This window comes from Acuticoccus mangrovi (assembly GCF_016411865.1).
Classification (GTDB): Bacteria; Pseudomonadota; Alphaproteobacteria; order Rhizobiales; family Amorphaceae; genus Acuticoccus; species Acuticoccus mangrovi.
The window spans coordinates 111,743-167,846 of record NZ_JAEKJA010000010.1; the positions used below are offsets into that span (position 1 = coordinate 111,743).

General features: G+C 69.0%; 55 protein-coding genes and 1 tRNA gene (2 of these 56 cut by a window edge). 34 read left to right on the forward strand and 22 right to left on the reverse strand.

What is annotated here, in order from left to right:
- From rplI to rpsF, 3 genes are all read right to left on the reverse strand, one after another.
- A protein-coding gene (gene rplI, locus JCR33_RS13205; protein ID WP_198882556.1) for a 50S ribosomal protein L9 crosses the window boundary here: on the reverse strand, positions 1–405 show its 5' portion. It extends 180 nt beyond the left edge of the window; 405 of the gene's 585 nt are visible here — the first part of the coding sequence; it begins with the start codon at positions 403–405; its stop codon lies off the left edge, out of view.
- A gap of 205 nt (positions 406–610) precedes the next feature.
- A complete protein-coding gene (gene rpsR / locus JCR33_RS13210; RefSeq protein ID WP_198882557.1) occupies positions 611–859 on the reverse strand; it encodes a 30S ribosomal protein S18 in 249 nt (82 codons plus the stop codon).
- Positions 859–1,281, reverse strand: coding sequence for a 30S ribosomal protein S6 (gene rpsF, locus JCR33_RS13215; RefSeq protein WP_198882558.1), 423 nt, complete (start codon positions 1,279–1,281; stop codon positions 859–861). The genes rpsR and rpsF overlap by 1 nt, the downstream gene beginning before the upstream one ends.
- A gap of 328 nt (positions 1,282–1,609) precedes the next feature.
- Between rpsF and fabD the strand changes: the two genes are divergently transcribed.
- From fabD to JCR33_RS13255, 8 genes are all read left to right on the forward strand, one after another.
- Positions 1,610–2,569: an ACP S-malonyltransferase gene (fabD, locus tag JCR33_RS13220; RefSeq protein ID WP_198882559.1), complete on the forward strand. Its 960-nt coding sequence runs from the start codon at positions 1,610–1,612 to the stop codon at positions 2,567–2,569.
- 2 nt (positions 2,570–2,571) lie between these two features.
- Entirely contained in the window at positions 2,572–3,306 is a 735-nt protein-coding gene (gene fabG / locus JCR33_RS13225; protein WP_198882560.1) for a 3-oxoacyl-[acyl-carrier-protein] reductase, read from the forward strand.
- A 170-nt stretch (positions 3,307–3,476) separates the two neighbouring features.
- Positions 3,477–3,716, forward strand: coding sequence for an acyl carrier protein (locus tag JCR33_RS13230; protein WP_198882561.1), 240 nt, complete (start codon positions 3,477–3,479; stop codon positions 3,714–3,716).
- 47 nt (positions 3,717–3,763) lie between these two features.
- On the forward strand, positions 3,764–5,020 hold the full coding sequence (fabF, locus tag JCR33_RS13235; protein ID WP_198882685.1) for a beta-ketoacyl-ACP synthase II: 1,257 nt from the start codon (positions 3,764–3,766) through the stop codon (positions 5,018–5,020).
- Between the two features lie 14 nt (positions 5,021–5,034).
- On the forward strand, positions 5,035–6,225 hold the full coding sequence (gene mltG / locus JCR33_RS13240; protein ID WP_211110273.1) for an endolytic transglycosylase MltG: 1,191 nt from the start codon (positions 5,035–5,037) through the stop codon (positions 6,223–6,225).
- Positions 6,226–6,230: 5 nt separating this feature from the next.
- On the forward strand, positions 6,231–7,115 hold the full coding sequence (locus JCR33_RS13245) for a YicC/YloC family endoribonuclease (protein ID WP_332461184.1): 885 nt from the start codon (positions 6,231–6,233) through the stop codon (positions 7,113–7,115).
- Positions 7,112–7,753 carry a guanylate kinase gene (gene gmk / locus JCR33_RS13250; protein ID WP_198882562.1) on the forward strand — a complete coding sequence of 214 codons (642 nt, stop codon included), beginning with the start codon at positions 7,112–7,114 and terminating at the stop codon, positions 7,751–7,753. The genes JCR33_RS13245 and gmk overlap by 4 nt, the downstream gene beginning before the upstream one ends.
- A 69-nt stretch (positions 7,754–7,822) precedes the next feature.
- The gene (locus tag JCR33_RS13255; protein WP_198882563.1) at positions 7,823–8,434 is read left to right on the forward strand and encodes a LysE family translocator; all 612 of its coding nucleotides are present in this window, start codon (positions 7,823–7,825) and stop codon (positions 8,432–8,434) included.
- Here the strand turns inward: JCR33_RS13255 and rsmA are convergent.
- The 5 genes from rsmA to lptF all read right to left on the reverse strand — a co-directional run bounded on the left by rsmA (position 8,411) and on the right by lptF (position 14,964).
- Positions 8,411–9,328 (reverse strand): 16S rRNA (adenine(1518)-N(6)/adenine(1519)-N(6))-dimethyltransferase RsmA, encoded by a 918-nt coding sequence (rsmA, locus tag JCR33_RS13260; RefSeq protein ID WP_332461185.1) that lies wholly within the window; start codon positions 9,326–9,328, stop codon positions 8,411–8,413. The two genes, JCR33_RS13255 and rsmA, sit on opposite strands and share 24 nt — an antisense overlap.
- A gap of 2 nt (positions 9,329–9,330) precedes the next feature.
- Positions 9,331–10,248, reverse strand: a complete 918-nt coding sequence (locus JCR33_RS13265; RefSeq protein WP_198882564.1) for a SurA N-terminal domain-containing protein — start codon at positions 10,246–10,248, stop codon at positions 9,331–9,333.
- Between the two features lie 125 nt (positions 10,249–10,373).
- Positions 10,374–12,698 (reverse strand): LPS-assembly protein LptD, encoded by a 2,325-nt coding sequence (locus JCR33_RS13270; protein WP_198882565.1) that lies wholly within the window; start codon positions 12,696–12,698, stop codon positions 10,374–10,376.
- Entirely contained in the window at positions 12,698–13,798 is a 1,101-nt protein-coding gene (gene lptG / locus JCR33_RS13275; RefSeq protein WP_211110274.1) for an LPS export ABC transporter permease LptG, read from the reverse strand. The genes JCR33_RS13270 and lptG overlap by 1 nt, the downstream gene beginning before the upstream one ends.
- On the reverse strand, positions 13,798–14,964 hold the full coding sequence (lptF, locus tag JCR33_RS13280) for an LPS export ABC transporter permease LptF (protein WP_198882567.1): 1,167 nt from the start codon (positions 14,962–14,964) through the stop codon (positions 13,798–13,800). Before lptF ends, lptG begins: the two co-directional genes overlap by 1 nt.
- Positions 14,965–15,255: 291 nt before the next feature.
- On the opposite strand from lptF, the gene JCR33_RS13285 reads away from it, so the two are divergent.
- The 3 genes from JCR33_RS13285 to JCR33_RS13295 all read left to right on the forward strand — a co-directional run bounded on the left by JCR33_RS13285 (position 15,256) and on the right by JCR33_RS13295 (position 17,967).
- The gene (locus tag JCR33_RS13285; RefSeq protein ID WP_198882568.1) at positions 15,256–16,782 is read left to right on the forward strand and encodes a leucyl aminopeptidase; all 1,527 of its coding nucleotides are present in this window, start codon (positions 15,256–15,258) and stop codon (positions 16,780–16,782) included.
- A gap of 113 nt (positions 16,783–16,895) precedes the next feature.
- Positions 16,896–17,504: a glutathione S-transferase family protein gene (locus JCR33_RS13290; RefSeq protein ID WP_198882569.1), complete on the forward strand. Its 609-nt coding sequence runs from the start codon at positions 16,896–16,898 to the stop codon at positions 17,502–17,504.
- A 13-nt stretch (positions 17,505–17,517) separates the two neighbouring features.
- Entirely contained in the window at positions 17,518–17,967 is a 450-nt protein-coding gene (locus JCR33_RS13295; protein WP_198882570.1) for a DNA polymerase III subunit chi, read from the forward strand.
- 49 nt (positions 17,968–18,016) lie between these two features.
- Here the strand turns inward: JCR33_RS13295 and JCR33_RS13300 are convergent, their stop codons facing one another.
- Complete coding sequence (locus tag JCR33_RS13300; protein WP_211110275.1) at positions 18,017–19,132, reverse strand: hypothetical protein; 1,116 nt, start codon at positions 19,130–19,132, stop codon at positions 18,017–18,019.
- Between the two features lie 173 nt (positions 19,133–19,305).
- On the opposite strand from JCR33_RS13300, the gene JCR33_RS13305 reads away from it, so the two are divergent.
- Positions 19,306–20,025, forward strand: coding sequence for a ribonuclease HII (locus JCR33_RS13305; protein WP_232372556.1), 720 nt, complete (start codon positions 19,306–19,308; stop codon positions 20,023–20,025).
- Between the two features lie 54 nt (positions 20,026–20,079).
- Positions 20,080–20,958 carry a class I SAM-dependent methyltransferase gene (locus JCR33_RS13310; RefSeq protein ID WP_198882572.1) on the forward strand — a complete coding sequence of 293 codons (879 nt, stop codon included), beginning with the start codon at positions 20,080–20,082 and terminating at the stop codon, positions 20,956–20,958.
- 23 nt (positions 20,959–20,981) lie between these two features.
- Here the strand turns inward: JCR33_RS13310 and JCR33_RS13315 are convergent, their stop codons facing one another.
- Together JCR33_RS13315 and moaB are read right to left on the reverse strand one after the other, a co-directional pair.
- Positions 20,982–22,067 carry a PA0069 family radical SAM protein gene (locus JCR33_RS13315; RefSeq protein ID WP_198882573.1) on the reverse strand — a complete coding sequence of 362 codons (1,086 nt, stop codon included), beginning with the start codon at positions 22,065–22,067 and terminating at the stop codon, positions 20,982–20,984.
- A gap of 128 nt (positions 22,068–22,195) precedes the next feature.
- On the reverse strand, positions 22,196–22,726 hold the full coding sequence (gene moaB / locus JCR33_RS13320) for a molybdenum cofactor biosynthesis protein B (RefSeq protein ID WP_198882574.1): 531 nt from the start codon (positions 22,724–22,726) through the stop codon (positions 22,196–22,198).
- A gap of 119 nt (positions 22,727–22,845) precedes the next feature.
- Between moaB and JCR33_RS13325 the strand changes: the two genes are divergently transcribed.
- Positions 22,846–25,137 carry an NADP-dependent malic enzyme gene (locus JCR33_RS13325; RefSeq protein ID WP_198882575.1) on the forward strand — a complete coding sequence of 764 codons (2,292 nt, stop codon included), beginning with the start codon at positions 22,846–22,848 and terminating at the stop codon, positions 25,135–25,137.
- 117 nt (positions 25,138–25,254) lie between these two features.
- On the opposite strand, the gene JCR33_RS13330 is transcribed toward JCR33_RS13325, so the two are convergent.
- Positions 25,255–25,728: an NUDIX hydrolase gene (locus tag JCR33_RS13330; RefSeq protein ID WP_198882576.1), complete on the reverse strand. Its 474-nt coding sequence runs from the start codon at positions 25,726–25,728 to the stop codon at positions 25,255–25,257.
- Positions 25,729–26,101: 373 nt separating this feature from the next.
- On the opposite strand from JCR33_RS13330, the gene JCR33_RS13335 reads away from it, so the two are divergent.
- The gene (locus JCR33_RS13335; RefSeq protein ID WP_198882577.1) at positions 26,102–27,337 is read left to right on the forward strand and encodes a lytic murein transglycosylase; all 1,236 of its coding nucleotides are present in this window, start codon (positions 26,102–26,104) and stop codon (positions 27,335–27,337) included.
- A 22-nt stretch (positions 27,338–27,359) separates the two neighbouring features.
- On the opposite strand, the gene JCR33_RS13340 is transcribed toward JCR33_RS13335, so the two are convergent.
- The 3 genes from JCR33_RS13340 to JCR33_RS13350 all read right to left on the reverse strand — a co-directional run bounded on the left by JCR33_RS13340 (position 27,360) and on the right by JCR33_RS13350 (position 30,467).
- Positions 27,360–28,019 carry an N-acetylmuramoyl-L-alanine amidase gene (locus JCR33_RS13340; RefSeq protein WP_211110276.1) on the reverse strand — a complete coding sequence of 220 codons (660 nt, stop codon included), beginning with the start codon at positions 28,017–28,019 and terminating at the stop codon, positions 27,360–27,362.
- A 62-nt stretch (positions 28,020–28,081) separates the two neighbouring features.
- The gene (locus JCR33_RS13345) at positions 28,082–28,765 is read right to left on the reverse strand and encodes a TerB family tellurite resistance protein (RefSeq protein ID WP_198882578.1); all 684 of its coding nucleotides are present in this window, start codon (positions 28,763–28,765) and stop codon (positions 28,082–28,084) included.
- Position 28,766: 1 nt separating this feature from the next.
- Entirely contained in the window at positions 28,767–30,467 is a 1,701-nt protein-coding gene (locus JCR33_RS13350; protein WP_198882579.1) for an alpha/beta fold hydrolase, read from the reverse strand.
- A 150-nt stretch (positions 30,468–30,617) separates the two neighbouring features.
- Here JCR33_RS13350 and JCR33_RS13355 point away from each other — a divergent pair, with 150 nt between their 5' ends.
- The 6 genes from JCR33_RS13355 (at position 30,618) to JCR33_RS13380 (ending at position 35,032) form a co-directional block, all read left to right on the forward strand.
- The gene (locus tag JCR33_RS13355) at positions 30,618–31,076 is read left to right on the forward strand and encodes an Hsp20 family protein (protein ID WP_198882580.1); all 459 of its coding nucleotides are present in this window, start codon (positions 30,618–30,620) and stop codon (positions 31,074–31,076) included.
- A gap of 250 nt (positions 31,077–31,326) precedes the next feature.
- On the forward strand, positions 31,327–31,707 hold the full coding sequence (locus JCR33_RS13360) for a winged helix-turn-helix domain-containing protein (protein ID WP_198882581.1): 381 nt from the start codon (positions 31,327–31,329) through the stop codon (positions 31,705–31,707).
- Positions 31,708–31,769: 62 nt separating this feature from the next.
- Positions 31,770–32,603 carry a molybdate ABC transporter substrate-binding protein gene (gene modA / locus JCR33_RS13365; RefSeq protein WP_198882582.1) on the forward strand — a complete coding sequence of 278 codons (834 nt, stop codon included), beginning with the start codon at positions 31,770–31,772 and terminating at the stop codon, positions 32,601–32,603.
- A gap of 85 nt (positions 32,604–32,688) precedes the next feature.
- Positions 32,689–33,378: a molybdate ABC transporter permease subunit gene (gene modB, locus JCR33_RS13370; RefSeq protein WP_198882583.1), complete on the forward strand. Its 690-nt coding sequence runs from the start codon at positions 32,689–32,691 to the stop codon at positions 33,376–33,378.
- On the forward strand, positions 33,375–34,475 hold the full coding sequence (gene modC / locus JCR33_RS13375) for a molybdenum ABC transporter ATP-binding protein (RefSeq protein WP_198882584.1): 1,101 nt from the start codon (positions 33,375–33,377) through the stop codon (positions 34,473–34,475). The genes modB and modC overlap by 4 nt, the downstream gene beginning before the upstream one ends.
- A 128-nt stretch (positions 34,476–34,603) precedes the next feature.
- Positions 34,604–35,032, forward strand: coding sequence for a hypothetical protein (locus tag JCR33_RS13380; RefSeq protein ID WP_198882585.1), 429 nt, complete (start codon positions 34,604–34,606; stop codon positions 35,030–35,032).
- A 4-nt stretch (positions 35,033–35,036) separates the two neighbouring features.
- On the opposite strand, the gene JCR33_RS13385 is transcribed toward JCR33_RS13380, so the two are convergent.
- From JCR33_RS13385 to JCR33_RS13395, 3 genes are all read right to left on the reverse strand, one after another.
- Positions 35,037–35,474 carry a Rid family hydrolase gene (locus tag JCR33_RS13385; RefSeq protein WP_198882586.1) on the reverse strand — a complete coding sequence of 146 codons (438 nt, stop codon included), beginning with the start codon at positions 35,472–35,474 and terminating at the stop codon, positions 35,037–35,039.
- On the reverse strand, positions 35,471–35,803 hold the full coding sequence (locus JCR33_RS13390) for an antibiotic biosynthesis monooxygenase family protein (protein ID WP_198882587.1): 333 nt from the start codon (positions 35,801–35,803) through the stop codon (positions 35,471–35,473). The genes JCR33_RS13385 and JCR33_RS13390 overlap by 4 nt, the downstream gene beginning before the upstream one ends.
- An 86-nt stretch (positions 35,804–35,889) precedes the next feature.
- A complete protein-coding gene (locus JCR33_RS13395) occupies positions 35,890–36,534 on the reverse strand; it encodes an inner membrane-spanning protein YciB (protein ID WP_198882588.1) in 645 nt (214 codons plus the stop codon).
- 112 nt (positions 36,535–36,646) lie between these two features.
- Here JCR33_RS13395 and JCR33_RS13400 point away from each other — a divergent pair, with 112 nt between their 5' ends.
- The 7 genes from JCR33_RS13400 (at position 36,647) to JCR33_RS13430 (ending at position 42,617) form a co-directional block, all read left to right on the forward strand.
- Positions 36,647–37,252: an ATP-dependent Clp protease proteolytic subunit gene (locus JCR33_RS13400; protein WP_198882589.1), complete on the forward strand. Its 606-nt coding sequence runs from the start codon at positions 36,647–36,649 to the stop codon at positions 37,250–37,252.
- 60 nt (positions 37,253–37,312) lie between these two features.
- Positions 37,313–38,149 (forward strand): aldo/keto reductase, encoded by an 837-nt coding sequence (locus JCR33_RS13405; protein WP_198882590.1) that lies wholly within the window; start codon positions 37,313–37,315, stop codon positions 38,147–38,149.
- Positions 38,146–38,931: a YdcF family protein gene (locus JCR33_RS25010; protein WP_198882591.1), complete on the forward strand. Its 786-nt coding sequence runs from the start codon at positions 38,146–38,148 to the stop codon at positions 38,929–38,931. Before JCR33_RS13405 ends, JCR33_RS25010 begins: the two co-directional genes overlap by 4 nt.
- Before the next feature lie 52 nt (positions 38,932–38,983).
- The gene (locus JCR33_RS13415) at positions 38,984–39,634 is read left to right on the forward strand and encodes a glutathione S-transferase family protein (RefSeq protein ID WP_198882592.1); all 651 of its coding nucleotides are present in this window, start codon (positions 38,984–38,986) and stop codon (positions 39,632–39,634) included.
- A gap of 33 nt (positions 39,635–39,667) precedes the next feature.
- On the forward strand, positions 39,668–40,942 hold the full coding sequence (locus JCR33_RS13420) for an acyl-CoA dehydrogenase family protein (RefSeq protein WP_198882593.1): 1,275 nt from the start codon (positions 39,668–39,670) through the stop codon (positions 40,940–40,942).
- Positions 40,942–42,411 carry a class I adenylate-forming enzyme family protein gene (locus JCR33_RS13425; RefSeq protein WP_332461189.1) on the forward strand — a complete coding sequence of 490 codons (1,470 nt, stop codon included), beginning with the start codon at positions 40,942–40,944 and terminating at the stop codon, positions 42,409–42,411. The genes JCR33_RS13420 and JCR33_RS13425 overlap by 1 nt, the downstream gene beginning before the upstream one ends.
- 131 nt (positions 42,412–42,542) lie before the next feature.
- A tRNA-Val gene (locus JCR33_RS13430) sits at positions 42,543–42,617 on the forward strand.
- 205 nt (positions 42,618–42,822) lie between these two features.
- Here JCR33_RS13430 and JCR33_RS13435 read toward each other — a convergent pair.
- Positions 42,823–43,674 (reverse strand): Stf0 family sulfotransferase, encoded by an 852-nt coding sequence (locus JCR33_RS13435; protein ID WP_198882595.1) that lies wholly within the window; start codon positions 43,672–43,674, stop codon positions 42,823–42,825.
- A gap of 692 nt (positions 43,675–44,366) precedes the next feature.
- On the opposite strand from JCR33_RS13435, the gene JCR33_RS13440 reads away from it, so the two are divergent.
- The 4 genes from JCR33_RS13440 (at position 44,367) to JCR33_RS13455 (ending at position 47,094) form a co-directional block, all read left to right on the forward strand.
- Entirely contained in the window at positions 44,367–45,404 is a 1,038-nt protein-coding gene (locus tag JCR33_RS13440) for an IS481 family transposase (protein ID WP_198882596.1), read from the forward strand.
- Between the two features lie 18 nt (positions 45,405–45,422).
- The gene (locus JCR33_RS13445) at positions 45,423–46,343 is read left to right on the forward strand and encodes a hypothetical protein (RefSeq protein ID WP_198882597.1); all 921 of its coding nucleotides are present in this window, start codon (positions 45,423–45,425) and stop codon (positions 46,341–46,343) included.
- Positions 46,344–46,471: 128 nt separating this feature from the next.
- Positions 46,472–46,741, forward strand: coding sequence for a hypothetical protein (locus JCR33_RS13450; protein ID WP_198882598.1), 270 nt, complete (start codon positions 46,472–46,474; stop codon positions 46,739–46,741).
- 32 nt (positions 46,742–46,773) lie between these two features.
- Complete coding sequence (locus JCR33_RS13455) at positions 46,774–47,094, forward strand: hypothetical protein (protein WP_198882599.1); 321 nt, start codon at positions 46,774–46,776, stop codon at positions 47,092–47,094.
- Between the two features lie 105 nt (positions 47,095–47,199).
- Here the strand turns inward: JCR33_RS13455 and JCR33_RS13460 are convergent, their stop codons facing one another.
- A complete protein-coding gene (locus JCR33_RS13460) occupies positions 47,200–47,424 on the reverse strand; it encodes a hypothetical protein (RefSeq protein WP_198882600.1) in 225 nt (74 codons plus the stop codon).
- Entirely contained in the window at positions 47,421–48,233 is an 813-nt protein-coding gene (locus JCR33_RS13465) for a DUF2092 domain-containing protein (RefSeq protein WP_198882601.1), read from the reverse strand. Before JCR33_RS13465 ends, JCR33_RS13460 begins: the two co-directional genes overlap by 4 nt.
- A 1,203-nt stretch (positions 48,234–49,436) precedes the next feature.
- Here JCR33_RS13465 and JCR33_RS13470 point away from each other — a divergent pair.
- Together JCR33_RS13470 and JCR33_RS13475 are read left to right on the forward strand one after the other, a co-directional pair.
- Positions 49,437–52,901 (forward strand): hypothetical protein, encoded by a 3,465-nt coding sequence (locus tag JCR33_RS13470; protein ID WP_198882602.1) that lies wholly within the window; start codon positions 49,437–49,439, stop codon positions 52,899–52,901.
- Between the two features lie 361 nt (positions 52,902–53,262).
- Complete coding sequence (locus JCR33_RS13475; RefSeq protein WP_211110297.1) at positions 53,263–54,522, forward strand: MFS transporter; 1,260 nt, start codon at positions 53,263–53,265, stop codon at positions 54,520–54,522.
- Between the two features lie 127 nt (positions 54,523–54,649).
- Here JCR33_RS13475 and JCR33_RS13480 read toward each other — a convergent pair whose 3' ends face one another.
- Positions 54,650–56,104: the end of an AAA family ATPase gene (locus JCR33_RS13480; protein WP_198882603.1), read on the reverse strand. The gene runs 2,067 nt beyond the window's last position; the window shows 1,455 of its 3,522 coding nt (coding positions 2,068–3,522); its start codon lies off the right edge, out of view; it ends in the stop codon at positions 54,650–54,652.

The following is a 56,104-nucleotide window of genomic DNA, read 5'->3' on the forward strand; positions in this document are numbered from 1 at the left end:
CTCGGGGTGCAGCACGAGCTGGATCTCGTGCACGCCGATCGACTTGATCGGCATCGTCATGTCGACCTGGCGGCGCTCGATGGTGATGCCTTCGCCCGCCAGCACCTCGGTGATGTCGCGGGTGGAGACGGAGCCGTAGAGCTGGCCCGTCTGGCCGGCCTGGCGGATGGCGACGAAGGTCTTGCCGGCGACGCGCTTCGACATCGCCTCGGCCTGGGCGCGACGCTCCTGGTTGCGCACCTCGAGGCTGGCCTTCTCGGCTTCGAAGCGGGCGCGATTCTCGCGGTTCGCGCGCAGCGCCTTGCCCTGGGGCAGCAGGAAGTTGCGCGCGAAGCCGTCGCGCACGCGCACCTCTTCGCCCATCTCGCCGAGCTTGGGCACGCGCTCTAGAAGGATGACTTGCATGGTGGTTCTCCGATCTGTCCCGCGCTGCGGCGGTTAGGGGCGGCGCCCCAGATGGCGGACATGGCGTCCGAAGAAGCGGGTGGTCTCCCGCAGGTGAAGCCGGCTCGCGCCGGAACGCGGAACGACCGCACCGAGGGTGCGGCCGATACGCGTCAGCTCAATGGAACGGCGCCCGCCCGATCGATCGGGCGGGCGCCTGTCCGACTTATTTGATGACGTAGGGCAGCAGGCCGAGGAAGCGGGCGCGCTTGATGGCCTTGGCGAGTTCGCGCTGCTTCTTCGCCGACACGGCGGTGATGCGCGAGGGAACGATCTTGCCGCGCTCCGATACGTAGCGCTGCAGGAGCTTGACGTCCTTGTAGTCGATCCGCGGGGCGTTGGGGCCGGAGAAGGGGCAGGTCTTGCGGCGACGGAAGAACGGCCGGCGGGTGGGAAGCTGCGCGATATCGACCATCAGGCGGACTCCCTCTCACGCCGTTCGCTGCGCTCTTCGCGGGGGGCGCCGTCACCGTCTTCACGCGGGCCGCGCTCGCGGCGGCGGCGATCGTCGCGATCGCGCTTCTGCTTCATCACAGACGGACCGTCCTCATGCTCCTCCACGCGGATGGTGAGGGTGCGCAGCACGTCTTCGTTGAGACGCATCTGGCGCTCCATCTCCTGCACCGCGGCGGCCGGGGCGTCGATGTCCATCAGCGCGAAGTGCGCCTTGCGGTTCTTGTTGATCCGATAGCTGAGCGTCTTCAGACCCCAGTTCTCGGTGCGGCCGACCGACCCGCCATTCTCGGCGAGCACGGACTTGTACTGTTCGACGAGGTCGTCGACAGCCTGGCCGGACACGTCCTGGCGGACCAGGAACACGGTCTCGTATAAAGGCATTGGTGTCCTCGTTGCATGGCGCGCCGACCATCGGCACGCTGGGTCGGCGCGAAGCCCCGCGACAGCGCCGGTGAGGAAACGGCCCCGCACGGGCAAGGACACGGGAGGAGCGGGCGTCCGATGCCCTAATGGGGCGCCTCATTGCCCCATTCCTCCGTTCAGCCCTCGGCCAACGTAGCCGCCGATATAGGCCGTGCCCTGCCTCAAGATCAAGCGGGGATGGCGCCGCGTTGTGCGATTTATCCTCCAGCGAGGCTTGACGCGCCGATTGCGCTGGTGGTCTTTGCGCCCACGCCGCGGCCTCGGCCGCTCACACTAACGGCAGATGATGACGTTTGCGTTTACCTTTCCCGGCCAGGGCAGCCAGGCCGTCGGCATGGGCCGCTCCCTCCACGACGCCTATCCGGCCGCCCGCGCCGTGTTCGAGGCGGTGGACGAGGCTCTCGGCGAGGCGCTGTCCCGGCTGATCTTCGAAGGGCCGGAGGAGACGCTCCGGCTGACCGCCAACGCCCAGCCGGCGCTGATGGCCGTGAGCCTCGCCGCCATGAAGGCGCTCGAGGCCGAGGGCGTCACCATCGACAGGGCGAGCCTCGTCGCCGGCCACTCGCTGGGCGAGTATTCGGCGCTCGCCGCCGCCGGGGCGCTGTCGGTGGACAGCGCGGCGCGCCTCCTGCGCCTGCGCGGCGAGGCGATGCAGGCGGCGGTTCCGGCGGGCGAGGGGGCGATGGCCGCTCTCCTCGGCCTCGACCTCGAGACCGCCGAGGACGTCGCCGCCGAAGCGAGCGAGGCGACGGGCGGCGAGACCTGCGACGTCGCCAACGACAACGCGCCCGGCCAGTGCGTGGTATCGGGCACCGCCGCCGCCGTCGCCCGGGCGGTGGAGATCGCCAAGGAAAAGGGCGCGCGCCGGCCGATGCTCCTTCCCGTCAGCGCCCCGTTCCATTCGGCGCTGATGGCGCCGGCGGCCGAGGCGATGGCCGAGGCGCTCGCCTCCGTGGCGATGACGGCCCCCGCCGTTCCCCTCCTCGCCAACGTCTCGGTGACGCTGCTCACCGACCCGGCGGCCATCAAGGAGAGCCTCGTCGCCCAGGTGACGGGCCGGGTGCGCTGGCGCGAATCCGTCGCCGCCTTCGCCGGCCACGGCATCACCCACACCGTGGAAATCGGCGCGGGAAAGGTGCTGACGGGGCTTGCCAAGCGCATCGACCCGGGCCTCAAAGGCGTCACCGTCAACACGGCGGAGGACGTTGCCGCCTTCGCCCACAGCTTCGCGCAACAGGGAGCCTGATGATGTTCGACCTGTCGGGCAAGACCGCGCTCGTCACCGGTGCGACCGGAGGTATCGGTGGGGCGATCGCCGCCGGCCTCAAGGCGCGCGGCGCGAAAGTCATCGTCACCGGCTCCACGATGGAGCGCGCCGAGGCTGCGCGCGAGCGGCTCGGCTGCGACGCCGCCCTCGCCGCCGATCTCGGCGACCGCGCCGCCGTCGACGCCCTCGCCAAGGAGGCCGACGCCCTCGGCCCGGTGGACATCCTCGTCAACTGCGCCGGCATCACCCGCGACACGCTGATGCTGCGCATGAAGGACGACGACTTCGACAAGGTGATCGAAGTGAACCTCACCGCCGCCTTCCGCCTCTCGCGCGCGCTCATGCGCGGAATGCTGAAGCGTCGTGGCGGCCGCATCATCAACATCGGCTCGGTGGTGGGCGCCACCGGCAACGCGGGTCAGGCGAACTACGCCGCGGCGAAGGCCGGCCTCGTCGGCCTCACCAAGGCGATCGCCCGCGAGGTCGCCAACCGCGGCGTCACCGTCAACCTCGTCGCGCCCGGCTTCATCGGCACGCCGATGACCGACGTTCTCAACGAGGATCAGCGCGAGCAGATCCTCTCCGACATCCCCGCCGGCACGCTCGGCACGCCAGAGGACATCGCCGCGGCGGTGATCTATCTTGCCAGCGCCGAGGCCGGATACGTGACCGGGCAGACACTTCATGTGAATGGCGGTATGGCGATGGGCTTCTAATTCCGACCGACGCCGTTCGGCCGCTTCCCAAACCACAAAGGGTTGTGATACCGGCGAGCGCAAATTTGGAACCGCTAGAATCCGGCTTCCCTAAGACCGTCACGCGCTGCAAACGCGACCGACATCACCCAACAAGCCAGTTTCCTGGCTGAAGATCTGAAGGACAACCCATGAGCGACACCGCAGACCGCGTGAAGAAAATCGTCGTCGAGCACCTCGGCGTCGAGAAGGAGAAGGTCACCGAGGAGGCGAGCTTCATCGACGACCTCGGTGCCGATTCGCTCGACACGGTCGAGCTGGTGATGGCCTTCGAGGAAGAGTTCGGCGTCGAGATTCCGGATGATGCGGCCGAGACCATTCTCACCGTCGGCGACGCCATCAAGTTCCTGGACAAGAACGCCTCCTCCTGAGGCGCTCTTCCCATTTCCAACGATCAATCGCTGTACGGAGTGTGATGGTGCGTCGCGTCGTGGTGACCGGTCTGGGGACCGTCAATCCGCTCGGGAGCGGGGTGGACGCCTCCTGGAGCGCGATCCTTCAGGGAAAGAGCGGCGCGTCCGCGGTTACGAGATGCGAGGTGTCAGACCTGGCGTCCCGCATCGCCTGCCAGGTGCCGCGGGGGACTGGCGAGGGCGAGTTCGACGCCGACACGGCAATGGACCCGAAGGACCAGCGCAAGTTCGATGAGTTCATCCTGTTCGCCGCGGCGGCGGCGGATCAGGCGATCGCGGACGCCGGCTGGGCGCCGGTGGATGAGGAAGAGCTCGACCGCACGGGGGTCCTCATCGGCTCCGGCATCGGCGGCCTCGTCTCCATCGAGCGGTCGGCGAAGGCGCTGGAGGAGAGGGGGCCGCGCCGCGTGTCGCCCTTCTTCATTCCGGGCGCGCTCATCAACATGGCCTCGGGCTTCGTGTCGATCCGTCATGGCTTCCGCGGTCCGAACCATGCGGTGGTCACGGCCTGCTCCACGGGCGCCCACGCCATCGGCGACGCGGCGCGCCTCATCGCCCTCGACGATGCGGACGTGATGGTGGCGGGCGGCGCCGAGGCGTCCATCGGCCGGCTGGCGCTGGCGGGCTTTGCCGCCTGCCGCGCCCTGTCGACGGGCTTCAACGACCGCCCGACCGAGGCCTCCCGCCCCTACGACAAGGATCGCGACGGCTTCGTCATCGGCGAGGGCGCCGGCGCGATGGTGCTCGAGGAATACGGGCACGCCAAGGCCCGCGGCGCCCGCATCTACGGCGAGATCATCGGCTACGGCCTGTCGGGCGACGCCTACCACATCACCGCCCCGGCGAGTGACGGCAACGGCGCCTTCCGCTGCATGACCGCGGCGCTGAAGCGGGCCAAGATCAACCCCGACGAGATCGACTACGTGAACGCCCACGGCACCTCCACGCCGCTCGGCGACGAGATCGAGCTCAACGCCGTGCATCGGGTGATGGGCAATGCGGCCGGCGGGCTCACCATGAGTTCCACCAAGTCGGCGACCGGCCATCTTCTCGGCGCGGCCGGGGCGGTGGAGGCGATCTTCTCGCTGCTGGCGATCCGCGACAATGTGGCGCCACCCACGATCAATCTGGACAATCCATCCGTCTCTACCGCCATCGATCTCGTGCCCCACCAGGCGCAGGAGAAGGCGATCGACGTGGTGTTGTCCAATTCGTTTGGCTTCGGCGGAACCAACGCATCGCTGGTCTTCCGCCGGGTCTGACAGGGGAGGCGCTCGTGCGGCAGGGTCGGCGAGGCGACGACGACGGAGGCGACCGGCGGGCACGCCGCCGCCATCCCGACGACAATGGAAGCGAGGGCGGCGGCCGACGTCGGCCGGAGCCCCTCGTCGACGACGGCCGGCGCCGCCGTCGCCGCCCGGTCGAGAAGCCGAAATCCCGACGCCGCTCGCGGGCGGCCCGCCACCCGCTCGTCATCCTGCTCAGCTTCGGCATGCTGTTCCTGGTGCTGGGGCTCGTCGGCGGGCTCGCGCTCTTCGTGTTCGGCGAGCGCACCTTCCTTGCGCGCGGCCCCCTCGTCGAGGACACCGGCGTCGTCGTCGAGCAGGGCTTCTCGATGGAGAATATCGCGGAGGGGCTTCAGGGGCGCGGCGTCATCTCCAACCGCTACGTCTTCATCGCGGCGGCCTACGTTCTCGGAACGACCGGCAAAATGCAGGCGGGCGAATATATGATCCCCGCCGGCGCCTCCATGAAGGAGGTGATGCAGCGCATCGTCGCCGGCGACGTGGTGCAGCACGCGATCACGCTCGCCGAAGGCCTCACCTCCGCCCAGATCGTCCAGCGCCTCAACGAGAACGAGATCCTCGTCGGGCGCATCAACGAGATCCCGGCCGAAGGCTCGCTGCTGCCGGAGACCTATCGCATCACCCGCGGCATGAGCCGCCAGCGTCTCATCGACACGATGCAGCTGGAGCAGGCCCAGCTGTTGGCCAGAGTATGGGCCGGCCGCGACCCGAACCTGCCCCTGCAGAGCCCGGAAGAGCTCGTGACCCTCGCCTCCATCGTGGAGAAGGAGACGGGTGTCGACGCGGAGCGGGCGCGCATCGCCGGCGTCTTCATCAACCGCCTGAAGCGGCGGATGCGTCTCCAGTCCGATCCGACGATCCTCTACGGCCTCTATGGCGGCGACGCCTGGAGCCAGCCCCGCACCCTCTACCGGTCCGACATGGAGCGGGAGAACCCCTACAACACCTACCAGATCACCGGTCTGCCGCCCGGTCCCATCGCCAATCCCGGACGCGAGGCGCTCGAGGCGGTGGCGCACCCGGCGGAGACGGCGGAGCTCTACTTCGTCGCCGACGGGACGGGCGGTCACGTCTTTTCCCAGACCTACGAGCAGCATCAGGCGAACGTGGCGCGCTGGCGCGAGGTCGAGCGGCAGCGCCGCGGCCCGACGACCGAGTGAGCAAGGTGGCCGAACCCGTCCAGTCGATGACCGGCTTCGCCAGCCTCGAAGGCGAGAAGGACGGCGTCGCCTGGCAGTTCGAGGCGCGCTCGGTGAACGGGCGCGGGCTCGACGTGCGGGTGCGCCTGCCCAACGGACTGGAGCGGGTCGAACCGGAGCTTCGCCGCCTCGTCGCCGCCACCTTCCGGCGCGGCAATGTCGGCCTGTCGCTCTCGCTGAAGAGCGGGGAGGCGGTGAGCGCCCGCTACAGCGTCAACGAGCGGCAGCTCGGCGCCTACCTCGACGCGATCCAGGCGATGGCCGCGTCGGGCTCCGTCGCCGCCCCGCGCGCCGACGGCCTCCTGGCGCTCAAGGGCGTCATCGAGACCGAGGTGACCGACGAGGCCGCCACCGTCGAGCCGATCGTCGTCGAAGAGGCGCAGCGGCTCGTCGCGGCCCTCGCCGCGGTGCGGCGGGAGGAGGGCGCGCACATCGTCCCGGTGGTCCGCGGTCAGCTCGCCGAGATCGATCGCCTGCGGGCGGCGATCGACGCCCATCCGGAGCGCAGCCTGGAGGCGATCAAGGAGCGGCTCGAGCGCCAGATCGACGACCTCGTCGCCCACCGCGAAGGCCTGTCGCAGGAGCGGCTGCACCAGGAGGCGGCGCTGATGGCGACGCGCGCCGACGTGCGCGAGGAGCTCGACCGACTGGCGGCGCACATCGCCGCAGCCACCAAGCTCTTCGACGAGGGCGGACCCATCGGCCGCAAGCTCGACTTCCTCTGCCAGGAGTTCAACCGCGAGACCAACACCATCTGCTCCAAAGCGCCGCACCATGCGATCACGGCGCTGGGGCTGGAGCTCAAGGCGGTGGTGGAGCAGGTGCGCGAACAGGTGCAGAACCTCGAATGACGACGCCCGTCGGCTACAAGAGGCGCGGCCTCCTCATCGTCCTGTCCTCGCCCTCGGGCGCGGGCAAGAGCACGATTTCGCGCCTCATCCTGGAGCGCGACCCGCAGCTCTCGCTGTCGATCTCGGTCACGACGCGCACCCGGCGGCCGAGCGAGGTCGACGGCGTGCACTACCACTTCGTGAGCCAGCGCGAGTTCGACCGCATGCGCGAGCGCGGCGAGCTGCTCGAGTGGGCGGAAGTGCACGGCAATTGCTACGGCACGCCGCGCGACCCGGTGGAGCAGGCGTTGTCGGAGGGCCGCGACGTGCTGTTCGACATCGACTGGCAGGGCGCCGAGCAGATCGCCGCCGCGATGCCGGACGATCTGGTGTCGATCTTCGTCTTGCCGCCGTCGGGCCCAGAGCTGAAGAATCGTCTGATCCGCCGGGCGGAGGACGACGAGGCGACAATCATGCGCCGCCTCACCAACGCCCGCGGCGAGCTGACCCACTACGCCGACTACGACTACGTGGTGGTGAACGAGGAGCTGCAGACGGCTCTCGCCGGGGTCAACGCCATCCTCATGGCCGAGCGGCTGCGGCGCCGCCGCCTGGTGGGGCTGGAGAATTTCGTCGAGACCATCGTCGAGGCGCTCTGAGGCATCTCGCCAGCGCGCTCCGTCGGGGCTATTGATCCGCACATCTCCTCCTGACGCGGATCGCCTGGCATGTTTCTTCTCACCGTAGCGCTGATCTGGTTCGTCGCGGCGGTCACGCCGGGGCCCAACTTTCTCGTCGTGGTGCGTTGCGCCCTGTCGGGGACGCGGGCCGTCGCGCTGGCGGCGGTGGCGGGCACCCTGACGGGCACGGCCCTATGGGGTGTCGCGGGCTGGCTCGGCATCACCGCCCTCTTTGCGGTCGCCCCGTTCGCCTACACGGCGCTCAAGGTCGTCGGCGGCATCTACATCGCCTTCCTCGGCGTGCGGCTTCTGTGGAGGAACCGCAACCGCCAGGTGGTGGCGGACGTGCGGCAGGTGGCGCCGCTCGGCGCCTGGGCGGCCTACAGGCTGGGGCTCGTCACCAACCTCGCGAACCCCAAGTCGGCCGTGTTCGTGGCCTCGCTGTTCGCCGCCGCCCTGCCCGAGGGCGCCCACTGGAGCCATGGCCCCATCGCCGTCGTGATGATGGTGGCGATCTCGGCGAGCTGGTACGGCGCGCTGGTCACCTCGCTCACCCATCCGCGCGTCGCGAGCGCCTACGCGCGGGCGCGGCGGGTGATCGACCTCTGCACCGGCGCGATCTTCATCGCCTTCGGTTCACGCCTCGCGTTCGACCGCTGACGCCAGGCGGTCGGCGTAGATCTCCGCGAGCCGAACGAAATCCCGAAGCTCCAGCCGCTCCGCCCGCTCTGTGGGCGCGATGCCGGCGTCCCCGAGCAGCGCCTCGGGGTCGCTCACGAGGGAGCGGAGGCTCGAGCGCAGCATCTTGCGCCGCTGCCCGAAGGCGGCGGCCGTGACGCGGCTGAGCGCGCCGATCGGCGTGTCGGCGGCCTCGGGCTTGGGGTCGAGGCGCACCACCGTCGACCAGACCTTGGGGGGCGGCACGAACGCCGTGGGCGGCACGTCGAACACCGCGCTCGCGTGGCAGCGCACGCCCGTCAGCACGCCGAGCCGGCCGTAGTCGTCGCGGCCGGGGGCTCCGACCATGCGGCCCGCCACCTCGCGCTGCACCATCACGGTGGCGCTCGCCCACCACGGCGGCCACGGCCCCTCGGTGAGCCAGCCGACGAGCAGGGGCGTTGCGACGTTATAGGGCAGGTTGGCGCAGATCACCGCGCCTTCGGGGGCGATCGCCCGCCAGTCGGCGGTGAGGGCATCGGCGATGTGGACCGTGAGGCGCCCGTCGGCCGCCTCCTGAAGCGGCGCCAGGACGGCGGCGGCCCGCGCATCCTTTTCCACTGCGACGACCTCGGCGCCGGCCTTGAGGAGGGAGCGTGTGAGCCCGCCCGGACCGGGACCGACCTCCACCACCGTCGCCCCGGCGAGCGGGGCGTCGGGCGGCGCGCCCGCGACCCGCGCCGCGCGGGCGATCTTGTCGGTGAGGTTGAGGTCGAACAGGAAATGCTGGCCGAGCGACTTCTTGGCGGTCAGCCCACCGCTCAGCACCTCACGCAGAGGCGGCAGCGCGTCGACGCGACGCCGCAGCGCGTCGATCCCCTCCGGCGTCGCCGTCACCCCTAGCGGCGCTCGATCACCGCGTCGCGGCGGAGCTGACGCAGATACTGCTTGGCGAACGCCTCGCCGCGCTCGTTGTTCATGTCGGGCTCGAGCGCCTTCATGGCGGCGTTGGTCGACTTGATGATCTTCTTGTCGCACACGGCGAACATGACGAGCCCGCGCGGCACCTCGATGGGCTCGGAAAGGCGCCCGACGGGCACGTCCTCGAGCACGGCGCGCGCGTCGGGCGTGAGCTCGGCGGCCGTGCGGCGACCGAACGGGCGCACCACCACCTCGCGCGTCTTCTTCGCCATCGCGAGCCCGTCGCGGCAGTTGGTGAACTTCGCGCGGACGTCCGCGGCTCGCCGCTTGGCGTCGGCGAGGCGCTGGGGCGACGGCTTCTCGGGCAGCGCGACCATCACCTGGGTGAGGTTGTATTCGGCAGTCTCGATTTTCTTGTCGAGGCTGTCGTCCTTCCGGAGGGCGGCGACGAGATCCTGCTCGCTCACCGTCAGGGACGACTGGAAGCGGGCGCGCACCAGGCGGTTGAAGGCGATCTGCGCGCGCAGTCGGTCGCGCAGGGTGCTGATGTTCACCCCTTGCGAGGCGAGGCCCTTGGTGAGCTGGCTCGGCGACATCTTGATGCGGGAGGCGATCTCGCCGATCGCGCGGTCGATGTCGGCGTCGCTCGCCGTGATGTTCACCGCCTGGGCGGCCTCGAGCTGCACCTTCTCGTCGATCAACTCATCGAGAGCCACCTGGTGCAGGTTGCTGCGGGTGCCGGTGAGGCGCAGCAGCTTCTGGCGCTGTGAGACGTCGTAGCTGGTGATCGGCTTGCCGTTGACCACGGCGACGATCGTGGTCTGCGCGGCGGCAGGCACCACGGGGGACAGGAACAGCGCCAGTAAGACGGCGAGTGGGGCAAAATATCGTCTCATGAAACACTCCAGGCTCACACGGTGGCACCACTTTAGGCCACCTGCCGGCATGGTCACCACCAAGACCTGTGGCGCGATAGCGCGCCGTCCCGCGGTGCCGGCTGACGCTCTAGCCGCATAGAGCGTCAATTATCAAGCGACGTGGAGGTGCTCGCGTCGCCGATCGTGCGCAGGCCGATCCGGAAATAGACGGTCCGGTCGACGGGGTCCTCGGGCAGGCCGCCGCGGTCCTCGGAGAAGGCGAGGGACATCGACAGCGCATCGTCGTCGTAGGCGAGGCCGACGCCGGTGCGGATGATGTCGCGATCCTGCAGGTCGTAGCGCATCTGGCCGAACACGCGCACGCGCTTCAGCACCTGCAGCGAGGCCGAGCCGTGGATCTCCTCGCGGTCGTCCACCACGCCGAGGTCGGGCTGCTTGGCGAGGAAGGCGTAGACGACGCGCGAGGACAACGGGCCGGCGCGCGCGGAAGCCGACAGCTCGGCGCGCTGCAGATCGAAGTCCTCGTCGTCGAAGCGGCCCTTGGCCGACATCGCGAGGCCCTGATTGGTGTCGAGGTAGACGGCGCCCACGAAGTCGGAGCGGTCGGAGGTCAGGCCCGAGTTGCCGGTGGAATCGAGAATGTCCGGCACGCGATAGGAGTTGCGGCCGGCGAGGTGGTAGGACTGGCCGAACGTCGTCGACAGGAAGGCGCCCGAATAGGTCTGCAGCGTGTAGCGCAGCCCGATGTTGGAGCGCACGCCGCCCTCGACGCGGTCGTAGCCGGAAAAGCGGGTGGGACCGAAGAGGTTGGTGTCGTCGAACACCACGCTCTGGGCGTCGTCGTTGGGCAGGCTGCCGATGTGGGTCTCGTTGGGACGAGCGTAGATCTCGGCGATGGGCTCGATGGTCTGGGTGCCCCAGCGGGCGGAGATCAGCCACGGCCAGCGATAGGAGATGCCCACATAAGGCATGACGCGACCGGCGAACCCGTCATCGAGCTGCGTCACGTTGGGGTCGCGGTTGTTGATGGCGTAGAGGTCGCCGCGGATGCCGGCGGAGGGGGTGAGCACCTGGCCGAGCGGGGCGAACAGGCGCCGGCGCCAGGCGACCTCCGCGCTCGCCCGGGTGTAGGTGCCCTCGACGCCGCGGAAGCGGGCGGTGTCGACGCCGTCGACCAGCGCGCCGAACGCGTCGGTCTCCTGCCGCGACAGCGAGATCACGTTGAACTTGTAGGACAGCTCGCCGCCGAAGACGGCGCGGTCGACCACCCCGTCATAGTCGATGGCGGGGTGGACGTAGGCCTGCTTGCCCTGAAGGCGCTGGCCGACGCCGGTGAAGGGGGAGGGCGGGTTCAGCACCTCGTTCGACACGTAGTCGTCCTGCAGGATGCGGAAGGCCCAGAAGCTCGCCTCGAAGTAGTTCCTCTCGCCGAGGCCCTTGAGGTAGATGTTGGTCGGCGCCGTCAGATTGTCGCCGGTCGACTGCTTGTAGTCCGACAGATAGCGGCGGTCGGTGGAGACGGTGCTCTCCCACCCCCACTGCCACATCGGGTTGAGGTAGAAGTTGCCCTGGGTGGAGATCGCGCCGCGGAAGAGCCGATCGCCGGAGGAACCGTCGAACGCGTCCGGGTCGAGCTGGTAGATGCCGGAGGCCCGCACGCCGAAGGAGCCGGAGGCGGTGCGCTGGCGGTATTCGATGTCGCTGAAGAGGCCCTGCCGGCTGAGCGGGGTGAGCGCCATCGTCACGTCGGCGGAGGGGCCGAGCGTCTGGAAGTAGGGGGCGCGAACGCCGAAGCCCAGGAGGTTGGAGTAGACCGCCGTCGGCGTCAGGAAGCCCGACTTCCGCTTCACCGTCGGGTCCGGAATGGTGAACGAGGGGAGCACCGCGACGGTGGAGCCGAACGCGTCGAAGCGCGGCTCCTCGAAGCGAAGGGTGTGCTCGCTGTCGTTGTGCACCACGCGGCGTGCCTTGATCGCCCAGGAGGGCGGCTGGTCGGGCCGCTTGCGGCATGACCAGCAGGCCGTGTAGCCGGCCTCCTCGAAGATGGTGACGTCCTCGCTGACCCGCTCGGCGCGGTTGGCGGCGAGGCGGGTGCGGTAGATGGTGTCGGCTCGGAGACCGTTGGCGAAGCCGCGCGAGAGGTCCTCGTTGAGCTCCAGATCGCGGGCGATGATGACGTTGCCTTCCGGCTCCTCCAGCCGCACCCCGCGCGAGGCGCTGAGGCGCTTGGAGGTCTCGTCGTAGCTCACCTCCGAGGCGAACAGCTGGTAGCCGCGATAGTGGATGTAGACGTTGCCGAGCGCCGTCACCTTCTTGGTGCGCACGTTGTAGACGAGGGTATCGGCCTCGAGCAGCATCTTGGCGTCGGGGTCGGGCTCGGTCACCGTGCTGAAGAACTGCGCCGAGGCCACGCCGGGCATGACGAGCAGCGCGATCGCGAGCGCGAGGAAGGCGAGACGGCGCCGCATCAGCCGTCCTCGCTGTAGAGGAGGGCGGAGACGCCGAAGAGGGCGGCGGCGAGCCCCGGGAGCCAGGCGGCGAGCACCGGCGGCACGGCACCGGCTTCGCCGAGATCGGAGGCGACGGCGGAACCGACATAGAGGGCGAAGCCGGCGACGACGCCGCCGGTGATCGCCTGGGTCATGCCGCCGAGCCGCATCAGGCGCAGCGACACGCTGGCGGCGATCATCACCATCGCGAGGAGGAGGAGCGGGCGGGCGAGGAGCACCTGGTACTGCATGGCGAAGCGGTGGGTCGGCAGCCCGGCGCGCTCGGCGAGGGCGATCGCGTCGGGCAGCCGCCAGAAGGAGATGGCGTCGGGCCGGGCCACCGCCTCGCGCACCTCCACCGCGGTGAGGGCGGTCGGCACCGTCGCCGTCGGCTCGACGCTGCGCTTGCCGTCGGCATCGTAGCGCGTGACGTTGACGAGGTGCCAGGCGTTGTCGCCGAGCGTCGCCTCGTCGGCCTCGATGCGGCCGGTGAAGCGGTCGTGCCGGTCGAAGAGGTGGGCCTCGACGGTGAAGAGGGTGAGCCCGTCCGAGCTCGCGGCGGCGGCATGCATGATCGAGCCGCCGTCGGGGCCCTCCTGGCGGAACCAGACGGAATGGGAGCCGCCGGTGAGCATCCGCGCCTCCTTGCCGAGAACGCGCGCGCTCAGCTCCTCGGAGCGCTCGCGGGCGGCGGCGGAGATCGGATTGTAGAGCGTGGTGGCGAAGGCGCCGATGGCGATCACCACCATCGCCGCCGGCCAGATGAACTGCCAGGCCGAGATGCCGGCCGCCCGCATCACGGAGAGTTCCAGCCGCCGGTTCAGGGCCATGAAGGCGGCGATCGAGCCGAACAGCACGGCGAACGGCAGGAACTCCTCGGTGAGCGAGGGGGTCTTGTAGAACGAGGCGGCGACGGCCTCGAGGGCGTCGAAGCTCGTCCGGTCGACGGAGCGGCGGATCAGCTCCACCGCATCGGCGAGGAAGATGATGGCGCTGCCGAGGAGGAAGAAGCCGCCGATCCAGCGCATGAAGGTGAGCGCCAGGTAGCGGGTGAGAATGGGGCCCGGTCCGATCGCCATCATGCGGCGGCCTTGCCCGGATGGGCCACGAGGCGGGCCGCGAGCTTCACGAGATGGGCCGCCGCGCGCTCGTGGAGGGTGATCGTGCGGTCGGTGACGATGAGATAGAGCGCGCCGCCGCCGACGGCGAGGAGGAACACGTAGACGAGGGGGGCGAGGCCCGGCGAGCTCTCCGCCGCGAGGAGCGTGCCGTAGGTCGCGCCGCGCACCGCCGCCACCGCGAGACCCGCGGCGAAGATCCCGGCGAGCCGGCTCTGCCGGTGCATCCGCGGATCGCCCACGAACAGGAAGACCACGAGCGCATAGACGAAGGGTGCCAGCGGCTGCGACAGGCGGTCGTGCAGCTCGATCTCGAAGCGGGCCTCCCGCTCGGCGCGATAAGTGTCGTCCGGATCGGGGGTCAAGAGCTCCAGAAGCGTGCGCTCGGAGGGGCGGAAGGTGGTGGTCGTCGGGCCGGACGTGAGGTCGGTGAGGTCGAAGGCGTAGGCGTCGAAGGCGACGACGGAGAGCTCGCCGGAGGGGCGCTCCATCCGCTGCACGCTGCCGTTGGTCATGACGAGGAGGGTGTTGTCCTCCGCCTCCACCACGCGGCCGGTCTCGGCGAGATAGGTCATGTGGAGATCCTCGCGCCGGCGGTCGTCGAGGAGAAGGCCTTCGAGCGTGCCGTCGGCGAGGCGGTCGCGGATGTGCACCGTGAGGCCGTCCTCGATCTCGATGAAGCGGCCGGGCTGGACGATCGAGGTGACGACGTCGGCGCGCACCTCCGTCAGCATCACCCGCGCCTTCGCAAGGCCCACGGGAGCGAGATAGACCACCCCGACCGCGACGAGGGCGGCACAGACCGCGGCGGCATAGAGGGCGGGGGCGAGGAGGCGCAGCCGCCCGGCGCCGGCCGCGCCGATGACCACGAGCTCGCTGTCGCGGTTGAGCGAATCGTAGACGGCGACCATGGCGATGACGAAGGCGATCGGGGCGAGGAGGGTGGCGAGGAAGGGAACGGCGAGCAGGGTGAGCTCGAAGAAGACGGCGAACGTCTGACCCTTGGCGGTGACGAGATCGAGCCGCTGGAGGGCCTGGGTCGACCAGATGATGGCCGTCAGGATGAACAACCCCGCCGGGAACAGCGTGAGGATCCGCCGACACATATACCAGTTGATCAGCGGCATGGACCTCTCGTGAACTCGCAACCACGGGCGCACTCGCCCCCGCCATTGTGCCCTACACTAGGCGGCGTCAGGGTTGAAGAATCGCTTGCAAGCGCGGTGAACAAAAGCTTGCCGCCGTGTCATCCGTGCCGCAGTTGATGGGCGACTTATCCACCGAAACCGAACCGAGGGCGAGCCCCGACGTTCTCGCCATCGGCGATCGGCGTCCCGGTCCTCCCGATCGTCGTCCCCGGATTGTCCCTCGCCCGGAAAGGGTCTAGGTGCGGGTTGAGCTCGCGAAAGGAAGTTGCCATGGCCAAGCGCCCCGTCATCAAGTTCGCTCCTGCCGATCTGCCCGCCGCCGGAACGCTCGTCGTCTTCGCCGGCGATGGGGTGGCGCTCGGCGCGGCCGCCGAGAAGGCGAACGCGGCGAGCGGCGGCCTGATCACCGCGGCGGCCGAGGCGCAGGGCTTCAAGGGCAAGCGCTTCTCCACCATGAGCCTCGTGATGCCCCGCGGCCTCGATGTGGCGACGCTGCTCGTCGTCGGCCTCGGTGAGGCCGACAAGCTCACCGAGCTCGACCACTTCAAGCTGGGCGGCATCGTGGCCGGTGCGCTGCCGGGCGGGCCGAACGGCGACGTCACCCTGTTCGCCGAGACGCCCGTGGGCCCCCTCGGCGCCGATCGGGTCGCCGACATCGCCCTCGGCATCACGCTGCGCAGCTACGCCTTCGACCTCTACAAATCGAAGAAGTCGGACGACGCGGACCTCGAGCGCACCGTGACCCTGGGCGTCGCCGACACGGCGGCGGCGGAGGCGGCCTGGGCCGTCTCACAGGCGGTGGGGGACGGGGTGGTGCTCGCGCGCAACCTCGTCAACGAGCCGGCCAATGTGCTCGGCCCGGTGGAGTTCGCCGACCGGGTGAGCCGCCTGCGCGACCTCGGTGTGGAGGTGAAGGTGATGGAGCCGGCCGAGCTGGAGCGGCTCGAGATGCGCGCCCTCCTCGCCGTCGCCCAAGGCTCGGTGCGGCCGGCCCGCGTGGTCGTCATGGAATGGAAGGGCGGGCCGGGCGACGTGAAGCCCGTCGCTCTCGTCGGCAAGGGCGTGGTGTTCGACACCGGCGGCATCTCGATCAAGCCCGCCGGCGGCATGGAGGACATGAAGGGCGACATGGGCGGCGCGGCGGCCGTCGTCGGCACCATGCACGCCCTCGCGGCGCGCAAGGCGAAGGTCAACGCGGTCGGCATCATCGGCCTCGTGGAGAACATGCCCGACGGCAACGCCCAGCGGCCGGGCGACATCGTCACGGCGAAGTCCGGCACCACCATCGAGGTGATCAACACCGACGCCGAAGGCCGCCTCGTCCTCGCCGATCTCCTCACCTACACGATCGAGACCTTCAGCCCCCGCGTGATGATCGATCTCGCGACGCTGACCGGCGCGATCATCGTGGCGCTCGGCCACTACCATGCCGGCCTCTACACCGACGACGACACCGTCGCCGCCCAGCTCTCTGAGGCGGGCGCGGCGACGGGCGACCTCGTGTGGCGCATGCCGCTCGGCAAGGACTACGACGGGATGATCGATTCCAAGGTCGCCGACGTGAAGAACACCGGCGGCCGGTGGGCTGGCTCCATCACCGCCGCCCAGTTCCTGAAGCGCTTCGCCGGCGACAGCCTGTGGGTCCATCTCGACGTCGCGGGCACCGCCATGGGGGCGCCCTCGAACGAGGTGTCGCGCACCTTCGGCTCCGGCTTCGGCGTCCGGTTGCTGGACCGCTTCGTCGCCGACTTCTATGAGGAGGGTGCGGATAGTCTGCCCCGCGGTCCCGCGGCCTGACGCGCCGGCGTTCTCGGGGCGCGGCACGTCGGGTCACCATCCATTCCGGCCGGTCCGGCTCGTTCCCTTGCCGGGCGGGCCGGCTCCGGCGCCGCGGGCGAGAGGAGCGGTGAATGAAGCTTTACTCCACGCCAGCGACCCCCTTCGGCCGGACCGTCGAGGTCGTCGCCCACGAACTCGGGTTGCATGAGGATATCGAGGTCATCGCCACCAAGGTGGCGCCGACCAATCCCAACCTCGAGTACCAGCAGTTCGCGCCGCTGCGGAAGATCCCGGCACTCGTCACCGAGGAAGGGAAGCTCATCGTCGATTCGCCGGTGATCGCGGAATATCTCGCCGCCCGCGTCGGCGACACCGCCCTCTTCGCGCAGGGGCAGCCGAGCCACTTCGATGTGATGACGCGCTACGCCATCGCGCGCGGCGCCACCGAGTGCTGCGTCGCCTCCCGCTACGAGATCGCCGTGCGCCCGCCGGAGCTGCGCTGGGACAAGTGGATCGAGGACCAGTTCGACCGGGTCGGCGCCGCGCTGACGATGTTCGAGGCGACGCCGCCGACCTCCGGCGGCCGTCTCACCATCGCCGACATCTCCCTCGCCGTGCTGCTCCTCTACCTCGACTTCCGCTTCGACGACTATGGCTGGCGCTCGCGCTATCCGACGCTCGTCGCCTGGCTGGAGCCGATCGCGGCGCGCCCGTCCTTCGTCGCCACCAAGGCCTCCTGAGGCGCGAGGAGCGATGAGCGAGGTGCTGTTCTACCACCTCGAACGGCAGACGTTGGAAGACGTTCTGCCGACGCTCCTGGAAAAGACGTTGGCGCGCGACTGGCGGGCGGTGGTGCAGCTCACCGACGAGGAGCGTCTCGACGCCCTCGATCGGCACCTGTGGACCTACCGCGACGACAGCTTCCTGCCGCACGGGTCGATACGCGACGGCAACGCCGCGCATCAGCCCGTGTGGCTCACGACGGGCGAGGACAACCCCAACGGCGCCGAAGTCCGCTTCTTGGGCGACCGCGCCGAGCCGACGCGGGTGGAGGACTATGCGCGCGTGGTGCTGCTGTTCTCGGCCGACGACGAAGTGGCGGTGGCCTCGGCGCGCCGCCTGTGGAAGCCGCTGAAGGCCGCCGGCCACGCCTGCACCTACTGGCAGCAGAGCGCCGCCGGTCGCTGGGAGCAGAAGGGCTGATCGCGCCGCCGGTGCCGGCGACTGCCCGTAGTCCCTGCGGCGGCTTCGTCTATTCCCAGAGGCGGCGGGCGGGGGCGGCGCGGGGGGCTGGCCGGGTCGGCCGCGTCGTTTCGGCCTGCGGCGCGGGGCGGGGCACACCGGTGAGGCGTCGCGTCGGCACCGAGCCGTCCGTCTCCGATCCGCCGAGCGCGCGCGAGGGCGACACCCGCGTCGGGGCAGGGCGGGGCGAGGCAGGGCGCGACGTCGTCGGCCTGCTGCGTGCCGGCCGCTCCTCGAGGTTGCCGAGGCGGTGGAGGATCGCGCCGAGCATCTCTTCGAGCCGGCTCACGTCGGCCTTGTCGGCGAGGTGGGCGAGCTCGCGGGCGAGTTCCGCCGTTGGTCCGCTCATCGGATCGACGGGAGGGCGCGCGGGCTCCGCCGGCCGCGTCTCGCGCTGGCGGACGTCGTCGAGCCAGCTCGCCGCGCCGGAGCGGCGCTCGCTGCGCCGCACGCCGCTCTCCGCGCGCCGCGAGGCCGTGTCGTCGGCGTACGCGTAGCGTTGCGGCTCGGCCGGGCGCTCCGGGTAGGACGGCGCGCCGGGGCGGGCGTCGCCGCGCCACGTCTCGCTTCGTCGCGGGTCGCCGAGCCGAGCGTCGTTCCGCCAGCTGTCGCTGCGCCACGTGTCGCTCGGTCGCCGCTCGCTCCGCCAGTCCGTCGCGGAGCGCGGCTCGCCGTGGCGGACGTCCTCGCGGCGATAGTCCGTGGCGCGGGTGCTCGCCGGCCGCTCGTCGGCCGGCCGGGAGGCGCGCCAGTCGCGGCCGCTCTCATCCCGCAGATAGCGCGTGTCGCGCGGCGGCTCGGTGGTGTGATAGAGGCTGACGTTGGAGCGGCTCGGGGGCGCGGTGCCGATGCCCTGGCGACGGCTCTCGATGACGCGGGCGAGGTTGCGGAAGTCCTCCAGCGTCGCGTCGGCGCTCTGGCGAAGGGGCGGACGCTCGCTCGCGGCGTAATAGGGCCGGCGCGCGGGCTCGACCGGCGGCCGGTCGGCGTAGGAGGGGCGCCATCCGGCGGGCTCCATGGTGCGGGGTGGGCCCCACGCGTCGCTCTCGCCGGCGAAGGAGCCATAGGCGCTGCGATAAGAACTCGATCTGAGCATCGGCATCCCCTCCGGCGGGTCCTCTGTCATCCCGGGGGCGCTGCCGAATCAAATCGCCGGCGCCCTTGATTTGAGGAATTGGACGCGCCGCATTTCCGCCACGCAAAGGCTTTGGCTCGTTTTCAACAGTGGGTGGCGCCGTGGCACCGCGGGTCGTGGAAAAGGCCTCCGACGACTGGCGCGGCCCGGCCGAGGAGGGCTCAATGGCGGCCTTTGGTGTTGGCGATTCGCCGGTGATGCCGACGTCGATCGCGGACGATCGGGCAGCGCTGCCGGTGCTGCCCGCGGACAGGAGAAGCGCGATGCCCCGTCACCCGAGCCCGTTTCGGCAGGCCGTGTGCGGTGTGGACGAGGCGGGGCGGGGCCCGCTCGCCGGGCCGGTGGTGGTGGCCGCGGTGATCCTGCCACGGGATCACCGGATCGACGGCATCGCCGATTCCAAGGTCCTGTCGCCAGCGGTGCGCGAGAGGCTGTTCGAGATCATCGTGCGCGAGGCGATGGTGTCGACGGTGGTGGTGGGCGCGGCCCGCATCGACGCCATGAACATCCGCATGGCGACGTTGTGGGGCATGCGCCGCGCCATCGCCGCGCTGCCGCAGGCGCCGACCGTGGCGCTGATCGACGGGCGGGACCTGCCGCCGGGGGTCGTCACCAAGTGCCGCGCCCTCGTCGACGGCGATGCCCGCTCCACCGCGATCGGCGCGGCCTCCATCGTCGCCAAGGTCACCCGCGACAGGCTGATGACGCGGCTCGCCCTCTCGTGCCCCGGCTACGGCTTCGAGCGGCACAAGGGTTACGCGACGGCCGAGCATCGCGCCGCGCTCGCCGCCCTCGGCGCCTCGATCCACCATCGCCGCAGCTTCGCCCCGGTGCGGGCCGCGCTCGAGGCGCACGCGAGCGCCGAGCGCGAAGCCGCCGCCTGACGCGCCACTTGTGCCATAGGTGAAGAGCAAGCCCATGTGGCGGAGATCCGGACGATGACCGAAGCCTTCGACAATCCTCACGAGCCGATCGCCAATGCCGCCGAGGCCGAGTTCTGGAACTCGGCGTCGGGCCGCAAGTGGGTCGAACAGGAGAGGGCGCTCGACGCGGCCCTCGCCGATCCGCTCGCCGCCCTCATCGAGGCGGCGGCAATCGAGGCGGGCGACGTGGTGCTCGACGTCGGCTGCGGCACCGGTGCGAGCACGCTGATGGCGGCGGAGGCGGCCTCGTCGGGGTCCGTCACGGGCATCGACGTCTCGACCCCGATGCTGGAGCGGGCGAGCGAGAGGGCGCGCGCCGCCGGCCTCGCCAACGCCCGCTTCGTGCTCGCCGACGCGCAGACCCACGCCTTCGAGGCGGCTGCCTGCGACGTGGCGATCTCCCGCTTCGGCGTGATGTTCTTCGAGAATCCCGTCGCCGCCTTCGGCAATCTTCTCGGCGCGCTGCGCCCCGGCGGCCGGATCGCCTTCGTGACCTGGGCGGCGCTCGCCGACAATCCCTGGTTCAGCCTGCCGCGCGAGATCGCCGTCGCCCGGCTCGGCCCTTTGCCGGCCGGGGATCCGAACGCCCCCGGGCCGATGGCCTTTCAGGACATTTCTCGCGTCGTCGCGATCCTGCGCGCGGCCGGGTTCGGCGAGGTCGAGGGCCGCGCCATTGCGCCGATGCTGACGCCGCCGGGCGACGCCGCCGCCGTCGCGCGCACGGCGGGCCAGATCGGGCCGGCGGCCCGCGCCCTCCGCCTCTACGAGGCCGGCGCCGAGGATGCGGCGGCGATCGAAGCCTCGCTCACCGAGGCTCTCCGCGCCTACGAGGTCGACGGCGCGGTCAGGATCCCGGCCGCCCTCAATCTCTACACCGCCCGCCGGCCCAGCTGACGCGCCGGCCCGCTCCTCGCCGGTCAGTCGAAGAGATCGAGCTGGGGGCGCTGCCGGCGCGGCGGGGTGAAGAGGTCGGTCCTCAGCCGCGTGCTGCCGATCTTGAGGTCGTGGCGCTTGACGGCGAGCTCCATCCGCTCCGCGATCAGCTTGGCGAACGGACCCTCGCCGCGTTGGCGGACGCCCCAGGTGGCGTCGTAGTCCTTGCCGCCGCGCATCGCCTGCATCACCGTCATCACGCGGCGGGCGCGGTCGGGAAAGTGACGGGCGAGCCAGTCGCGCACGATGTCCTTCACCTCGTGGGGCAGGCGCAGGAGCACGTAGTTCACCGTCTCGACGCCACGCTCGGCGGCGGCGGCGACGATCGCCTCGATCTCGTGGTCGTTGATCGAGGGCACGATGGGGGCGACGAGCACAGAGACCGGCACGCCGGCCTCCTGGAGCCTTGCCACCGCATCGAGGCGCTTCTTCGGTGTCGGCGCGCGCGGCTCCATGGTGCGGGCGAGGAGCGGGTTCAGCGTCGTCACCGAGATGCCCACCTTGGTGAGACCGTCCCGCGCCATCGGCGCCAGGATGTCTAGGTCGCGCAGGACGAGGTCGGACTTCGTGACGATCCCCACCGGATGGCGCGTCGCGGCGAGCACTTCGAGGATGGAGCGGGTGATGCGACGCTCCCGCTCCACCGGCTGGTAGGGATCGGTGTTGGTGCCGATGGCGATGGAGCGGCAGCGGTAGGAGGGGGCGGCGAGCTCCTCGCGCAGGAGCGCCGCCGCGTCCGGCTTGGCGAACAGCCGCGTTTCGAAGTCGAGGCCCGGCGACAGCCCCATATAGGCGTGGGTCGGCCGGGCGAAGCAGTAGACGCAGCCGTGCTCGCAGCCGCGATAGGCGTTGATCGAGCGATCGAAGCCGATGTCCGGGGAGGCGTTGCGCGTGATGATCGTCTTCGCCTTCTCCTCCGTCACCGTGGTGCGGGGGCGGGCGGCGTCCGTCTCGAGGTCCCAGCCGTCGTCGAACGCGACGGTCTCCTCCCGCTCGAAGCGGGGGTGGGGATTGATCGAGGCCCCGCGGCCCGATTTCGGGCTCTTCGGAACGTGGAGGGTGATGGCCATGGCGGCGATCCCTGTTGGACGACAGGGATGCTAGCCGCGGATTTGTTCTCTTTCAATCACTTTATGTTCTCGTTTATCCCCATCACACTGCGGCCATGCGGCGGTGGCGTGAAGCCGCCGCTCTCGGCTCAGGTCTCGGTGAGGCGGGGCATGATCTCCACGAAGTTGCACGGCATGAAGCGGGAGTTGAACTGCTCCACGAGGATGTTGTCCCAGGCGTCGCGGCAGGCGCCGGGCGAGCCGGGCAGGACGAACACGAACGTGGTGCCGATGAGGCCGGCGGTGCAGCGCGACTGGATGGTGGAGGTGCCGATGATCTCCCGGCTCACCGCATGGAACACGGCGGAGAAGCCGTCCATCTTCTTGTCGAACATCGGTTCGATGGTGTCGGGCGTCACGTCACGGCCGGTGAAGCCGGTGCCGCCGGAGGTGATGAGGACGTCGACGGCCTCGTCGGCGACAGCCTTCTCGACGGCGGCGCGGATGGCGTCGCGGTCGTCCGGCACGATGGTGCGCCAGACGAGGCGATGGCCCGCGTCCTTGATCCGCCCTTCGAGCGTGTCGCCCGATTTGTCGGTCTCGGCGTCGCGCGTGTCGGACACGATGACGACGGCGAAACTCACCGGGTGGAAGGGCAACGATTCGTCGATTCTTGGCACCGAATGTCTCCTCGCGGGACGCGGCCGACATTTTGCTGCCGGCCTTCATACGATTGTTGTCACGGGCGGTTGCTGGCGGGCCCTGCGACGCCTAAGCGTGATGGCGAGGGGAGGACCGAATGACCGACGAACCAACTTCCGCCGACGAGTCTGCGCTCGCCTACCACAGGCTCGATCCGCCGGGAAAGCTCGAGATCCGTGCGACCAAGCCGCTCTCGACCCAGCGTGACCTCTCGCTCGCCTATTCCCCCGGCGTCGCGGCGCCGAGCCTCGCGATCGCGAAGGACCCCCTCGCCGCACTCGACTACACCGCGCGCGGCAACGTGGTCGCCGTCGTCACCAACGGCACGGCGGTGCTCGGCCTCGGGGCCATCGGTCCGCTCGCCTCCAAGCCCGTGATGGAGGGCAAGGCGGTCCTCTTCAAGAAGTTCGCCAACATCGACGGCATCGACATCGAGGTCGACGAGCTCGATCCGGACAAGTTCGTCGACATCGTCGCCGCGCTGGAGCCCTCCTTCGGCGGCATCAACCTTGAAGACATTCGGGCGCCGGAGTGCTTCCTCGTCGAGGAGGCGCTCAAGGCGCGCATGGGCATCCCGGTCTTCCACGACGACCAGCACGGCACGGCGATCATCGTCTCGGCGGCGGTCAAGAACGGGCTGATGATCTCCGACAAGTCGCTCGCCGACGTGCGGATCGTCACCGCCGGCGCCGGGGCGGCGGCGCTGTCGTGCCTCAACCTCCTCGTCACCATGGGGGCGCGGCCGGAGAACATCATCGTCACCGACCTCGAAGGCGTCGTCTACGAGGGCCGCGAGGCGCTGATGGACCCGTGGAAGGCGAAGTTCGCCCGCAAGACCGAGCTGCGCACCCTCGCGGAGGCGATCGACGGGGCCGACATCTTCCTGGGCCTCTCGGCGGCGGGCGTCCTGAAGCCGGAAATGCTGAAGAAGATGGCGCAGAACCCGATGGTGCTCGCCCTCGCCAACCCGAACCCCGAGATCATGCCGGAGGTGGTCGCCGAGGTGCGCCCCGACGCGCTGGTGTGCACCGGCCGGTCGGACTATCCGAACCAGGTCAACAACGTCATCTGCTTCCCCTACCTCTTCCGCGGCGCGCTCGACGTGGGCGCCACGGAGATCAACGAGACGATGAAGGTGGCGACGGCCGAGGCGATCGCCGCGCTCGCCCGCGAGCGTCCCACCGAGGAGGTGGCGAAGGCCTATGGCGGCGCGGTGAAGACCTTCGGTCCGGAATATCTGATCCCGGCACCGTTCGACCCGCGCCTCATCCTGCGCATCGCGCCGGCGGTGGCGAAGGCGGCGCAGGAGACCGGCGTCGCCCAGCGGCCGATCACCGACATGGCCGCCTATCGCGACCGGCTCAACCGCTTCGTGTTCCGCTCCGGCTCCATCATGAAGCCGGTGTTCGAGAAGGCGAGCCAGTCGACCGCCCGCGTGGTCTACGCCGAGGGCGAGGACGAACGCGTCCTGCGAGCCGCCGAGATCGCCATCGAGGAGGGGATCGGCGTGCCGATCCTCATCGGGCGTCGCCGCGTGGTGGAGGCGCGCGCCCGTCGGGCCGGCCTCAAGCGCGTGCCCTTCCAGGTGGAGATCATCGATCCGGAGGACGACCCGCGCTATCGCGACTATGTGGAGGACTACTTCGCCCTCGTCGGGCGGCGCGGCATCACGCCGGAGGCCGCCCGCACGGTGGTGCGCACCAACACCACCGTGATCGCCGCGCTCGCGGTGAAGCGGGGCGAGGCGGACGCGATGCTGTGCGGCGTGGAGAGCCCGTTCAACCAGCACGTCAAGGCGGTGCGAGACGTGATCGGCCTCGCCGACGGCGTCACCGAGCTCGCCGCCCTGTCGCTTCTCCTGTCGGACCGGCGGGCGACCTTCCTTCTCGACACCCAGGTCTGCGACACCCCCACCGCCTCGCAGATCGCCGAGATGACGCTGCTCGCCTGCGATCAGCTCGCCGCCTTCGGCATCTCGCCGCGGGTGGCGCTGCTCTCGGCGTCCCGCTTCGGCTCGCGCGACATCCCCTCGGCGGTGACGATGCGGGAGGCGCTCGCCCGGCTGAACGCCCTCGCCCCCAACCTCGAGGTGGACGGCGAGATGAACGGTGAGGACGCGCTCAATGAGGCGGTGCGTCTGCGGGCGATGCCCGACAGTCCGCTGAAGGGGGAGGCGAACCTCCTGGTGTTCCCCACCATCGACGCCTCGCACATCGCGATGACGCTGTTGAAGGAGATCACCGGGGCGCTGCACGTGGGGCCGATTCTGCTCGGCACGCGCCTCCCGGCGCACATCGTGACGCAGTCCTCCACCGCCCGCGGCGTGCTCAACATGACGGCGCTCGCGGTGGTGGACGTCGCCAACCGGGTCACCAAGGCCGCCGGCTGACGGGCCGCGATCGGGAGCGATGGGACCTCCTGCTCTCTACCGAGAGCGGGAGGTCTTATCCTATTAAATATGAGAAGGTTTTCCCCGCTCAAGCGATGTGCTCGAGCGGACCGTTCTCTATGATGTAGCGGCGTTCTCGCTAGAGAGGGTCGCCGCCTGCCGCGCCACGGCGGCGACGTCGATGCTCAAGGGGAGCATGCCCGCCTCGAGCTCTGCGAGCGGGAACCAGCGGGCGTCGAGGGCGTCGTCGTCCGCGGCCGGCTCGCCCGTGATCCAGCGGCAGACCACCGCTACCAGCACGAAGTGACGCCGCAGTCGGCCTTGCCCGTCGCGGTCGAAGGCGTCGAGGGCGGTCAGCACGCTTTGCGCCTCGCCGACGATCCCGGTTTCCTCCTTAAGCTCGCGCACGGCGGCCTCGCGCACCGTCTCGCCACCCTCGATCTTGCCGCCCGGGAAGCCCCAGCGGCCCGCGTCGGGCGGGTTCGCCCGCTGGACGAGCAGGACCCGGCCCTCGCGCAAGACGATGGCGATGGCCGCGACCACCGGCCGCAGCGATGGGTCGGCGACGGGGGAAGGTGTGTGTTTCGGCATGGTCGTTCCAAGGAGGGGCCGGGGAGGGACGGGCGCTGCGCATCCCGGGCCGGTGCGTTCGGGTCGGGTTGTCCGAGTGCGCGGCTCGCCTCGGCTTGCGCCGGCGTCGGCTCGCCCGGCCGGCCTCGGACCGCGGCACGTTAGCACAACGCGTCCGGCGGGGGCGGACACGGTGTCGTCTTCACAAATTAGGCAGGTATCTGGTTGGTTCGTGGCGGGACCTTCCCATATGGGGCGGGTGCGGGCTCGGAGGGCGCGCCGTCGGCCTCCGCCGCTGCCCCATCGCCACCATGGTTTCGAGGGATGATGAGGACGTCCTTAACGGTTTGTGTGTGATTGAAGCTGTCACAGGCATTTTTTCCGGAGTAGCCGCATGAAGCGCGAATTTCTCGCCGCGACTCGCGCTGGTCGCCTCAGTCTCGGGATCGTCGCCGTCGTGGCCGCGATGGGCGGCGCGGCGATCACGGCCCCCGTCGCGAGGGCCGACGCCTTCTCGCGCTGCGTCGCCTCGAAGTGGCCGGCCGCGCGCCGTGCCGGCGTGTCGCGCAGCTTTTTCGACCAGGCGACCCGTGGGCTGACGCCCGACCCGAAGACGCTCGAGCTCGTCAACAAGCAGGCCGAGTTCGTGAAGCCGATCTGGGAGTATCTCGACACCGCCGTGTCCGACAAAAGGGTCAGCGACGGGCGGGCCGCCTACGCGCGCTACCGCTCCACCCTCAACCAGATCGCCGCCAAATATCGCGTCGATCCGGAGGTGATCATCGCGATCTGGGGGATGGAGACGAGCTACGGCAACTTCATGGGCGGGCACAACGCGGTCCGCGCGTCGGCAACGCTCGCCTGCGCCACCGACCGGCGCCAGAGTTTCTGGACGCAGCAGTTCACCGGCGCCCTGAAGATCGCGCAGGAGGGGCACGTTCCGCTCAGCGAGATGAACTCCTCGTGGGGAGCGGCGATGGGCCATACCCAGTTCATCCCGACGAGCTGGCAGGCCTACGCGGTCGACTTCGACGGCGACGGCAAGCGCGACATCTGGCGCTCGATCCCGGACGCCTTCGCCTCCACCGCCAACTATCTCAACAAGCACGGCTGGAACTATCAGCAGACGTGGGGCTACGAGGTGGTGGTGCCGCGCAACTTCGACCACAAGCTCGCCGACGGCAAGCGCGAGCGCGCGCTGCGCGAGTGGCAGAACTACGGCATCCGCCGCGCCAACGGCAAGGATTGGCCGCGCCCCGACGATCAGGCCTATCTGTTCTACCCGGCCGGCGCCAACGGCCCCGCCTTCCTGATGCTGCACAACTTCGACGTCATCAAGCGCTATAACAACGCCGATGCGTATGCGCTGGGGGTGGGCCATCTCGCCGATAGGATCATCGGCGGCGGCGACTTCGAGCAGGCCTGGCCGCGGGACGAGCGGCCGCTGTCGCGCGGCGAAGTGCAGGAGATGCAGTCGCTGTTGACGCGCCGGGGCTTCTCCACCGGCGGGATCGACGGCCAGGTCGGGCCGATGACGCGCAAGGCGATCCGCGAGTATCAGACCGCCTCCGGCTCGGTGCCCGACGGCTTCGCCTCCTCCAAGCTTCTCAACGAGCTGAAGCGCCGCTGAGCCTGCGGCGCGGCGACGCGGATCAGCCGGCCGCGCGGTCGGCCGCCACCGCGGCGGCGAAGGCGCGGGCGGTGGCGAGCGTCACCCCGTCGGCGGGTGCGCCGACCCGCTCGGGCAGATGGCGGCGGTGGAAGGCGGCGACGAGCGCGTCCATCGCCGGCCCGTCCTGGGGTGGGACCGCATAGCCGCCGGCGGCGAGCTCTGCCCTGAGGGCCGGCGACTGGAAGGGTTCCGCCGCGGCGGGCGCGACGTGGAGCGCATGCCCCGCCGCCGCGAGATCCGCCCAGGGAAAGCGCTCGCCGGGGTCGATCTTGCGCTCAGGGGCGATGTCGGAATGGCCCACCACGTTGCGCCGCGGCACCGGCCAGCGGGAGCGGATCCCGTCGAGAAGGGCGAGGAGGCTCGCCATCTGCGCCTGCGGAAAGCACGGCGCATCGGGACGGTGGCCCGGGCTGTCGAGCTCGATCCCGATGGAGCGGCTGTTGATGTCGCCGGTACCGTCCCACGCGCTGACGCCGGCGTGCCAGGCCCGGCGCGTCTCCTCGACCATCTGCACGAGCGCCCCATCCGCGCCGATGAGATAGTGGCAGGACACCTTGGAGGCGGGGTTGCACAGCCAGCGCACCGCACTCTCCGCATCGGTCATGTCGGTATAGTGGATCACCACGATATCCGGCCGCACGCCCTCGCCCCGGCCATTGTGGTTCGGGGAGGGCACTTGGCGCATAGGGGGAGGCGGAGGCATCAGCGGCGCTTCTCGATCGCCTCGTAGGCGGCGTTGATGGCGGCGAGCCGGTCGTTGGCGATCCGCACGAACTCGGGCGGGACCCCGCGGGCGATCATCCGGTCGGGGTGGTGCTCGGCGACGAGGCTGCGATAGCGCCGCGTCACCGTGGCGAAGTCGGCGTTGGGGCCGAGGCCGAGCACGGCATAGGGGTCGCCGTCGGCGGCGATGTGGCGCGCCTTCACCCGCTCGAAGCGCACCCCGTCGATGCCGAAGATCGCCGCGACCCTCTCCAGGAACGCGAGCTCGGCCTCGTGGATCACCCCGTCGGCGGCGGCGATGGTGAAGAGGATGTCGAGGATGTCCTCCTTGAGCGCCGCATCGTCGGGAAAGAGGCGGACGATGCGATGGGCGTAGGCCTCGAAGCCCGACACGTCGCGCTGGGCGAGGTCGAAGAGGCGGCCGATGGGGCGCCGCGCTTCCTCCGGCACGTCGAAACGGCGCCAGAAGCTCGCCGCCTCCGACATCGTCACCACCCCGTCGGCCTTCGCCATCTTGGCTGCGAGCGCCACCACCGCCATGGAAAAGGCCGCCTGCCGCGACTGGGGGCCGGTGCCGGTCGCGCTGCGGAGGCGATCGAAGATGTCGGCGCCCGCGGCACCCACCGACTGGACGGCTTGCGAGAGGATCTCCCACACCGCCACGTCAGCGTCGCCTCGTCGTCCCGCGGCCGCCGCCGGCCTTACCGCCGCGCCCTACGGGCCGGGGCGGCGGAGCGGCGAGGCCGCGCACGCGATCGATCCGCCGTTCGCCGGTCCGGCTGTCGGCCTCGTCCTCAGGGCTTCCGCCGTCGTCGGGGAGGGTATCGCTCTCCGCTTCGTCGCTGCCGCGCATCTCACTCGACGGCTCGTCGAGGGGCGTCTCGAGGGCGTCCGGCAGCGCGTCGACGAACATGTCGGAGAGGCGTGCGGTGGGAGTGGGAGGTTCGCCCTGCGCCGTCTCTTCCGCCGGCCCGGCATCGGTGGCGGGTGGCGGGGCGGACGGCTTCGGAGCGGGCGCCGCCTCCGGCTCGGCCGCGTCGACCGGCGGGGCGGCCGGCTCGACCCGCCGACGATGGCGCCGCCGGCGCAGTCGCTCGCTGAGCACCTGGCCGCGGCGCGCCTCCCGCGGCGAGCGCGGGGCGTCCTCCTCCTCCGGCGGCTCGCTCGCGCCGTCCGTCGGCGCGACCGGCGGCGCCGCCGGTTCCGGAGCGTCGGGCGTCGCCTCGACGGTCGTCGAGCTCTCGGCCGGCTCGGCGGCGGCGGTCTTCGGAGCGGCGGTCTCAACCACCGGCTCGGAGGGCGGCTCGGGAACAGCGGCGGGGGCCGGGGCGGGTTCAGCCGGGGCGGGCATCGGGATCGCCTCGCCGCCGACCTCGACCTTGATGGGAGCGGCCGGTGCCTCGCCGGGGGTGAAGCGGAGCTTGCCCCGCACCGCGCGGGGCTTCTTCAGCCGCCGCGGCACGTCGCGGACGAAGGCGCGGAAGGCGGCGAAGAGCGGCTCGCGATGCTCGTCACTCTCGATCAGCAGCTGATGGCGGGCGTTCGGGATCAGCACCAGACCGCCGCCTGGCGTCGCCCGGGCGAAGCGGCTGATCTCCGGCGTCGAGACGACCGTGTCGTTGCCGGCGGCGACGAAGAGGGTGGGGACCGCGAGCGGCTTGCCGACGGTGCGGCGGATCTGCCCCGTCGCCCGGAGCGCGGCCCGCAGCCAGCCGATGGTGGGCGGGCCGCAGGCAAGCTCCGGATTGGCGTCGACGAGCTCGCACAGGGCGGCGTAGCGATCGGGGTCGCTGGTCGCCCGGTTGCCGAGGAATTCGTAGGGCGGGCCGGCCGGCTTCGCCACCGCGCGCTTGTCGAGGCCGACGCCGCACATCAGCGTCGTTGCGAGCGACAGGAGCCACTCCTTGGCGGGGAGGCGGGCGATGCGCAGCATGGGGACCACGAGCACCATGCGCTCCACCTGGTCGGCGAGGAGGGGGGCGGCCTTCAGCGCCACGAGCCCACCCATCGATTCGGCGAGGACGAAGAAGGGGCGGGGCAGGCCCTGCTGGGCGGCGAAGCGCACCACGGACTGCAGGTCGTCCACATAGTCGGAGAAGCGGGAGACGTGGCCGCCGGGGCGGGTTCTGCGGTCCGACCCGCCTTGGCCGCGAAAGTCGAACGCCACCACCGCGAAGCCCTCGCGCACGAGGTGGGCGAAGGTGTCGCCGTAGACCTCCATGAAGGTGCCGCGGCCCTGCACCACGATCACCGTGCCGGGTCCCGCGGGCGCGCCCGCCCAGTGGGCCACCCTGAGCTTCACACCCGCGTGTAACGTGCCGATGGTGCCGCCGAGATCGGTGGACCCCCAATTCCCAGTCGCCACGCTCACTCCACGCTTCAAAGCCCTTGAAAGGCGGTTTTCAGACGCCCATCTCTCTTGATGCGGCCGCCACTCAAGGGGCCGCACCGAAGACCGGGCCGCTGGCCAGCAAGGCAGGGCCCTTCAAACCGTTGCTTCTCATGGAGGACGACTATGCGTCAATTCGATCTCACCCCCCTCTATCGTTCCACCGTCGGTTTCGATCGTCTGTTCTCGCTGCTCGACAACGCGTCGACCGTGAACCAGACGCAGACCTATCCGCCCTACAACATCGAGCGTACGGCGGACGACGAGTATCGCATCACGATGGCTGTCGCCGGCTTCACCGAACCTGAGCTGACCGTGGAGGTGAAGGAGAACACCCTCACCGTAACCGGTCAGAAGAGCGAGAGCGAGAGCGGCAACGACAACATGCTCTACCGTGGCATCGCCGCGCGGGCGTTCGAGCGGCGCTTCCAGCTCGCCGATCACGTTCACGTGACGGGCGCTTCGCTCGACCACGGCTTGCTCCACGTCTCGCTCAAGCGCGAGGTGCCCGAGACGAAAAAGCCCCGCACCATCGCCATCGAGAATGGTGGTGCGCCGAAGTCCATCGACGCACAGGCTGCGTAATTCTAGGAGACGCGCAGTCCGCGCAATTCAGGACAAGGCGTTGCCGGCGATTGGTATCGAGTTCGCCTGCATGACATGGGGGGCGTCCCGGAGCGCCTGACGCACCGGGGCGTCCCTTCTTGCGACGCCTGCCAACCGCTCGTCCAAGCCGCCAGCTGGCGGGATCGGGGCGGTTGGCGCTATTGTCGATCGAAGGCCGGGGCTCGCCGCCTCGGCCTTTTGCGTGTCCGTCCCCCTCGCGAGGATCGCGATGTCCGATACCGCCCCGCCGGGCCTCAGACTGCGCCTGATTTTTGGCGAGGACGCCATGATCGGCCCGGGCAAGGCCGATCTCCTGGAGCTCGTCAAGGAGACCGGCTCCATCTCCGCCGCCGGCCGCCGCATGGGGATGAGCTACCGCCGCGCCTGGGGCCTCATCGATACGCTCAACACCATCTTCGGCGCGCCGCTCGTGGAGCGGACCCGCGGCGGCGCGAGCGGGGGAGGGGCGACGCTCACCGACCGCGGCGAGAAGGTGCTCGCCCATTATCGCAGCCTCGAGGCGCGGGCGCGCGCGGCCGGCGCCGAGGACATCGCCGCCATCGAGGCGATGCTCGACGCGTCACCAACCGTTATGTCCGGTGAGAAATAACGCTTGCCAGCGTCGGTCGGCTGGCGATAGTTCCGGTGAAACATAACGGATCGGGAGCTCCCATGCGTCACCTCATCGCCTCGACCGCCGCCGACCTCGCCGCCCCCCGCCGCGCCTTCGCGCGCGGTGCCGCGAGGCGCATCGCCGCAACCGGCCTCGCCGCCCTGATGGCGCTCGCCGTTCCCGCCGCCGCCTCGGCCGACGAAGTGGTGGTGTTCGCCGCCGCGAGCCTCAAGAATGCGCTGGAGGACGTCGCCGACGCCTGGCACGAGGAGACCGGCGGCACGGCCACCATCTCCTTCGCGGGTTCCTCCGCTCTCGCCCGCCAGATCCAGGCCGGGGCGCCGGCCGACGTGTTCATCTCCGCCAACGTCGGCTGGATGGACACGCTCGAGGAGGACGATCTCATCATCGCCGACACGCGCCGCGACGTGCTGGCGAACTCGATCGTGCTGATCGCCGCCGATCCGGACGCCGCGCCGGTGACGCTGGAGCCGGGCGTCGACATCGCCGGCCTCCTCGATGGCGGCCGCCTCGCCATGGCGCTCGTCGACGCCGTGCCCGCCGGCATTTACGGTAAGGCGGCGCTGACTTCGCTCGGCGTCTGGGACGACGTCGCCCCGCAGGTCGCCCAGGCCGACAATGTGCGCGCCGCTCTCGCCCTCGTCGCCCGCGGCGAGGCACCCTACGGGATCGTCTATGCGACCGACGCCGCCGCCGAGCCGGCGGTGAAGGTGGTCGCGACCTTCCCCGCCGACACCCATCCGCCGATCATCTACCCCGCCGCCCTCACCACCGGCACCGACGATCCGGATGCCGCCGACTTCCTCGACTTCATGAGCTCGCCCGCCGCCGCCCCGCTCTTCGAGCGCCAGGGCTTCAAGGTCATCGAGTGAATTCCACGCCGACGGCACGCCTCCGCTTCGGCGGGGGCTCGGCCCTTGCGGCACCGAGCGTGCGTGCCGGCGGGCCGGCGCATCGATGAGCGTCCTCACCCCCGAAGCCTGGCAGGCCGTCGCCCTGTCGCTGCGCGTCTCCGTCTGGGCGACGCTCGTCAGCCTGCCCGTCGCGATCCTGGTGGCGCTGCTCCTGGCGCGCGGCCACTTCTGGGGGAAGTCGCTGCTCAACGGCCTCGTCCACCTGCCGCTGATCCTGCCGCCGGTGGTGACGGGCTACATGCTGCTCATCCTCTTCGGCCGGCGCGGGCCGATCGGCAGCGTCCTCGCCGAGGTGGGGATCGTGTTCGCGTTCAACTGGACGGGGGCGGCGCTCGCCGCCGGCGTCATGGCCTTTCCGCTGATGGTGCGGGCGATCCGCCTCTCGATCGAGGCCGTCGACCCGCGGCTCGAAGAGGCGGCCGGCACGCTCGGCGCGTCCCGCATCGCGACCTTCGCGGTGGTGACGCTGCCGCTCATCGTGCCGGGGATTCTCGCCGGCGCCATTCTCGCCTTCGCCAAGGCGATGGGCGAGTTCGGCGCCACCATCACCTTCGTCTCCAACATTCCGGGGCGGACGCAGACGCTGCCTTCCGCGATCTACGCCTTCCTCCAGGTGCCGGGGGAGGAGGGGGCGGCGCTCTCCCTCGTCGCCGTCTCGGTGGCGATCTCGATGGGGGCGCTTATCGCCTCCGAGATCCTCGCCGCCCGCATCGCGCGACGGATCGGCCGATGAGCCTCACCGTCCGGCTGCGCCACGCCTTCGGCGGCTTCACCCTCGACGTCGCCTTCGAGGCACCGGCGGGCATCACCGCTCTCTTCGGCCGCTCCGGCTCCGGCAAGACCACCATCGTCAACGCCGTCGCCGGCTTGATGCGCCCCGACGAGGGCCGCATCGTCGCTGGCGACACCGTGCTCCTCGATACGGCGGCCGGGCGCTTCGTGCCGCCCCACCGCCGCCGCGTCGGCTACGTGTTTCAGGAGGGGCGGCTCTTTCCCCATCTCAGCGTGCGCCAGAACCTCCTCTTCGGCGCGTTCTTCGCCCCGCGCGGCGCGCCGCGGGAGGATCTCGGCCGGGTGGTCGATCTCCTCGGCATCGCCCACCTTCTGGGGCGCCGGCCGGGGATGCTGTCCGGCGGCGAGAAGAGCCGCGTCGCGATCGGGCGGGCGCTTCTCGCCGCGCCCCGCCTTCTCCTGATGGACGAGCCGCTCGCCGCCCTCGACGAGGCGCGGAAGGCGGAGATCATCCCCTATCTGGAGCGGCTGCGCGACGAGACCGAGGTGCCGATCCTCTACGTCAGCCATTCGCTGCCGGAGGTGGCGCGACTGGCGACGAGCCTCGTCGCGATCGACGCCGGCCGCGTGGTGCGCGCCGGCTCCACCACCACCGTGCTCGCCGATCCGGCCGCCGTTCCCGTCCTCGGCCACCGCGAGGCCGGCGCGATCCTGACGGCCCGCGTGGTGCGCCACCACGCGGACGGCCTCACCGAGCTCGCCGCCTCCGCCGGGCCGATCTACCTGCCGACGGTCGACGCCCCGCTCGGCGCCACAGTGCGGGTGCGCATCGAGGCGCACGACGTGATCATCGCGCGCGAGCCGCCGAGCGCCATCTCCGCGCTCAACGTGCTGCCGGTGATGGTGACGGAGATCGCCGAGGGGAGCGGGCCCGGCGCCGCCGTCGGCCTCCAGGCGGGCGAGGATCGGCTTCTCGCGCGCATCACGCGCCGCTCGGTCGGCACGCTCGGGCTCGCGCCGGGCGTCGCCTGCTACGCGATCCTGAAGTCCACCAGCGTCGCCCGGCGCGACGTGGGGGCGGGCGACCGCGCCGTCTGAGGCAGGGCTTGCGACGCTTCGGCAGCGTGCCCGTGCGCAGACGCGGGGTGCCCTCCCGTGCTAGAGACGGGGGCGCGCTATATGGACGTGTGCGCTATCGAGACGGGCGGCGTAGAGGAGCGTTGGTAATGAGTCGATGGACGCAAGGGCTCTTGATGGCGGCGCTGGCCGCCGCGCTGTCGGGCTGCATCACCGTCACCGCCGTGCCGATCCGGGCTGACGTGTGGCGGCTCGAGACCGAGGTGCAGAGCAGCGGCGTGCGGATCAGCGAGGCGGAGATGCTGCGCCGGGCCGCCACGCTGACGATCGACAACGGCTACACCCATTTCCTCATCACTCCGGCCGACCCGGTGGACCATTCCGACAATCTCGTGCGCTCCGTCCTCTACGGGCGGACCCAGGTGATCGCGCTGCCGGGCGGCGGGCCTCCCGTCGGCGGGCCGCCGTCGGCAAAGCCGGTGGACGTCAAGGCCGTCAACGTGGTGATGGTGCGCGACGGCGACCCCCGCTACGACGGGTCCTACGAGGCGGCGAAGGTGCTCGGCTGGGCCTGGTGAAGCCTCAGCGCACTGCGATGCACTCCATCTCCACCCGCGCCCCGAGTGCCAGCCCGCTCGTCCCGAGCGCCGACCGGGCCGGATAGGGTTTGACGAAGTAGCGCAGATAGATGGCGTTGAAGGCCGGCCATTCGGTCATGTCGGCAAGGAAGACGGTGGCCTTCACGATGTTGGCGAAGCCGAGCCCCGCCGCCTCCAGCGTGGCGCCGATATTCTCCATCATCTGCCGTGTCTCCGCCGCGACACCGCCGGCGGCGAGGCGCAGGCTGCCGGGAATGACCCCCATCTGACCGGAGAGGAGCACGACACCGTCGATCTCGACCGCCTCGCAGAAGGGAAGGTCCTGGTCCGCGAAGGTGCCGGAGCTGTGGACGTGCACCTTCCGTCCCGTGATCGCGGTGAGGAGCGAGGCTCTGCCGTTGGCCGAGGCTTCCCCGCTCAATCCGCCATCGCCTCGGCCTTGACCTCCTGGATCACCTCGAAGCTCTCGAGCTCGGGGTGGCCGAGATAGAGGGGCTTGTTGTCGCCCGCCCCCGCGTGCGCCTTGCGGAACGCCTCCGAGCGCGTCCAGGCGAGAAAGTCGGCCTCCGAGTCCCATACGGTGTGGGAGGCGTAGAGCACGTGGTCGTCCGTCGTCGGGCCGCGCAGGAGATGGAAGACGACGAAGCCCGGCACGTCCTGCAGATGGGTGTCGCGGTTCAGCCAGACGGCCTCGAAGTCGGCCTCCGAGCCGGTGCGCACCTTGAAGCGGTTCATCGTGATAAAGGCCATGGAACATCCTCCTCCGGAGGAAGGAGACCCCGTTGCGCCGGTTCCGTCAACGTGGCCGTCGCCTCTGCTGGGCGGCGCGGCGGGGTTCAGGCGATCTTCACTGTCGGGTTGAGTGCCGACTTCGGGCCTGCCGGCGGGCTCTCCATCATCGGCAGCGGCTCGTCGGCCGACAGATTGTCGCGGATCAGCGGCCAGTTGACGAGGAGGAAGAGGCCGTTGAAGAGCGGCGAGACCGCCTTGAACCAGGCCCACGTCTCGGTGCTGAAGGTGTGGCGCACCACCTCGTTGGCGAACGCCATCGCGGCGAGATAGAGCGCCATGCGCAGCGACAGCGTCCACCACGCCCCTTCGCTGAGGCGAAATCCGTCTTCGAGCGATTGCTTCAGCACCAGATGGCCGAACAGCAGGCAGATGATGATCGCGAGCGCGCCGCAGGCGTTCACGAGCGTGGGGCGGAACTGGATGAATTCCGGATCGTCGAACAAGATGGTGAGGCCGCCGAAGAGTGCCGCGAGCGCCAGCGTCGCCGCCGGCACGACGGGCAGATGTCGCTTCTCCACGAAGGAGTAGACCGTCACGAGCGCGGTGGCGGCGATGAACGAGATGGTGGCGCCGGTGATGCCGGTCACCTGAAGCGCGGCGACGAAGACGAGCGCCGGCCCGATCTCCACGGCGAAGCGCTCGAGAAGCTTACGCTTGTTGACACAGTCCCATGCGCTGTCCTTTTTCATAGCGCTCTCTCCTGTCATAGGAGTGACAACGCGGGAGGGGCCCGGGGCGATCCCGTTTGCGTTTCGTGGCGCACCTCCATAGATAGCGCCCTTAGTATCAGGACAGGACGCGATGCCGATTTTCACCCGCTTCGACGACGACGACGATGACGAAGAGAAGCTGAAGGCGCAGCAATCGATACCGGTCGACAAGCACCTCTTCGATGCCCGACAGATTATGATCGTCGGCCCCGTCACCATGGATATGGCGCGCGACGTCTGCCAGCGTCTCCTGGCCCTCGCGCACGTGTCGCACGACCCGATCACCGTGATCGTCTCCTCCCCCGGCGGCCATGTGGAGTCGGGCGACATGATCCACGACACCATCGGCATGATCGCGCCGAAGGTGAACATCCTCGGGATGGGGTGGGTCGCCTCCGCCGGTGCGCTGATCTACATCTCGGTGCCCAAGGAGCGGCGCTTCTGCACGCCGAACACCCGCTTCCTCCTCCACCAACCCTCCGGCGGCGCCGGCGGGCCGGCCTCCGACATCGAGATCGCGGCGCGCGAGATCATCAAGATGCGCGAGCGGCTCAACACCCTCTTCTCCGAGGCGACCGGCCAGCCGCTGTCACGCATCGAGAAGGACACCGACCGCGACTACTGGATGGGGGCGGACGAGGCCGTGGAATATGGTCTCGTGGGCCGCGTGGTGCGCCGGGCGGACGAGATCGCCTGACCGCACGCTCCTGACGGCGAGAGGGCGGCGCAACCCGCAATTCCAGCGAGGCGGACGAGAATGACGGCGACCTTCGATGTGGCGGGCGTGTCGATCCCCAAGCTCGGGATCGGCACCTTCGGCATGAACGACGAGGCCTGCGCCCGCGCCGTCGCCGCGGGCCTCGACCTCGGCTACCGCCACGTCGACACGGCGGAGATGTACCAGAACGAGAAGGCCGTCGGGGAGGGCATCCGCGCCTCCGGCCTCGCGCGGGACGACGTGTTCGTCACCACCAAGGTCTGGCACGACCATCTCGCCGACGGCATCCTCCAGGCTGCCGCCGAGGCCTCGCTGGAGCGGCTCGGCCTCGACCGGGTCGAGCTCTACCTCATCCACTGGCCGGGCCGCACGACCCCGGTCGCCGAGGCGGTGGCCGCGCTCTGCAAGGTGAAGCATCGCGGCCTCGCACGCGCCGTCGGCATCTCCAACTTCCCCGTCGCCCTCATCGAGGAGGCGGTGGCGGCCGCCGACGTGCCGCTCGCGGTGAACCAGGTCGAGTATCACCCCTATCTCGACCAGTCGAAGGTGCTCGCCACGTTGCGCAAGCACGGCATGGGCCTCACCGCCTACTGCCCGCTCGCCCGTGGCAAGGTGCTGGAGGACGAGGTGATCGCCGCGATCGCGCGACGCCACGGCGTGCCGCCGGCGACCATCGCGCTCGCCTGGCTGATCGGCCAGGACGGGGTGATCGCGATCCCGAAGAGCGCCTCGCCGGAGCGGCTGAAGGACAATTTCAGGGCGCTCGACGTGAGCCTCGACGCGGATGAGCGGGCCGCCATCTCGGCGCTCGCCGACCCCGGCGGGCGGCTCATCGACCCCGAGTTCGCGCCGAACTGGGACGATCCGGTCGCGTGAGTGGGGTCGAGGTGCTGTTCGCGCTGCTGCAGCCGTCGAACATCGTCTTTCTGGTTCTCCTCGCGGGTCTCCTGGTCGCCTTCCGGCGGCGGCGGAGCGGGCTGGCACTGTTGACGGTCGGGGTCGTGCTCTACGGCGTCGTGGGCTTCCTGCCGGTCGGCCAGCTCCTCCTGCGTCCGCTCGAGACGCGCTTCCCCTTCAAGGGCATCGTGGAGCCGCCCGACGGCATCATCGTGCTCGGCGGCTTCATCGCCCCGCTGCCGCCCTACGCCCACAATCAGGTGAACCTCAACGACGCGGCGGAGCGTCTCGTGGCCGCCGCGAGCCTCGCCCATCGCTTCCCCGACGTGCCGGTGATCGTCACCGACGGTGGCGGCACCCGGCGCAACCGCTCCGGCGCGGAGCAAGCTGCGGCCCTCCTGCGGCAGATGGGCGTGCCCCAGAGCCAGCTCGTGCTCGAGACGCGCTCGCTGTCCACCTGGGACAACGCGCGCTTCAGCTACGACGTGGTGCAGCCGAAGCCCGGCGAGCGCTATGTGCTCGTGACCTCGGCCTGGCACATGCCGCGCTCGGTGGCGACCTTCCATCATGCCGGCTGGCCCGAGCTCGTGCCCTGGCCGGTGGACTATGTGGAGGACGACCGGCCGCTGTGGCGCTCCCTCCAATTCTCCGCGGCGCGCGGCTTGCGGCAGATGGACGAGGCGGTGCGCGAATACGTGGCGCTCGCCTACTATCGCCTCACCGGGCGCATCGATACATGGCTGCCGGGGCCCGGCGCGTGAGGCCCCGAGCGGCGAGGCAATCGGGGGCCGGAGCCCCAAGCGGAGAGGTCACGTGAGCTACACCATCGTTGTCGGCAACAAGAACTACTCGTCCTGGTCCATGCGGGCGTGGCTGGTGATCGATCATTTCGGCCTCGACTATGAGGAGGATCTCGTGCCCCTCGACGAGGCGGACACGCGGGCCCGTCTCCTCGCCTACTCGCCGGCCGGCAAGGTGCCGACGCTCATCGACCGGGGCCGCGCCGTCTGGGACAGCCTCGCCATCATCGAATATCTCGCCGAGCGCCATCCCGATCTGCCGATCTGGCCGGCCGACCCGATGGAGCGCGCGCTCGCCCGCTCGCTGTCGGCGGAGATGCACTCTGGCTTCCAGGCGCTGCGCAGCGCCTGCCCCATGAACCTGCGCAAGACCTTCCCCTTCCGGCGACGCGGCGGCCGCCGCGCCGAGCGCGACGTCGCCCGCATCGAAGCCCTGATCGGCGATCGCATCGCCCGCTCCGGCGGCCCATTCCTGTTCGGCGAGTGGGGCGCGGTCGATGCGATGTATGCGCCTGTCACGGCGCGGCTCACGGGCTATAGTTGGCCGGTTTCGAAGGTCACGCTGTCCTACTGCGCGGCGGTGCAGCAGGAGGCGAGCTATCGGCGCTGGTACAAGGCGGGCGTCGTCGAGCCCTGGGTCATCCCGGCCGACGAGGTGAAGTAGACCCCTAAGGGGCGTCGGCGGAGGAGGGCGGAGATGAACGCTGTGCCAGGCGGAGCGGAGGCCACCGGGCTCGACGCGCCGATGTTCGAGCCGACCGCCTTCCGCCTCACCCCGTTCGAGGCGGAGTGGACGGCGCGGGCGCGGGCGATCGGGCCGACCTTTGCCGCCCGCGCCTTCGAGATCGACCGGGACGCCCGCTTTCCGACCGAGAACTACGCCGACTTGCGCGAGGGTGGCTTCCTCGGCATCTGCGTGCCCGAGCGCTTCGGCGGGGCGGGGGCGGACTATCGCGCCTATTCGCTCGTCGCCGCGGAGATCGGCCGCTATTGCGGGGCGACGGCGCTCACCTGGAACATGCACGTCTGCTCCACGCTGTGGTCCGGCCCGCTCGCCGACGATCTGGAGATGGACGCCGCGACCCGCGCCGGCCACGAGGCGCGCCGCGCGATGCACTATCGCCGCATCGTGGAAGAGGGGGCCGTCTACGCCCAGCCCTTCTCCGAAGGCGGGGCGGCGGCAGCGGGGGCCGTCGCCTTCTCCACTGAGGCCCATCCGGTGGAGGGGGGCTGGCGGGTGCGCGGCAAGAAGATCTTCGCCTCCCTCTCCGGCAACGCCGACTACTACGGCGTGCTCTGCACGGAGGTCGACGGGTCGGGCAAGCGCAGCCGACGCAACACGCTCTATCTCGCCGTGCCGGCGGATGCGGAGGGGGTGTCGGTGTCGGGCGCCTGGGACCCGCTCGGCATGCGCGGCACGGTCTCGCGCAACCTCCACTTCGACGACGTGTTCGTGGCCGATGGCGAGGCGCTGATGCCCCGCGGCGTCTACTTCCAGGCGGCGGCCAACTGGCCGCACATGTTCATGACGCTGTCGCCCACCTATATGGGCCTCGCGCAGGCCGCCTACGACTTCACCGTGACCTATCTGCGGGGCGAGCTGCCGGGCACGCCGCCGGTGAAGCGGCGGATGTATCCCACCAAGCAGATCGCCGTCGCCGAGATGAAGGTGAAGCTGGAGCAGGCCAAGGCGCTGTGGTTCCAGGCGGTGTCGGAGGCGGGGCCGCGCCCCTCCAAGGACCAGGTGATGCGCGCCTGGGCCGCCCAGCACACGGTGATGGAGTTCGCCAACGACATCGCCCGCCTCGCCATCCGTACCTGCGGCGGCCAGTCGATGCTGAAGTCGCTGCCGCTGGAGCGGATCTATCGGGACAGCCGCTGCGGCTCGCTGATGCTGCCGTGGACGGCCGAGCTCTGCATCGACCGCCTCGGCAAGGCCGCCCTCTACGAGGACGGCGAGAGCGACGAGTGATCGACCTCTTCGGCCCCATCGAGCGCCACGCGGCCTTCGAGCCGGACAAGGTGGCGCTGCGCTTCCTGGGGGAGAGCCTCACCTATGGCGCGTTCGCCGCCCGGGTGCGCGCCGTGGCGATGGGGCTCGCGCGGGCCGGCGTCGGCTTCGGCGATCGCGTCGCGGTGCTCGCGGAAAACCATCCCGACACACTGGCGGTCCTCTACGCGGCGGCGCGCCTCGGGGCGATCATGCTGCCCCTCAACTGGCGCCTCGCCCCCGACGAGCTGCGCTACGCGCTCGAGCATGCCGAGCCGAAGCTGCTCGCCTACGGCCCGGGCTACGCGGCGACCGCCCACGCCATCGCGCCCGCCGGCATCGCGCTGCGGGCGATGGGGGCGGCGGGGGACCTCCTCGGCGACGACGACGTGCCCCCCGCCGCGGGCCATCCGGGAGCGGAGTGCCTGCTCGTCTACACCTCCGGCACCACGGGGCGGCCGAAGGGGGCGCTGATCTCGCAAGGGGCGCTGCGCGGTAACGCCGTCCAGTCGCAGCACATGCATCAGATGTCGGCGGCTGACCACGTCTTGACGGTGCTGCCGATGTTCCATGTGGGCGGCCTCAACATCCAGACGACGCCGGCACTGATGACCGGCGCCACGGTGACGCTCCATCCCCGTTTCGACCCCGCCGCGACCCTCGCCGCGCTGCGCGACGAGGCGGTCACGCTGACGGTTCTGGTGCCGACCACCCTCCAGGCGCTCCTCGCGCTGCCGGAGTTCGCGACGACGCCGGTCCCGGCGCTGCGGGCGATCGCCACCGGCTCCACCATCGTGCCGGAGAGCCTGATCGGTGCTTTCGAGACGCGGGGCATCCCGATCCTCAACGTCTACGGGGCGACTGAGACCTGCCCCATCGCCGCCTACGATCGGCTCGGCCTCTCCCGCGTCAAGGGCGGCACGGGGCGCGCGGGGATCTTCTCCGACGTCGCGATCTTCGACGACGCCGGCCGCCACCTGCCGCAGGGGGCGCATGGCGAGATCGGGGTGAGGGGGGCCGTCTTCTCCGGCTATTTCCGCGACGAAGCCGCCTCCGCGGCCGCCCGGCGCGAGGGCTACGTGTTGACGGGCGACATCGGCAGCCTCGCCGCCGACGGCACGCTGACCGTGCACGACCGCAAGAAGAACATGCTCATCTCCGGCGGTGAGAACATCTACCCGGCGGAGGTGGAGCGGGTGCTGTCGGAGCATCCCGCCGTCGCCGAGTGCGCCGTGGTCGGGCGCCCCGACCCGCGCTGGCAGGAGGTGCCCGTCGCCTTCGTGCGCCTTGGCGAGAGCGTCGCGCCGGCGGAGCTGATCGCCCACATGAAGGACCGGCTCGCCGGCTTCAAGGTGCCCTGCGACGTGCGCATCGTCGACGACTTCCCCCGCACCGCGCTCGGCAAGATCCGCCACGACGCCCTGCGCGAGGCCGCTCGCGAGGCCCCCTGAGCCCGTGCCGCCGGCCGGAGCGGGAAGCAGCTGCGGCCGGCGTAGCGGATGGAAGTCGCCAACTTTCCCCAACGCGGCGCACTCACCCCTTGTCAGGCGCGGGCAAGGCGCGTATGTCCCACCGCACTGAAGGGCGCGTAGCTCAGCGGGAGAGCACCTCGTTCACACCGAGGGGGTCACAGGTTCAATCCCTGTCGCGCCCACCACAGTTTCCCTGAGAATAGCAATTGTTTGCGGCGTTCCTCGATACACCGGACGAACGCGTGACGTGCCTCTCCTATACCATTTCGTCGCGGAAGCCAGGGGACGGCCTCGTCAACGCCGGCTCCTGAGTCCGGCGACTGCTAATAGCTGTGCGCCGCTGTTGTGCCTCCTGTCACGCTCCGGACCTGCCGGATCGGACGTTGTTGATCATCCCGTATTCTCAGAGTTGGCATTGATAAATTTGACCACACCGTTGTGCATGCGTCGGCGATGTTCCTCGATAAAGGCCTCGCGTAGATGCGCATTCTTGCTCGTGCGGGTTACCCCGAACTCGGTTTGAGTGATGATTGTCTCCGGCATTGGCGAGCCGGCTGCTTCTGCAATCTTGGCAAAAGCGGCCGTCGGATTGGATGCGACTTGCTCATAGGTGATGCGCACGGGGGACAGCCCTTCGCTGGCGAAGAAGCGTTCCCAGTCTCCCTGCATTTCCACGAGGAATTCAAGGTGCTTGCGAATGCCATTGTAGTCAAAGTGTACTAGATCGTTTTGACTGTCACCTTTATCAGGCGTATGAAAATATCCAGTTTCATTTGCGATATATCGTGAGATAGCTTGAGAGATGATATCTTCACGAGTTAGGTAAATATATGTTGCGTCTCTTAGATAAAATGAAAATACTCCAGAATAATAAATTGGAGCGAATTGAGGCCAGCCCAACTTTACTGTAAAATTTCTATTTTCAGTTCGCTGCTGCACTTTATTGCGAAAATATTCTTCGTAAGACTTACGTTTAATCTTTGCCGCATCGCGCTCCAGTGCCCCTCCGACGATGCGGAAATGTTCCCGTGTGGGGCCGAAGCCGTTCTCTCGTAAAATCGATCCGAGATAGCCGCTGCCGGAGCGAGGCGTCATGCAGACCACCGTGATTTGACGATCATCAAAACGGGGGCCAACGACAGCCTTAAAAGGGAGATAATGATGGATTCTCTCTAAAAGATCAGGAATCTCTGCAGTGCTGCTACGGAATATATCGGAAAAGCCTCGTCGAGTGCTCTCCATCTTGAGTCCCCTTCAATTGTCACAACATATCACGCAAAATAGCGTTTATCTGGTTCTCTGGCTTCTCATTATGAGATAACTGTTTATTGATATAAAGCATATGTATTGTATTTACAATATATAATTTTCTAATTTATTCAAATATATACAAAATAAAAGGAAAATATATTAATATATTATATGTATTACTTTCTTATTAGAAAACCGAACTAAGATTATTAAATGTATTATTTCTAACTCTTGTGGGTAACGGCTTTTATAGGAAGAATAAATTATGTAAAATGTAGAAAAATCTAGATATATATTTATTGAATATTAAATCAATAATATAAATTGTTCAAAATTGTATTTTTCTGATAAGTTTACTTTGTGCTTCAGGGGTGGGCGACTGCGTGGAATGTGGCTTGCCTAACGGCATCGGCCCTTGGTCACCGTCGAAAAGCGCCGCCGGCACTCGCGGTGGACGCAGGGTCTTGTCGATCAGCGTGCCGCGCAGGAAGGGCCATGATGACAGACCCGTTGAACTAGGAGTGGCTCCCGCAGGCGGCTTCGGTTCATCCAGTTTCTTGTATCTGTCGGCGCGGTGCGGAAGAACAGGGGTCACCCGCTGCGAGAGATGATTGTGGTCCGAGACCAATTGCTTGTCCTCTTAAGCTTCTTCCCGTGCTCTATTGGCAAGGAAGGAGAGCGCCATGGGCAGAGGATCGACGACCACCGGATCCGGGAAGCGTGACGCCGGCACGAAGCTCGCCCAGCAACGTCTGAGCGTGCTGGAGCTCGCCAAGGAGCAGGGGAACGTAGCCGAGGCCTGCCGCCAGTGCGGCCTCGATCGCACCAGCTTCTACGAGTGGAAGCGGCGGTTCCAGACGCAGGGCTTCGAGGGCCTCAAGGATCTACCGCCGATCCACAAGAGCCATCCGCGGACGACACCGGAACCGGTCGTGGCGCGGATCAAGGCGCTGGCCCTCGAGCACCCCGCCTACGGCGGCAACCGCATCGAGGCGATGCTGGCGCTGGAGGGCACGCGCCTTTCCTCGATCACCATCCAGAAGATCCTCAACGCGAACGGTCTCGGTACGCGCGTCGATCGATGGCTGGCGCTCGAAAAGGCCAATGCCGACAAAGTCATCGAGATCACGCGGGAGCAGGCGGCGTTCCTCGAAAAGCTCAATCCCTGCTTCCGTGAGCGGCACGTGGAGAGCGGCGCGCCGGGCGAGCTCCTGTCCGCCGATACCTTCTTCGTCGGCAATCTGAAGGGCATCGGCAAGGTCTACCTGCACGCCGTCGTCGACACCTACGGCTCGTACGCCTTCGGTTTCCTGCATGTCTCCAAGCAGCCCGAGGCGGCCATGGCGGTACTCCACAACGACGTCTTACCCTTCTACCGCAACCTCGACCTGCCGGTGAACGCCATCCTCACCGACAACAGCCGTGAGTTCTGCGGCACCGAGCGCCATCCCTACGAACTCTACCTCGACCTCAACGGCATCGAACACCGCCGCACCCGGGTGAAGACCCCGAAGACCAACGGCTTCGTCGAGCGCTTCAACGGCACGGTTCTCGACGAGTTCTTCCGCGTGGTGATGCGCGAGACCTTCTACGACACCGTCGAGGCGCTCCAGGCCGACCTCGACGCCTGGCTCGTCCACTACAACACCGAACGGCCCCACCTCGGCTATCGCAACCAGGGCCGCAGACCCATCGACACCGTCAATTCATTCGTCAGATAAAAAGCTTAAGAAGACAAATTGCTCGATGACAACCCTGTTCGCGACATCGCGCTCACGCAAGCGGCGGACGAGGCGGACGCGATCCGGTCCCACCCCGAGCTGCCGGCGGCGGTCCGACAGCTCTTCGTCGTCGTGACGCGGCAGCAGGCCGAGGTGGGGCGACGCCGTTTTCTGATCGGAGACAAGGCGCGGCGGCTGGCCTTCTGGACCGCGATGTCGCTCGATGCGGAGCGCGTCGCCGGCAGGTCGTGGGGCCTCACCGTCAACCGCTTCTGCGACCTCCTCACGGCCCATGGCGAGATGAGCCGAGGCCGGGCGCGGGCGATCTTCCTCTTCATGCGGCACGCGGGCTTCATCAAGCGCCTCGGTGGTGCGGAACCCGGCAAGCCCGTCGTCTACGTGCCCTCCGAGCGCATGATCGGGCTGTCGGCCGCCCGGCTGTCGGCGGGGTTCGAGGCGCTCGGCAAGGTCTCGCGGATCGGTGCGGAGGGCCTGCACCTCGTCGAGGATCCGGCGTTCATCACCGCCTTCTTCCACTGCGCGCGCGAGGAGATCGCGAGCGGGATGCGTCCGCTCGACGGAGCGGTGGCTCTCTCGCCCTTCATCGGGCGCGACTGCGGCGAGTATGTCGCGATGCACCTCTATCTCGCCCATGTCGAGGCGCCGGCCGCGGAGCGGGCCGCGGGCGTCCTGTTCAACATCACCAAGGTGGCCGCGCTCACCCATGTTTCGCGCGCTCATGTATCGGCGCTGATCCGCGATGCGGCGCAGGCGGGGCTCCTGGAGCGCTCGCAGGACAGGATGAGATTGAGCCCGGTGTTCGAGACCGCCGTGATGGACTCGCTGACCGCGGTCTTCCTGCAGATGGAAAAGATCACCGCCGCGGCGATCGAAACGCTTTCCCAGCGGCGAAATTCCGGAGGGCCCTCGCGCGGCTGAGGGCCGTGCCGGAGCGTCCCGCTTTTCGGTGGTGGTGCAGAATCTGACGTTGCTCGGGCTTGGCGGCACGAGCACCTGTCGGGGGTGACTTCGGGGTCCGCACCCGTCCATCGTCTGAAGGAAATGCCATGAAACGCACCAGTGCCGCCGCGGCCGCTCTCATCCTCTCCGCCACCGCCGCGTTGGCCGGCTCGCTGACGCCAGGCTCGGAGGCCATCGTGTCGGCGGTCAGGGCAAACGGCGACATCAACGCCATCTGCCACGATCGCGGTCGCGTGACCAACGAGGTCAAGGCGGCGACGAAGTCACTCGTCAGCAGCGGCCGCCTCCCGAACAATCCACGCTCCGACGCCATGGCGGCAGGCCGCTACATCCTCGACAACTGCGGCAAGTTCTGACGCGTCCACGCAGCGGAAAAGGAGATAGGGTCATGCGTTTTTCGCACATTCGGAAGGCCGCCGTGCCGTTCGCGCTGGCGGTTGCCGCCGGCGCCGTGCCGGGCACCTTGGCAACGTCCACGCCGGCCGCGGCGGTCGTCTATTGCACCGGTCCGGGCGTTCCGGCGGGCTGCGTCGTGCGCCGCCCGGCCCCAGCGGTCGCCTACTGCACCGCGCCCGGCGTACCCGTCGGTTGCGTCGCCCGACCTGCGGCGCGCACGCCTGGGGTCGGCCTCGGCGCGCCGGGGGTGGGGGTGAGGCCGGGCGTCGGCCTCAATGCGGGCGGTCCGGTCAACCGGCGCGGCGTCCGCTGAGCGTTCACGGCGCGCTGGGCCCCGCGATGGGCAGGCGCGTTCCTCGCCGATCGGCGCGGCCCGGCGGCATCGATGTCGCCGGGCCACACTGCTGAGGCGAGCGGCTCAGCAGTAGTAGATGCCGACGGCGCAGCGGCGGATGGTGCGCCGTGTGGTGCGGCGCGCCACACCCGCGACGCTGAGCGGCGTGAGCGGCCGCCCGATGATCGCGTGCGCCTGTCCCACGACGCCTTGAACGCCCGGGATCGAGAGGGCGGCGCCGAGTTCCAGGGCGCCGACCATGATCATCAGCGACAAGACGCCGAGACCGATACGCTTCTTCAGGGTCATTGTTGGGCTCCGGGCTTCAGAAAGGGCGGGAGTTCGCTGGCGGCGGCACGCATCTCTTCGATGGTGATCTTCTTGGCGCCGCCGGCGTCGTCGTAGGTGAACGACGTCTCAGGGACGTCGTCGGCGACCTGCCAGTCGGCGAGAGTGATCTCGTACTTCGGCGAGCCGGGAATATCCTTGGAGGTGATCACGTACCGGCACGGCACGGGTTCGTCGCCCTGCGCGACGAAGATCTGCCAGTCCACCGCCTCGGTGCGGAAGGCGAGGTGATCGCACTCCACGCCGCCGATCACGCCCGCGCCGAGATCCTTGATGTCGGTGACGCCGTCCATCAAGAGCTCGTAGGGATCGGAGGCGAGAAGATCGGTCGCCGGCAGCGGGAAGCCGTACTTGTCGTAGAGTTCCTGCAGCAGGTGGTCGACGCTGCCGGGGAGCGCGATCTCCACGTACGCGTCGGCGGTCTTGTCGACGAGCGCCACGTCCTTGCCGTCGAACAGCATCTCGACGTTGGCGAAGCCACCGACGCGGGTGGCCATCACGTGGTCGGGGCGCTTGAGGACGACGGTGCCGGAGCTCGCGATGCCGAGCGTCTGGCCGTCGTCTGTCACGACGTCGAAGGTCGAATCATAGGTGAAGGCGATCGACGGCTGGGACGCGAGATAGTCCGACATCGACTTCAGGATGGACTTCGCGACGGCCTCGTCGGCGGACGCGGGGCGTGTCGCTGCCGCGGCGAACGATGTCGCCAGGACGAGACCGACGATGACTGTTGGCTTGGCGGGTCGCGCCACTTGAAGGGATCGGATCATGGGCCTCTGGCTCGTTCGGCAAGTGAGGGGCCGACTGTTGGTCGGCACTGTTTGTTTGCACCACGAGTTATCTAATCGAATCAGGGGGTGCGACGTCTTGGCATTTGACGTCGCCGGCCGATCCTTTTGCCTGCCGCACGGCGTTTCCGAAGCCCCGGGCGTCCCTCCGAGGACCGCGCCCGCAAGGAGGTCCCCGAGCCGTCCTCCCGCCATCGCCCATCCGATTGAAGCGGGATGGCGGGGCGCCCGGGCGCTAGCTCGGGCGGGCTGCCTATGACCGTCTCGTCACTGAGTTTTTCGTTGCTCGGTCACCCCAACGGGTGATGGCACGCCCCGGTCGAGGTTGTTCTCTGGTCCCGTTGGCGATGGTCAGGAACAAAGGGTTCGACACAAATGGCGAGAATGATCAATGTGCTTGCTGCGATTGCGATCGGCATTTCATCTTTGGCGGCAGGCCCTCATCCTGCTGCTGCAAGCTCGTGTGGGCGCGCTGTGGAGGTCGGCGGCTCCGGCTGCTGCGAGCAGAGGCGCTGTTGCAGGGCCAGGACGGCGAGTGGCGGCACGGTGTCGTGCGGCATTCAAGCCAAACCCGACTTCGGGGACCATTGGAACGATCTGCAGCGCGGAGGACGGGAGGCGACCAGCGGCGTTCTGAGCCCGGTCAACTACACCCCGTTCGTTTGGCCTCAAGCCAATGCCGCGCAAGGCGATCCTCTATTCGAAGAGGATCGCGGCAAGGTCAAGGTGGCGTCGTGCTGGTGTAGAGAATTCAAGAAGGTCTGTGTCGGATGGGCAAAGGGGACCTGCGTCCGCTGGCTGAACCAATGCATCAAAACTCTGTGTGACTAACTCGGACGCCTATTCTCCTGGTGGTTTGCTCCCGTGAACTGCGATGCCTTCACCGCTTTCCGCTCCCTCTCCAGCCAAAGGAATCAGCGCGGAAAACTCTACCTCACAACGAGGGCATTTCACGGGAGCACTCCAGGAGCACTCCGAGTCCATCCGATCGAAGCGGGATGGCGGGGGCACGCCGGGGAGCACTCCACCTGCGGGAAAACTCTACCTTACGGCGACAGCATTTCGGGAGAGCAGGTCACATTTCACAGTTTGTCCGACTCTGCCGCACCCGATAGTGTCGCACGCACGGACGTCAGTGGATCCTATTGGTTCCCGCAAAATGTCTTTGTGCGAGGATGATCGACTTTGCATGCTGTCGACAAAGTAAAAGACTCGAGGCAGCTCGCGAGAAGCCTCGAGGCCCTTCGAGCACAATCCAATCCCTCGGCACGCGACCTTGTCGCGCTGCTGCAGGTTGCGGTCGAAGGTGGCAATGGGACGGTTGCGCGCGCCGCGTTCGATCTCCGAGATCAATGGGGCCGCAAGCGCGGTCGGGCTCTGCCTCCGCACGTCGCGGCACTCGGCATCAGAGCCTACCATCTTGCCGGCCGGTTCCGCGAGGCGCGGGAACTCTTCGGCGTATCGAGAGCCGCAGATCCGGCGTTTCCCCATTGGGACACACTCGCACGGCTCCTCGAGACGGAACCGCAACCAGATCGGCTGGCGAGCCTGAACGCGGTGCTCGACGGAGGCGACACGGCAGCCGCCCGCGCCATGGTGGAGGACTGGATCACCTCGGAGGCGCCGGATTGGACAGCGGTCGCCGTCGCGAGCCATCGGCTCGAGGATCCGGTTACCGTCTTGCTTGCAGAGGATGGTCTCGGCCTCGATTTGTGGCAGCGTGGCTTCGTGGACGTGATGCCGCGGCCGCTCGTCGACGCCTGCATCAGCGCACGGTTCAGACTCGGTTTTCTTCGGGAGGCGGCGGATCTCTCTGCGTCGATGGCCGCACGTGAGCCGGCTGTCGTCGTTTGGCAGGTGCGGCGGTGCAGTGCGCTGCTGAAAGTGGGTGATCTTGCCAAGGCCTACGACGTCGCCTCGGCGCTATGGAGCACAGGCAAGCCGGCTGGCGTTGTCGCGTTGGCCCAATGTCTTGTCGGTATCGGCGATCTCGATCGGCTCGACGATCTATTGGCCGAGGCGGAGGCTGGTTGGCGTTGGGCGAACAAGACCCCATTGCGACGCGCCCAATTCCTCGGCCGTACCGCCCGCGGCGACTTTGCTGGGGCTAGCGAACTCGCCGCGGACGGTGATGTGATCGAGCTCGTTCGCCGTAGGGTGCAGGCGGCACGCGATGCATCCGATACGCGAGCGCTCAACGCGCTTCTCGATCAGATGCTCGTCTGGCAGCAGACACCGGAGCGGCATGGCGATTTGCGTGTCGTGGGTCCGGTGGTCCTGCATGCGCATCATCAGATCCTCAAGAGCTGGCCGAGGATTGAGCCGCTCGCGAACTGGCTTTCCACCGTGCCCGGCTTGCTTCCGAGGAGCGTCGAGCGGCTTGCCGCAACGCTGGACCAGTGTGGGCGAACCACCGAGAGCATGGCCCTCCTGCGCAGCGCGCTCGACGTCTATCCGCGGTCGCCGGACCTGTGGCTGGCCCTCGTCGCCTCGGAGCAGCAGGCGTCTCTTGATGATCAGGCTGCGAAAACCCGGCAGGCCATGCGCGAAGCGCTTCCAACGAGAGTTTACCTCCACAGCCTGGCTCTCGCCAATCCGAAACTGTGGAATGTCGACGAAGTGTCGACGATCTTTGAGTACATTACAAGTTATAAGTCCCCATATCTTTTGGATAAGATAAGTAAAGGATTGAGGTTCGCGCGCATTGATTTGGGTACGCTTGATAATCTAACTAAAATCGATGGGGTTTCGCCCGAAATATGTGCTATTTTGGAAATGCTGCAAGCGCAGGCTCGCGACTACGAGCTCCTCGAAGATGCGACTGCGGCGCCGGTGCCATTCGAGGCGTTTAGAATAAACCGGAACATTGGCCGCCAGCGGGTCGCCGCTGCGCTTGCCGCCGTCCGGTGTGTTCGGCCCGGACCTCTGACCGATGCCACAGTATATCGTGCGACATGTCTCAAATTGCTGGACGCGATGCGGGACCAATTTCCGGACATCCTGATCGACACCGCCGACAGCTATGCTGAAGCGCTGGATCTCGCCCGCTTCATCCTCCGACGCATCAGATCGAAGACGCCGACCTCGGTGCTGCGGCTGGGTGACGGGGAAGGATCGTTCTTGCCGCCTGCACCCGAGATCGCTGCTGAGATCGGTCGTTCGCGCGACAAAGTCTTGAGCGTCTGGTGGGGAGAGCGCCGACCCGAACCGGAGATACTCGAACAGATGGCGGCAGACCATCTGGCGGCGGTGCATGGTGCGACCGTGGTCGGCGTCATTCCGGCCTGGCGGTTCGTCGACACCAGCAGCACGAACGTCGTTTCGATGGGTATCTACAACTGCCTCGCGTACGTCGTCGCCCAACCGCCACAGGCTCTCATCACATCCGCTCATCTCCACCACGACCTGCACGCCTGGAACCTGTGGCGCGAGATCTTCGCGGAGACGAGGACGGTCTCCTGGATATCCTGTCACGACATGCACGACTATCTGGCACGGACGTGGGGCATCGCGACGCGCAAAGGCGTCGAAATTCCAGGCGAGGACAGCTATTTTGGAAAGTTTGGTCGCTATGGTGATGGCCGGAACGGCGACGACAGCCTCTTCGATCGGCACGACGAGGTTCGGGCGGCTCTTGATCCTGAGCCCGGCGAGGTCTGGCTCGTCGCGGCCGGATTCCTCGGCAAGATCTATTGCGAGGATATTCGCCGACGCGGGGGCATCGCTCTCGACATCGGCAGCCTCGCCGACCACTGGATGGGCTACGCCACACGTGTCGATCCCTTGGAAGATCCGATTGGAGTCAATCTGACCAACGCTCTGATCACCGACCATGGCATGCCGGAGCCGGACGAGATTCAGCGAATCCTCGGCCCGTCCGACCGGGTCCACTCCAGTCGCACGGGACGCTACAACATCGCGGATCTCGTTCCCGCACCGACCCACCCGCCGGGGCGTCGCCACCTCATTCAGATTGTCGGGCATCCGCGTTGCGCCTCTGGCTTCATGGCGGCGGCGTTCGCGGCGCATGGGCTGGAGATCGGCCACGAGCGACTGCTGCGCGACGGGATATCAAGCTGGATGAGCGTCGTGCGCGACGATGCCGTCCCCTACGGCGACGGGGTGCCGCCGGGGACCAGCTTCGAGCACACGCTCGTGCACGGCCGCGATCCGCTCGAAGCCATCGGCTCGATCATGTTGGAGAATGCCGTCGAAACGTCGTTCGATTTCCGCCGCCAGCACATCCTGCGTGCCCGCGGCGACGACATCGCGTCCTACACGACCGCGCTCGAGCGGGCGGTCGCCTCCTACGTGGGCTGGTACGAGATAGCCTTTGCGATTCCGGGCGTCCTGACGATATGCGTCGAGGACAGCGCCAATGCGGTGCCCGCCATCCTGGCCAAGATCGGCCGCACACCGCAGCAGGACATAGGCCTCGATCCACCCTTGTTCGACGAGTTCGAGGCCGGGGAGGACGACGACGACCAGTCTTCTGCCAATGTCGAGCATGTCCGACGTCTGAACACCTCGGCACGTAAGTTCGCGCGCGAGAAACCATCGGTCACGGCAGCCGATCTCGCCGCGATCGATGGCGGTCTCAGAGATCGCTTGGCGGTGATCTGCCGGCGCTTCGGTTATCGCGAACCCTAACTCGGCGGTGTCCGGTCGGCAGCGGATTTCTGGTTCGCTCCGGGGGGCGGCGTGCGCCGTCGCGTCTCACACAGTTGAAGGGTGCGAATGGGCCCGGACGCGAAGCGGGCTCTGAGCGTCAGGCCCGCCGGCTCGCACTCATCGGACCCGCCGTCATCGGCTCGAACACCTATCGCGGATTTCCACTCCACCAGGGGAGGATCGTGGGTTACGCGCGATCCCGCCGGCGGCTGAGCATCGCTGACGTCGCCCGGGGGCACGGCGATGGCGGAGTGACGGCGCGGGTCGGCATGGGTGCCATCCCGTGCCCGATCTTTTCCGTGCGGCGTCGGCGTGCGACAGCCGGAGAGCCCAGAGGGGGATGGCGGTGGCGAAGAGCGACGTGGCGGCAGCCGGGCTGCGATTGCGCGACGAGGCGGTCGGCCGCTGGCCGATGCTCGGCGTCGTCTCGCTCGCGCTGGTGCTCGCCCTCACCACCTGGTTCAGCGCGGCCGCGACGGCGCCACAGCTCGCCGCCGACTGGGGGCTCTCGGCCGCCGATCTCGCCTGGCTCACCAACGGCGTGCAGATCGGCTTCGTCGCCGGCGCCCTCGGAGCGAGCGCCCTCGGGCTGCCCGACATCGTCGCCGCGAACCGCCTCACCGCGGCGGGCTCGGCGGTCGTGGCGGCCGCCAACGCCGTCCTTCTCCTCGAGCCCTCGTTGGCGCTCGCCGTCGCCTCGCGCCTGGTGCTCGGGGCCGCGTTGGCGCTCGTCTATCCGCCCGCGCTGAAGCTCGTCGCCACCTGGTTCGTCGCCCGCCGCGGCCTCGCCCTCGGGACGGTGACGGGGGCGGTGGCGTTCGGATCCGCGCTGCCGCACCTCTTCAACGTCACCGCCGGCGGCTTCGATTGGCGCCTCGTGATGATCGCCTCCAGCCTTTCCTCGCTGCTTGCGGCAGGCATCTTCCTGCTGTTCGCCGCCGACGGGCCGTACCGCTTCGAGAGCGCGAGCTTCGATCCGCGCCAGATCGGCCGCGTCCTCGCCGACCGGCCGGTGATGTTGGCGATGGCCGGCTATTTCGGCCACATGTGGGAGATCTACGCCATGTGGACGTGGCTCGTCCTCTTCGTCAACGAGGCGCTGGCGGCCGCCGATGTCGTCGACGCGCAGCTCGCCTCGCTGATCGCCTTCGGTGGCATCTCGGTCGGAACGGTGGGCTGCTTCCTCGGCGGCTGGTTGTCCGACCGGGTGGGGCGCACCGCCACCTCCGGCCTGTTTCTCCTCGTCTCCGGCGGGTGCGCGATCGCGGCGGGGTTCGTGTTCGGCGGCCCGCCGTGGCTTCTCGTGGCGTTCATGCTCGTATGGGGCGTCGCCGTCACCGGCGACTCGGCGCAGTTCTCCACCGCCGTCACCGAGCTGTCGGCCGGCAGTCGTGTCGGCACGGCGCTGTCGCTGCAGATCGGCCTCGGCTTCGCGCTGACCACCGTGTCGATCGCGCTGATGCCCTATGTGGCGGCACTTCTCGGCGGCTGGCGCTGGGTCTTCGCGGTGCTCGCCGTCGGGCCGGCGATCGGCGTTCTCGCGACGGTGGTGCTGCGGCGGATGCCGGCGAGCCTCAAGATGGCCGCCGGCCGGCGATAGGGCGGCCCGCAAGGTGGCCGCCGGCCGGCGATAGGGCGGCCCGCGCCCCCTCTGCGGTGAGGCGCTCCAATTCCATGGAATAGAGGAAGTTTCCCGGCTTCTTCCGAACCGACGGGCGGGGGCCGGGTCAGCGGGGATTGCCGAGGCGGACCACGGTGGCGCGGCCGTCGACGGCGGTCCGCGCCACCTCGGCGAGGTGGTCGTGGTGGGTGAGGTAGATCACCTGGCGGCCGCGGGCGAGGGCGGCGAGCACGCGAAAGCCGGCCGCCGCGCGTTGATCGTCGGCGTTCACGAAGAGATCGTCGGCGATGAAGGGGAGGGGGCAGCCCTCCGCCGCGGCGAGGCGCACCGAGGCGACGAGCTGATCGCGGGTGCCGTCCGACAGGCCGGTGACGTCGACGAGCCTGTCGTCGGCCGTGCGGTGGGCGAGGAGGAAGCCGCCGTCGGCGCCCTCGTCCACGTCCAGCCGGTCGTAGGCGCCGCCGGTGAAGGTGGCGAAGTTCCGCGCCGCACGGTCGAGCACGGGGGAGCGGTGCTCGGCGGCGAAGGTGTCGCGGGCGGCGCCGAGGATGGTCGCCTGCAGTCGTCGGGCGATGGCCATGGCGGCGACCTCGGCCATCTCGCCCGCCAGCGCCTCGCGCTCGAAGGCGGCGTGGGCGGCGGTCGCCGGCGCGGCGTCCCGCTCGGCATGCTTCAGCGCCTCGCGGGCGGTCACCGAGGCGTCGTGGGCGGTTTGGACGGCCTCGCTCAGCTCGGCGATGTCGTCGTCGAGCGCCGCGCGGCGCACGGCGAGGGTGGCGGCGTCCGCCTCGGCGCGGGCGGCCCGCGCGTCGGCGAGCGAGACGCCGGCCTGCTGCAGCGCCGCCATCGCCTCGTCCAGGCTGCGCTCGGTGGCGTGGCGGCGGTCGGACGCCTCGGCGATCCGCTGGAGATCGGCGAGGGGCGCATCGGCGTCGAGCCCGGCTGCGGCGAGATCGGTGGCGATGGTGGCGCGGATCTCGCGCAGCGCGTCTGCCGCCTTGGTGGCGTCGAGGCGGGCACGGTCGAGCTCTTCGGCGGCCGACTCGCGCTCGTGCGCGACGGCCTCGGCACGCCGCAGCCGCTCCACCAGGTGGCTTGCGAGGATACGCGGCCCGCCCACTTCCTCTTCTGCGAGCCGGCGGGCGAGGGCGATGGCGTCGTCGGCGAAGCGTTGCAGAAAGTCGTCGATCTCGGCGATGGCGTGGGCGGCGCGGGAGGCGTCGGCGAGATGGCGCTCGATGCGCTCCATGCCGTCGAAGAGGTCGGCGAGGCGGCCGCGGTCGATGTCGGCGGGAACGCCACAGCGCGCCGCGAGCGCGGTGTGGGTCTCCTGCCATTCGGAGAGCGCCGAGCGTGCCTTGGCGAGGGCCGCCTCGCGGGCGGGGCGGTCGCGCTCGGCCTCGTCGTAGGCCTTGCGGACGGCGCGCGCTTCGGCCGCCCGATCGACGGCGCCCTTGTGGGCCTCCAGCGCTCGCTCCAGAGCGTTTTCGAGGGCGCGGGGCAACGCATCGGCGGGGATGCCCTCCCGCCCTCGGCTCGTCGCGGCTGGTGGCTGGGCGCT

Coding starts and splice junctions, on each gene's coding strand:
- lptF (WP_198882567.1), bottom strand. CDS start 14,964: ATGCCGCTGATCAACTGGTATATGTGTCGGCGGATCCTCACGCTGTTC.
- JCR33_RS13405 (WP_198882590.1), top strand. CDS start 37,313: ATGACGGCGACCTTCGATGTGGCGGGCGTGTCGATCCCCAAGCTCGGG.
- JCR33_RS13360 (WP_198882581.1), top strand. CDS start 31,327: ATGTCCGATACCGCCCCGCCGGGCCTCAGACTGCGCCTGATTTTTGGC.
- modC (WP_198882584.1), top strand. CDS start 33,375: ATGAGCCTCACCGTCCGGCTGCGCCACGCCTTCGGCGGCTTCACCCTC.
- JCR33_RS13475 (WP_211110297.1), top strand. CDS start 53,263: ATGGCGGTGGCGAAGAGCGACGTGGCGGCAGCCGGGCTGCGATTGCGC.
- JCR33_RS13295 (WP_198882570.1), top strand. CDS start 17,518: ATGAGCGAGGTGCTGTTCTACCACCTCGAACGGCAGACGTTGGAAGAC.
- JCR33_RS13300 (WP_211110275.1), bottom strand. CDS start 19,132: ATGACAGAGGACCCGCCGGAGGGGATGCCGATGCTCAGATCGAGTTCT.
- JCR33_RS13390 (WP_198882587.1), bottom strand. CDS start 35,803: ATGGCCTTTATCACGATGAACCGCTTCAAGGTGCGCACCGGCTCGGAG.
- JCR33_RS13255 (WP_198882563.1), top strand. CDS start 7,823: ATGTTTCTTCTCACCGTAGCGCTGATCTGGTTCGTCGCGGCGGTCACG.
- modB (WP_198882583.1), top strand. CDS start 32,689: ATGAGCGTCCTCACCCCCGAAGCCTGGCAGGCCGTCGCCCTGTCGCTG.
- JCR33_RS13435 (WP_198882595.1), bottom strand. CDS start 43,674: ATGGAGAGCACTCGACGAGGCTTTTCCGATATATTCCGTAGCAGCACT.
- JCR33_RS13395 (WP_198882588.1), bottom strand. CDS start 36,534: ATGAAAAAGGACAGCGCATGGGACTGTGTCAACAAGCGTAAGCTTCTC.
- JCR33_RS13230 (WP_198882561.1), top strand. CDS start 3,477: ATGAGCGACACCGCAGACCGCGTGAAGAAAATCGTCGTCGAGCACCTC.
- lptG (WP_211110274.1), bottom strand. CDS start 13,798: ATGGCGATCGGACCGGGCCCCATTCTCACCCGCTACCTGGCGCTCACC.
- JCR33_RS13265 (WP_198882564.1), bottom strand. CDS start 10,248: ATGAGACGATATTTTGCCCCACTCGCCGTCTTACTGGCGCTGTTCCTG.
- modA (WP_198882582.1), top strand. CDS start 31,770: ATGCGTCACCTCATCGCCTCGACCGCCGCCGACCTCGCCGCCCCCCGC.
- JCR33_RS13305 (WP_232372556.1), top strand. CDS start 19,306: ATGGCGGCCTTTGGTGTTGGCGATTCGCCGGTGATGCCGACGTCGATC.
- JCR33_RS13325 (WP_198882575.1), top strand. CDS start 22,846: ATGACCGACGAACCAACTTCCGCCGACGAGTCTGCGCTCGCCTACCAC.
- JCR33_RS13460 (WP_198882600.1), bottom strand. CDS start 47,424: ATGACCCTGAAGAAGCGTATCGGTCTCGGCGTCTTGTCGCTGATGATC.
- JCR33_RS13455 (WP_198882599.1), top strand. CDS start 46,774: ATGCGTTTTTCGCACATTCGGAAGGCCGCCGTGCCGTTCGCGCTGGCG.
- JCR33_RS13400 (WP_198882589.1), top strand. CDS start 36,647: ATGCCGATTTTCACCCGCTTCGACGACGACGACGATGACGAAGAGAAG.
- JCR33_RS13380 (WP_198882585.1), top strand. CDS start 34,604: ATGAGTCGATGGACGCAAGGGCTCTTGATGGCGGCGCTGGCCGCCGCG.
- JCR33_RS13335 (WP_198882577.1), top strand. CDS start 26,102: ATGAAGCGCGAATTTCTCGCCGCGACTCGCGCTGGTCGCCTCAGTCTC.
- JCR33_RS13450 (WP_198882598.1), top strand. CDS start 46,472: ATGAAACGCACCAGTGCCGCCGCGGCCGCTCTCATCCTCTCCGCCACC.
- JCR33_RS13420 (WP_198882593.1), top strand. CDS start 39,668: ATGAACGCTGTGCCAGGCGGAGCGGAGGCCACCGGGCTCGACGCGCCG.
- fabG (WP_198882560.1), top strand. CDS start 2,572: ATGTTCGACCTGTCGGGCAAGACCGCGCTCGTCACCGGTGCGACCGGA.
- JCR33_RS13330 (WP_198882576.1), bottom strand. CDS start 25,728: ATGCCGAAACACACACCTTCCCCCGTCGCCGACCCATCGCTGCGGCCG.
- JCR33_RS13290 (WP_198882569.1), top strand. CDS start 16,896: ATGAAGCTTTACTCCACGCCAGCGACCCCCTTCGGCCGGACCGTCGAG.
- JCR33_RS13270 (WP_198882565.1), bottom strand. CDS start 12,698: ATGCGGCGCCGTCTCGCCTTCCTCGCGCTCGCGATCGCGCTGCTCGTC.
- JCR33_RS13315 (WP_198882573.1), bottom strand. CDS start 22,067: ATGGCCATCACCCTCCACGTTCCGAAGAGCCCGAAATCGGGCCGCGGG.
- gmk (WP_198882562.1), top strand. CDS start 7,112: ATGACGACGCCCGTCGGCTACAAGAGGCGCGGCCTCCTCATCGTCCTG.
- JCR33_RS13355 (WP_198882580.1), top strand. CDS start 30,618: ATGCGTCAATTCGATCTCACCCCCCTCTATCGTTCCACCGTCGGTTTC.
- rpsF (WP_198882558.1), bottom strand. CDS start 1,281: ATGCCTTTATACGAGACCGTGTTCCTGGTCCGCCAGGACGTGTCCGGC.
- fabD (WP_198882559.1), top strand. CDS start 1,610: ATGACGTTTGCGTTTACCTTTCCCGGCCAGGGCAGCCAGGCCGTCGGC.
- JCR33_RS13310 (WP_198882572.1), top strand. CDS start 20,080: ATGACCGAAGCCTTCGACAATCCTCACGAGCCGATCGCCAATGCCGCC.
- JCR33_RS13440 (WP_198882596.1), top strand. CDS start 44,367: ATGGGCAGAGGATCGACGACCACCGGATCCGGGAAGCGTGACGCCGGC.
- rpsR (WP_198882557.1), bottom strand. CDS start 859: ATGGTCGATATCGCGCAGCTTCCCACCCGCCGGCCGTTCTTCCGTCGC.
- JCR33_RS13285 (WP_198882568.1), top strand. CDS start 15,256: ATGGCCAAGCGCCCCGTCATCAAGTTCGCTCCTGCCGATCTGCCCGCC.
- JCR33_RS13465 (WP_198882601.1), bottom strand. CDS start 48,233: ATGATCCGATCCCTTCAAGTGGCGCGACCCGCCAAGCCAACAGTCATC.